Annotated in this window: 37 protein-coding genes and 1 pseudogene (1 of these 38 running past the window's edge); 16 read left to right on the top strand and 22 right to left on the bottom strand. The window is 73.7% G+C overall.

What is annotated here, in order from left to right; all coding sequences use genetic code 11:
- Window positions 1–11: the 3' end of a pyridoxal phosphate-dependent aminotransferase gene (locus tag ABEB00_RS10695; RefSeq protein ID WP_345619046.1), read on the top strand. Its footprint begins 1,510 nt before the window's first position; 11 of the gene's 1,521 nt are visible here — the last part of the coding sequence; the start codon falls outside the window, past its left edge; it ends in the stop codon at window positions 9–11.
- An 80-nt stretch (window positions 12–91) separates the two neighbouring features.
- On the opposite strand, the gene ABEB00_RS10690 is transcribed toward ABEB00_RS10695, so the two are convergent.
- Window positions 92–1,525 carry a family 43 glycosylhydrolase gene (locus ABEB00_RS10690; protein WP_345619045.1) on the bottom strand — a complete coding sequence of 478 codons (1,434 nt, stop codon included), beginning with the start codon at window positions 1,523–1,525 and terminating at the stop codon, window positions 92–94.
- Window positions 1,507–2,466: an arabinan endo-1,5-alpha-L-arabinosidase gene (locus ABEB00_RS10685; protein WP_345619146.1), complete on the bottom strand. Its 960-nt coding sequence runs from the start codon at window positions 2,464–2,466 to the stop codon at window positions 1,507–1,509. Before ABEB00_RS10685 ends, ABEB00_RS10690 begins: the two co-directional genes overlap by 19 nt.
- 363 nt (window positions 2,467–2,829) lie before the next feature.
- On the opposite strand from ABEB00_RS10685, the gene ABEB00_RS10680 reads away from it, so the two are divergent.
- The 3 genes from ABEB00_RS10680 (at window position 2,830) to ABEB00_RS10670 (ending at window position 5,279) form a co-directional block, all read left to right on the top strand.
- Window positions 2,830–3,840 (top strand): questin oxidase family protein, encoded by a 1,011-nt coding sequence (locus ABEB00_RS10680; RefSeq protein WP_345619044.1) that lies wholly within the window; start codon window positions 2,830–2,832, stop codon window positions 3,838–3,840.
- Window positions 3,841–3,963: 123 nt separating this feature from the next.
- Window positions 3,964–4,380, top strand: coding sequence for a hypothetical protein (locus tag ABEB00_RS10675; RefSeq protein ID WP_345619043.1), 417 nt, complete (start codon window positions 3,964–3,966; stop codon window positions 4,378–4,380).
- 131 nt (window positions 4,381–4,511) lie between these two features.
- The gene (locus ABEB00_RS10670) at window positions 4,512–5,279 is read left to right on the top strand and encodes an intradiol ring-cleavage dioxygenase (protein WP_345619041.1); all 768 of its coding nucleotides are present in this window, start codon (window positions 4,512–4,514) and stop codon (window positions 5,277–5,279) included.
- Between the two features lie 21 nt (window positions 5,280–5,300).
- On the opposite strand, the gene ABEB00_RS10665 is transcribed toward ABEB00_RS10670, so the two are convergent.
- Window positions 5,301–8,603 carry an NACHT domain-containing protein gene (locus tag ABEB00_RS10665; RefSeq protein ID WP_345619040.1) on the bottom strand — a complete coding sequence of 1,101 codons (3,303 nt, stop codon included), beginning with the start codon at window positions 8,601–8,603 and terminating at the stop codon, window positions 5,301–5,303.
- Window positions 8,600–8,941 carry a trypco2 family protein gene (locus ABEB00_RS10660; protein ID WP_345619038.1) on the bottom strand — a complete coding sequence of 114 codons (342 nt, stop codon included), beginning with the start codon at window positions 8,939–8,941 and terminating at the stop codon, window positions 8,600–8,602. Before ABEB00_RS10660 ends, ABEB00_RS10665 begins: the two co-directional genes overlap by 4 nt.
- Before the next feature lie 166 nt (window positions 8,942–9,107).
- Here ABEB00_RS10660 and ABEB00_RS10655 point away from each other — a divergent pair, with 166 nt between their 5' ends.
- The 4 genes from ABEB00_RS10655 to ABEB00_RS10640 all read left to right on the top strand — a co-directional run bounded on the left by ABEB00_RS10655 (window position 9,108) and on the right by ABEB00_RS10640 (window position 11,357).
- Entirely contained in the window at window positions 9,108–9,761 is a 654-nt protein-coding gene (locus ABEB00_RS10655; RefSeq protein ID WP_345619037.1) for a LysE family translocator, read from the top strand.
- Between the two features lie 33 nt (window positions 9,762–9,794).
- Entirely contained in the window at window positions 9,795–10,100 is a 306-nt protein-coding gene (locus ABEB00_RS10650) for a hypothetical protein (protein ID WP_345619036.1), read from the top strand.
- Between the two features lie 401 nt (window positions 10,101–10,501).
- Window positions 10,502–10,687 (top strand): hypothetical protein, encoded by a 186-nt coding sequence (locus ABEB00_RS10645; protein ID WP_345619035.1) that lies wholly within the window; start codon window positions 10,502–10,504, stop codon window positions 10,685–10,687.
- A gap of 202 nt (window positions 10,688–10,889) precedes the next feature.
- Window positions 10,890–11,357: a hypothetical protein gene (locus ABEB00_RS10640; protein WP_345619034.1), complete on the top strand. Its 468-nt coding sequence runs from the start codon at window positions 10,890–10,892 to the stop codon at window positions 11,355–11,357.
- Here the strand turns inward: ABEB00_RS10640 and ABEB00_RS10635 are convergent.
- Window positions 11,326–11,619, bottom strand: coding sequence for a hypothetical protein (locus ABEB00_RS10635; RefSeq protein WP_345619033.1), 294 nt, complete (start codon window positions 11,617–11,619; stop codon window positions 11,326–11,328). The genes ABEB00_RS10640 and ABEB00_RS10635 overlap by 32 nt on opposite strands.
- 67 nt (window positions 11,620–11,686) lie before the next feature.
- Here ABEB00_RS10635 and ABEB00_RS10630 point away from each other — a divergent pair, with 67 nt between their 5' ends.
- The gene (locus ABEB00_RS10630) at window positions 11,687–12,121 is read left to right on the top strand and encodes a hypothetical protein (RefSeq protein WP_345619032.1); all 435 of its coding nucleotides are present in this window, start codon (window positions 11,687–11,689) and stop codon (window positions 12,119–12,121) included.
- Between the two features lie 735 nt (window positions 12,122–12,856).
- Here the strand turns inward: ABEB00_RS10630 and ABEB00_RS10625 are convergent.
- The gene (locus tag ABEB00_RS10625; protein ID WP_345619030.1) at window positions 12,857–13,036 is read right to left on the bottom strand and encodes a hypothetical protein; all 180 of its coding nucleotides are present in this window, start codon (window positions 13,034–13,036) and stop codon (window positions 12,857–12,859) included.
- 79 nt (window positions 13,037–13,115) lie between these two features.
- On the opposite strand from ABEB00_RS10625, the gene ABEB00_RS10620 reads away from it, so the two are divergent.
- On the top strand, window positions 13,116–14,309 hold the full coding sequence (locus tag ABEB00_RS10620; RefSeq protein WP_345619028.1) for a hypothetical protein: 1,194 nt from the start codon (window positions 13,116–13,118) through the stop codon (window positions 14,307–14,309).
- Between the two features lie 827 nt (window positions 14,310–15,136).
- Here ABEB00_RS10620 and ABEB00_RS10615 read toward each other — a convergent pair.
- Complete coding sequence (locus ABEB00_RS10615) at window positions 15,137–16,120, bottom strand: alpha/beta hydrolase family protein (RefSeq protein WP_345619026.1); 984 nt, start codon at window positions 16,118–16,120, stop codon at window positions 15,137–15,139.
- A 133-nt stretch (window positions 16,121–16,253) separates the two neighbouring features.
- Here ABEB00_RS10615 and ABEB00_RS10610 point away from each other — a divergent pair, with 133 nt between their 5' ends.
- On the top strand, window positions 16,254–16,847 hold the full coding sequence (locus ABEB00_RS10610) for a TetR/AcrR family transcriptional regulator (protein WP_345619024.1): 594 nt from the start codon (window positions 16,254–16,256) through the stop codon (window positions 16,845–16,847).
- A gap of 51 nt (window positions 16,848–16,898) precedes the next feature.
- Here ABEB00_RS10610 and ABEB00_RS10605 read toward each other — a convergent pair whose 3' ends face one another.
- Window positions 16,899–17,795, bottom strand: coding sequence for an SDR family oxidoreductase (locus tag ABEB00_RS10605; RefSeq protein ID WP_345619023.1), 897 nt, complete (start codon window positions 17,793–17,795; stop codon window positions 16,899–16,901).
- A gap of 124 nt (window positions 17,796–17,919) precedes the next feature.
- Here ABEB00_RS10605 and ABEB00_RS10600 point away from each other — a divergent pair, with 124 nt between their 5' ends.
- Window positions 17,920–18,501 carry a TetR/AcrR family transcriptional regulator gene (locus ABEB00_RS10600; protein WP_345619022.1) on the top strand — a complete coding sequence of 194 codons (582 nt, stop codon included), beginning with the start codon at window positions 17,920–17,922 and terminating at the stop codon, window positions 18,499–18,501.
- A 21-nt stretch (window positions 18,502–18,522) separates the two neighbouring features.
- Here ABEB00_RS10600 and ABEB00_RS10595 read toward each other — a convergent pair whose 3' ends face one another.
- A complete protein-coding gene (locus tag ABEB00_RS10595) occupies window positions 18,523–19,461 on the bottom strand; it encodes a sulfite exporter TauE/SafE family protein (protein WP_345619021.1) in 939 nt (312 codons plus the stop codon).
- A gap of 246 nt (window positions 19,462–19,707) precedes the next feature.
- Here ABEB00_RS10595 and ABEB00_RS10590 point away from each other — a divergent pair, with 246 nt between their 5' ends.
- A complete protein-coding gene (locus ABEB00_RS10590; RefSeq protein WP_345619020.1) occupies window positions 19,708–22,428 on the top strand; it encodes a beta-galactosidase in 2,721 nt (906 codons plus the stop codon).
- 43 nt (window positions 22,429–22,471) lie between these two features.
- Here the strand turns inward: ABEB00_RS10590 and arfA are convergent, their stop codons facing one another.
- From arfA to ABEB00_RS10570, 4 genes are read right to left on the bottom strand one after another with little or no spacing between them, the layout of a single operon-like run.
- Entirely contained in the window at window positions 22,472–23,977 is a 1,506-nt protein-coding gene (gene arfA, locus ABEB00_RS10585; RefSeq protein ID WP_345619019.1) for an arabinosylfuranosidase ArfA, read from the bottom strand.
- A 43-nt stretch (window positions 23,978–24,020) separates the two neighbouring features.
- A complete protein-coding gene (locus ABEB00_RS10580; protein ID WP_345619018.1) occupies window positions 24,021–24,881 on the bottom strand; it encodes a carbohydrate ABC transporter permease in 861 nt (286 codons plus the stop codon).
- Entirely contained in the window at window positions 24,878–25,819 is a 942-nt protein-coding gene (locus ABEB00_RS10575; RefSeq protein WP_345619016.1) for a carbohydrate ABC transporter permease, read from the bottom strand. The genes ABEB00_RS10580 and ABEB00_RS10575 overlap by 4 nt, the downstream gene beginning before the upstream one ends.
- Window positions 25,816–27,174 carry an extracellular solute-binding protein gene (locus ABEB00_RS10570; protein ID WP_345619014.1) on the bottom strand — a complete coding sequence of 453 codons (1,359 nt, stop codon included), beginning with the start codon at window positions 27,172–27,174 and terminating at the stop codon, window positions 25,816–25,818. Before ABEB00_RS10570 ends, ABEB00_RS10575 begins: the two co-directional genes overlap by 4 nt.
- 279 nt (window positions 27,175–27,453) lie before the next feature.
- Between ABEB00_RS10570 and ABEB00_RS10565 the strand changes: the two genes are divergently transcribed.
- Genes ABEB00_RS10565 through ABEB00_RS10555 form a run of 3 tightly spaced genes read left to right on the top strand, consistent with a single transcriptional unit; the run spans window position 27,454 to window position 30,691 of the window.
- Window positions 27,454–28,056 (top strand): toxin-antitoxin system, toxin component family protein, encoded by a 603-nt coding sequence (locus ABEB00_RS10565; RefSeq protein WP_345619013.1) that lies wholly within the window; start codon window positions 27,454–27,456, stop codon window positions 28,054–28,056.
- Window positions 28,053–29,291 (top strand): MAB_1171c family putative transporter, encoded by a 1,239-nt coding sequence (locus ABEB00_RS10560; protein WP_345619012.1) that lies wholly within the window; start codon window positions 28,053–28,055, stop codon window positions 29,289–29,291. Before ABEB00_RS10565 ends, ABEB00_RS10560 begins: the two co-directional genes overlap by 4 nt.
- Window positions 29,288–30,691, top strand: a complete 1,404-nt coding sequence (locus ABEB00_RS10555) for an NAD(P)/FAD-dependent oxidoreductase (protein WP_345619010.1) — start codon at window positions 29,288–29,290, stop codon at window positions 30,689–30,691. The genes ABEB00_RS10560 and ABEB00_RS10555 overlap by 4 nt, the downstream gene beginning before the upstream one ends.
- Window positions 30,692–30,770: 79 nt before the next feature.
- Here ABEB00_RS10555 and ABEB00_RS10550 read toward each other — a convergent pair whose 3' ends face one another.
- From ABEB00_RS10550 to ABEB00_RS10510, 9 genes and pseudogenes are all read right to left on the bottom strand, one after another.
- The gene (locus tag ABEB00_RS10550) at window positions 30,771–48,878 is read right to left on the bottom strand and encodes a WXG100-like domain-containing protein (protein ID WP_345619009.1); all 18,108 of its coding nucleotides are present in this window, start codon (window positions 48,876–48,878) and stop codon (window positions 30,771–30,773) included.
- Window positions 48,879–48,888: 10 nt separating this feature from the next.
- Complete coding sequence (locus tag ABEB00_RS10545) at window positions 48,889–49,260, bottom strand: WXG100 family type VII secretion target (RefSeq protein WP_345619007.1); 372 nt, start codon at window positions 49,258–49,260, stop codon at window positions 48,889–48,891.
- Window positions 49,253–49,684, bottom strand: coding sequence for a YbaB/EbfC family nucleoid-associated protein (locus ABEB00_RS10540; protein ID WP_345619006.1), 432 nt, complete (start codon window positions 49,682–49,684; stop codon window positions 49,253–49,255). Before ABEB00_RS10540 ends, ABEB00_RS10545 begins: the two co-directional genes overlap by 8 nt.
- A gap of 14 nt (window positions 49,685–49,698) precedes the next feature.
- Complete coding sequence (locus ABEB00_RS10535; protein WP_345619005.1) at window positions 49,699–52,044, bottom strand: WXG100 family type VII secretion target; 2,346 nt, start codon at window positions 52,042–52,044, stop codon at window positions 49,699–49,701.
- Between the two features lie 22 nt (window positions 52,045–52,066).
- On the bottom strand, window positions 52,067–52,723 hold the full coding sequence (locus ABEB00_RS10530; RefSeq protein ID WP_345619004.1) for a hypothetical protein: 657 nt from the start codon (window positions 52,721–52,723) through the stop codon (window positions 52,067–52,069).
- 1 nt (window position 52,724) lies between these two features.
- Window positions 52,725–53,015, bottom strand: a complete 291-nt coding sequence (locus tag ABEB00_RS10525) for a WXG100 family type VII secretion target (RefSeq protein ID WP_345619003.1) — start codon at window positions 53,013–53,015, stop codon at window positions 52,725–52,727.
- A 57-nt stretch (window positions 53,016–53,072) separates the two neighbouring features.
- Window positions 53,073–53,408 carry a WXG100 family type VII secretion target gene (locus tag ABEB00_RS10520; RefSeq protein WP_345619002.1) on the bottom strand — a complete coding sequence of 112 codons (336 nt, stop codon included), beginning with the start codon at window positions 53,406–53,408 and terminating at the stop codon, window positions 53,073–53,075.
- 128 nt (window positions 53,409–53,536) lie between these two features.
- Window positions 53,537–56,641 carry a right-handed parallel beta-helix repeat-containing protein gene (locus ABEB00_RS10515; RefSeq protein WP_345619001.1) on the bottom strand — a complete coding sequence of 1,035 codons (3,105 nt, stop codon included), beginning with the start codon at window positions 56,639–56,641 and terminating at the stop codon, window positions 53,537–53,539.
- Window positions 56,638–57,671, bottom strand: a pseudogene (locus ABEB00_RS10510) (hypothetical protein); the annotation flags it as partial. The gene ABEB00_RS10515 and the pseudogene ABEB00_RS10510, both read right to left, overlap by 4 nt.

Here is a 57,671-nt window from a genome sequence, read left to right as displayed (position 1 = left end):
GGACGGGCTGACGGGCTGACCGGACGGGCTGACAGGCTGACGGGCTGACGGGCTGACGGGCTGACGGGGGACCCGGCCCGGTCGGAGCGGATCAGACCGGGTTCAGCCGCCACTGCTGGCAGGCGTTGTTCAGCCACGTCCACTGCCGTACGTCGGCGGAGTCCGCGGTCGAGCAGTCGGCGACGTCGGCGACCTTGCCGGTGGCCTGGTTGACGATCCGGACGTGCCCGGCGTCGGTGGCGAGGAACCGGAACCGCTGGCAGGTGTTGTCCAGCCACGACCACTGGCGCAGGTCGGCGCCGTCCGCGCTGGAGCAGTCGGCGGTGTCCAGCGCCTTGCCGGTGGCCACGTTCAGCAGCCGGTGGGTGTCGTCGCCCAGATCCTGCAACCGCCACCGCTGATGGGCGCCCCCGTCGCAGGTGTACTGCGCCACGTTCGCCCCGTCGGCCGTCGAGGCCCCGGTCACCTCCAGGCACTTGCCGCTGTTGCGGTTGGTGAGGGTGTAGGTGGCCGCGACGGCGGACGGCTCGCCCGACGGACCCGCCGCGCTCGCCCCGAGCCGGACCGGCGTCCCGAGGTTCGGCGTGCCGTCGGAGTTCCAGGTGAACTTCTGCGCCCGGGTGGTCCGCCCGTTGTCACAGCCCTCCGAGGCCGCGTCGTTGGCGTGGTAGACGATCCAGCTCTCGGTCCCGTCCGGCGAGCTGAAGAAGCCGTTGTGGCCGGGCCCGTAGACCCCGTTGCCGTCACTGCGCTGGAAGACGGGCGTGGACTTCTTCGTCCAGGAGGCGGCCGCGGCCGGGTCGGTGCCGGTCAGCTCCAGTTGCCCCAGCTTGTAGTCGGGCGTCCAGCAGCCGCTGGCGGAGTAGACCAGGAAGGTCCGCCCGCCGCGCTGCAGTATCTCCGGCCCCTCGTTCACCGTGCCGCCCACGCGTTCCCAGCCGTACGTCGGCGTCGAGACGGTGGTGAAGGAGGAACTGACCGTGTACGGGTTGGACATGCGGGCGGCGACGATGTTCTGCGTCCCGCCGTTCACGCTGCCGAAGGCGTAGAGCCGGCCGCCGATGGTGGCGACCGTCGGGTCCAGCATCCAGGACGAGTTGAGCTGCCCCCGGTAGGTGTACGGCCCCATCGGGTCCGACCCGGCGCTCTGCAGGACGTGGCTGCGCTGGGTCGGGTTGTAGTCGGAGACGTTCTGCCCGGCGACGTAGTACAGGTACCAGCGGCCGTCGAGGTAGTGCAGTTCGGGCGCCCAGATGTTGCAGCAGCGGGAGGCGGCGTCGCCCTTCCACACCTGCACGCCGGGCGCGGTGGCGAGACCGGCCAGGGTCGGCGCCTTGCGGACGGTGATGACGTCGGTCCAGCTCGTCGTCACCAGGTAGTAGTTGCCGTCGTGGTACGAGATCCAGGGGTCGGCGCCCTTGACGGACTTGACGGGGTTGGCGAAGGAGGCGGCGCTCGCGGCGGACTGGCCGAGCGAGAGGGCCAGGAGCAGCGCCGCCAGCAGGGTCAGTAGGCGACGGGCCATCCGCTGCTCCAGTCCAGGAGGTTGATGCCGAGTTTCGGGGTGCCGTTGTCGTTGCCGTCGTAGTAGTGGTAGACGATCAGGTCGCCGTCGGCGTCCTTCATGACCGACTGTCCGCCGGGGCCGATGACGGCGCCGTGCGATTCGAGGACGGGGGTGCCGCCGTTGTTCGTCATCGCCACGCCGTTACGGTCGCGGTAGGGCCCGGTGACGGCGGTGGCCCGGCCGACCTTCACCTTGTACGTGGAGCCGGTGCCGGCGCAGCAGGTGTCGTACGAGGCGAAGAGGTAGTAGTACCCGTTCCGCTTGACGAGGTACGGGGCCTCGACGGCCTTGGTCCCGGTGGGGCGGGAGGCGAGCGAGTACCGCGTGGTGTTGCCGGTGAGCTGCTTGCCGGTGGCCGGGTCGAGCTGGATCATCTTGATCCCGGTCCACCAGCTCCCGAAGGAGAGCCACCACTTGCCGTCGTCGTCGACGAAGAGGTTCGGGTCGATGGCGTTGTAGTCGGACCCGGAGCCGGAGGTGTAGACGGTCCCGTAGTCGCTCCAGCTTCCCGGCAGGCCGGTGGCCGAGCCCGCCAGTCCGATGGCGGAGGTGTTGGAGCCGAACGACGAGACCGAGTAGTACATCAGGTACTTGCCGCCCCGGTACGAGATGTCGGGCGCCCACGCCTCCGGGACCGAGGAGTACCGCGACCACCAGCTCGGGCGGGCGGAGAAGGCGTCGGCGCCCGCGCTGAACGCGGTGCGGTCGGCGGACGTCTTGTGGGAGATGCCGCCGCCGGTGGCGTAGAGCAGGTACTGCCCCGACGCGGTGCGGATCATCGACGGGTCGTGGGTGACGACCGAGCCGGTGACGCGGCCGGGGTTCGGGTACGCGGACGCGGTGCCGGGCAGCAGGGCGAGGACGGCGGCGGCGGGGACGGCGAGCAGCGCGGTCCGCATCCGGCTGCGGGGGCGGGGGCGGGTCCGCGTGCGGAGGCGGGGTGGGGTGTGGTCGCGGGTGCGGCGGGGGTGGCTGCGGGTGCGGGTGCGGCTCATGGGGGGTTCGCTCCTGTTCCGTATCTCGAACGACGATCGCCAGACCGGACGGGCACGGAACCGGAACGTAGAATCGAACCCCTTGCGCGTCAACACCTCACGTCGATTTCGGCGCGGACGGTCCTTCCGCACGGGGCTGAGTGCGTGCCGGACCCCGCGTCTGCGGCGTGATCCCAACGACAGGCCCTACGCCGCAAGCCCGAAGCCGCAAGCCCGAAGCCGCAAGCCCGTTACGCCGCTCCCCACGCCGCGCCTACCGTCCTCGGCATGGATACGACCGGCATTCTCGACGAGGCGCTCCAGCGGCTGCACGGTTCAGGGCCGGAGAGGCTCGGGCGGCTCAGCAATCACGCGCCGATGGCCGTCGAGGCTCTGGCCGCGCACGGGCGGGCGGGCTCGGTGCACCGGTGGCTCGACCGGTACGCAGCCAAGCTGGAGGAGTTCCCGGCCGGCGTGGAGCCGGTCACGGACGGCAACTGGCGCTCGGCCCTCGGCGACGCCCGCCGCGCCGCCGACTGGATCGACCACTTCGGCCGCGAGATCGCCGGGCGTCCCTGGCGGGAGGTGCTGGCCGAGTGGTGGCCCCGGCTGCTGCCGGGCATGTACGGCGGCTCGACGCACCCGGTGATCCGGGTGGGCCACTCCGTCCGCACGCTCTTGGCCGGCGAGGAGACCGGACCGCGTCTGGTCGAGCTGGCGCACGGTCTCGGCTACTGGGCCGCCCGCCATCACGTCGTGGCGGGCATCGCCCCGCTGCCCGGCGCCGGCCGCGCCGCCGCGGCCCTCGACGCGGTGCCGCCCCTCGCGGAACGGGACGGCGGCTTCACCGCCCGGCTCGGCCGGGTCACGGGCCTGCCGGTGTGGTCGCCCGCGCCCGCCGGCCCGGACGAGGCACGCGTCCGGCTGCGCGAACTGGTGCGGGCGGCCACCCACCGGTACGCCACCCACGGCCACGGCGAGGCGACGATGCTGGTCCACGCGGCCACCGCCCCCAACGCCGTGCTGCGGACCCTGCCCGCGCTCCCGCCCGCCCTGTGGGTACCGAGCCTGGAGGCCGCCTGGACGGCAGCCGCGGCGGTGACCGCGATGTACGCGCCCGACACCCCGGTCGCGTACACCGCACCGGGCGCCTTCACCCCGGAAGAGGTCTTCGAGCGGGCCCTGGCCCACGGCGACGAACACGTCATCAAACTGACCGACACGGCCCTCGACATCGGCGACGAACGGGCCCTGGCGGCCGCGCTCCGCTCCATCGAACTGAGCGAACCGCCGGCCTGACCGCCGCCGCCCGGATCACGAAGTGGTCGCGGCCCCGGCGCCGTCGGGCGGACGGGATCTACAGTGAGGGGCAGTCAGTGACATCTCCATGTCCTGAACCATCGTCCGACGGGGGGGCGCACGGTGGATCCGATCGCGCTGGCGGCGGGAACCGCGCTCGTGGGCGCCATGGCCACGGACGTCTGGCAGCAGGTACGGAGCGCGACGATGGAGCTGTGGCGCCGCGCCCGGCCGGGGCACGCCGACGCCGTGGGAGCCGATCTCGACGACCTGCGCGCCCAGGTGGTCGCGGCGAGGACCAGCGGTGACACGGACACCGAGGAGGCGCTGACGGGCGCCTGGCGGCTGCGGCTGCACGCCCTTGTGGCCGAGGACCCGGCGCTGGCCGGCGAAGTGCGCCGGCTGCTCGACGAACACCTCGCGCCGGCCCTGCCGGAGCACGAGGAGCGCCGCGTCCGGTCGGTCGTCATGCGCGTCGAGGCACGGGACAACTCCCGGGTCTACATGGCGGGCGGGGATCAGCACATCACGGGTCAGTGAACGCGCCCGCACGGCACCCGCCGCCGCGCACCGCCTCGGTCCGGGGCTCTGACCGGTCCGGAGCTTGACAGTCCGGTACTTTGCCCAACTCACAGCGGACTGCCAGCAAAGGCCCCTACGGTGCCGTGTTCATGACAGACAATGGAACCCCCCACACCCCCCACATCCGGCGCCGTACCGTCCTGCTCGGTACCGGCGCCACGGCCGCCGCGCTCACCGTGGGCGCCGCCGCCGCGTCCGAGGTGGTCGCCGGCAAGGAGGCGCCCCGGATCTCCCCCGTCGCCGCCGCGGCGGTCTGCACCCTCACCAAGGAGCTGACGGAAGGCCCGTACTACCTCGACGGGGCGCTGGTCCGCCCCGACCTCACCGAGGACAAGCCGGGCATCCCGCTGGCGCTGGTCCTCACCGTCGTGGACGACGCCACCTGCGCCCCGCTGGACGGGGCGCTCGTGGAGCTGTGGCACTGCGACGCGCTCGGCGAGTACTCCGGCTTCGTCGGCAACAACGGTCACGAGGAGCCCGACAACGGCACCTTCCTGCGCGGCGGCGTGCTGACCGGCGCCGACGGTATCGCCCGGATCACGACGATCTACCCGGGCTGGTACCGGGGCCGGTGCGTGCACCTCCACGTCAAGGTGCACACCGACGTCACCCTGACCCCGGACGGCTCCTTCACCGGCGGCGAGGAACTCCACACCGGGCAGCTCTTCTTCGCCGAGTCCCTCACCACCGCGGTCGCCCGGGTCGCGCCGTACTCGGCCAACACGGTGCCGCGCACCACCCTCCAGCGGGACGGCATCTACGGCAACGGAGGCGCCGCCGCGGGCCTCATGACGGCGACCGGCTCGACCACGGCCGGCTACACCGGCAGCCTCACCCTGGGGATCGACCAGGGCTGAGGACGCCCGGGTCGGCAGCGGTCAGGACAGCAGCCCGTCGGAGAGCCTGGCCCCCAGTTCCTGGGCGCCCAGGACGGTCAGGCGCTCCCGGGTGAATCCCCGCAGCTCCACCTCCAGGTCCGGCAGGTCCAGGAGGGGTCTCAGGTCCACGGTCTCCGGTGACCTGCCGCCCGGGTGCGACTCCAGGAAGAACTCGCGCAACGCCGGGAAGGTCCGGCGCAGGCCGGCCGTCCCGGCCGGGTCCTCCACCCCGACCAGCCGCAGGCTCCGGACATGCCGAAGAGGCACGGGAACGCGCAGGTCGGAGAGCGAGGGCACCTGGAGGGACAGCTCCGTGACCGACGGCATGGCGCCGACGGCCTTCAGGGTGTCCGCGACGTAACGGCCACCGCCGTACACCGACAGCGACTCAAGATCCGTCCAGCCCGACAGCGCGGCCAGCCAGCCGGGACCGCGCGTGGTCATCGTCAGCTCGCGCACCCCGGGAAGCGCCGTGAGCCTCGCCCAGCCGCCTTCCGGTTCGCCCGACAGGGCCAGCGTGCGCAGGCTCACCAGCTCGGGGAGGACCGCCAGCCGCGTCCCCGGCGCCTCTCCGAGGTGCAGGGTGAGGGAGGAGAGCGCGAGAGCGGACAGTACCGAGAGGTCCAGCGCGGCCGCCTCGGGTCCCAGCACCAGTCGTCGCAGGTCCGCCTGGAGCCGCAGGAAGCCGAGGTTCTCCAGCTCGCGGCCGGCGGTCAGTGCCAGCAACCTCGTGCCCGCCGTGGGCAGGCAGGCGTTCAGCTCCGCCGCCGAGGCCGGTGCCGACAGGTGGATGTCCCGCACCGAGCCGAGGAGCGGCAGACACCGCAGCTTGGCCACCGAGTCCACTTGGAGCGACGCCACGTCCACGCCGGCCAGCACCTCACGGGCGAACGCCTCGACCGGGTGGAAGTCCCAGGCGTAGACGACGCCTTGCCGGGCCGCCGCGTCCGGATGGGACGCGAACGCCTTGAGCGCCGCGCGGGCCAGGGGGCTGCGGATGAGCCCGAGCGCGTTCACGGTCAGGCGCGCGGCCAGTTCGTCCGACGGGTCCGGCGTGGGCAGCAGGTCCACCACCCAGTCGCCCAGTCCGGACACGTCCGTCGCCTCTTTGGAATTCATCGGGGGCAGCAGCTCCCGCAGGCACTCGCGGACCCGGTCCGACAGCGTGGCGTCCACGGAGAGCAAGCTGGTCACACAGCGGGCGGCCAGGGTGAGGAGGTGCCGGCGCCGCCCCCTGCCCTCGGCCGCCTCTCCCCGTTCGACCAGGCCCTCGATGAGCTGGTGGGCGTCCCTGCGCGTCGCGTGGCCGACGGCCAGGACGATCACGTCCTGCCACTCCTCCTTCTCCGCCCGGTCCAGCAGTTCGAGGACGTAGCCGCTCTCGTGGAACTCCTTGGCGGCCAGGAACTCCTGGAAGGTCCGGTGGATGAACTGGATCGCATCGTCCGTACGTTCCTGGAGCAGACCGCTGCGCTCCAGCAGGAAGCGCAGTACGCGTTCGGGAGTGGCCTGCGAACGGATGCGGGGCATGTCCCGCATGGCCAGCGCCAACTGCTGGGCGGCCACGACGTGGGTCATCTGCTGCTGTCCGGTACGCACCAGCCAGATGGCCATCCGCTGGAGCAGCGCGTGCTGCTCCTCGGAGTCGAGCGTCAGGTCGTCGGTGTCGCGGACCCCGCGTCCGGCGTCCCGGCCGCCGAGGAGCATGGCGAGGGCGGCCCGGTAGAGCGACCACCGGGTGGTGGGCAGCAGGCCCCGGCGACGCCGGTGCAGGGCGCAGATGACGGCGCAGAGCAGCGGAGTGCGGGCCAGCGCGCGCAGCGCGTCGTTCTCGTGCAACTGGTGCAGCAGCCCCTCCTCCAGGGTGTGCAGCAGCTCCTGTTCGCCGGCCAGCCGCCCACCGGCGAAGACGTGCTCGCACTCCAGGCGCGCGGCACCGTGCCAGGCCCTGACGAAGGCGCCGATGTCGTCGTCGCTCATCGGCAGCAGCGTCAGTTCGGTGAAGCCGTCCTGCGTCAGCCAGTCCTTCTCCACCGCGTCGGGCCGGACGGTGGCGAGGCAGCGGGTGAGGGGATAGCGGTCCAGCAGGGCCGCCAGCCAGCGGCGGGCCTCCTCGCGTTCGCCTTCCGGTACTTCGTCCAGGCCGTCCACGAGCAGCAGGCCGCGGCCCGCCTCCAGGACCCGCCCGACCCAGCCGGACGGTGCGCTGTCGGTGAGCACCCGCCCGGCGGTCAGCAGGTCGGACAGGGCGGGGAAACGTCCCCCGCGCGCGTGCACCTCCCGCAGCGGGACGACGAAGGGGATCAGCCCGTTCAGCGTGGCGAGGTGCTCGTTCAGGGTCGCGTTGGCCGCGTGGGCCGCGAGCCACCACACGAGGGTCGTCTTCCCCGCCCCCGCCGCGCCGCGCAGCAGTACCCGGGGCCGCTCGGTGAGCAGGGTGTCGACGCGCTGCGCCCGGACCCCGGGTTCCAGCCGCTCGTCGCGGTGGTCGTCGCTGCGGTACGCGGGTTCCGCCTCCAGGCTGAGGTAGGCGGTGTCGAGGTCCCAGCGGGTGTCGCCCCTGCCCAGCTCGTCGATGCCGAAGATCTCCGTCTTGCGGTACCGCGAGCTGAGGTCGGCGGCGTAGCGGTCCTCGAACCGCTCGTCCCGGGGGTGGGTGTCGACGACGTTCTCGATCTTCGCGTAGACGCGCGTGCTCGCGTCCGCCGTCGCCTTCACCAGTGCCTCGAAGGGCGTCGCCTCCACCCTGAGGTGCAGCCGGTCGCGCGGAATCCCGGTCACGATCCCCAGCAGGACCGCCCCGGCGAAGACGGGCGCCCCGGAGAGGCCCTGGAGGGGTGAGCCGGGCCGGCCGGCCTCGTCGGCGGCGGGCCGGTCGAGTTCGCAGACGAGGACCTTCCGCATCCGGCCGGCCATCGGCAGCACGCTCACGCGGTACTGGTCGTACTCCAGGTCCTCGCCCTCCTCGCCGTAGCGCTGGATGCCGGGGAAGCCGACGATCTGACAGTGCGGCAGGGGTTCCGCCGTGGCGACCCTGCCCACCCTGAGTTCTCCCATGGGGGCGGCGCGGGCGGCGCCGACGAGGGGCCGGTCGGCGCGCAGCAACGCCATGTCGACGTCTTCGCTCTCCCAGTGGACGGTGCAGGCGACCGGGGTCCGCTCCGAGGGGTGGATCGCCCGGACCGGTCCCCGCTCGACCACATGCCGTGCCGTCAGGACGTGCCGCCGGTCCAGCAGCACCCCGCTGCCCTGCCCCGCGCCGAGCACCACGACCACGCGGTCGAGTGCCTTGCCGCCGATCACGGGGCGTCGCTGTCCTGGCCGAAGCGGCCCACGCTCCCCCGGTCGGCGTTCCGTACCCGCCAGGGCCCGCCGGTACGGGCGTCGACCGCCTTCAGCGTGACGGCGACCCGGTGGGTGCTGACCGTCCCGCCGCCGCCGTCCACGCCGGCCTCCACCACCCACGCCTTGACCTTGAGGCCGCCCTTGAGCTCCTTGCGGAGTTCGACGCCGAACTCCAGTTGGATGTCCCCGACCTCGAAGGCCACGTCCTGGCCGGAGGCGCGGGCCGCCGCGGTGATCAGTTCGTTGCGTACCGCTTCCACGGCGTCGGCCAGTTCGATGCGGTCATCCTCGGACACGTCTCCCCCTGCGGTCGGTCGCTCGGAGGGCCCACGCTAGGGCCTGTCATGGTCGCCGGTCACCGGGTCGGCGGGTCCGGGGCGCGGCCGGGGGCATGAGGCGGGGCGGGGGTGGAACCCGCGGGTTGCGTGTCCGACCGCCGGGCGCGCGGAACGGAGCGGGCCGATGCCGGTCGATCTCGTGGGGTTCCTCGGTGTGGTGCTGCTGGCCTACGCCGTTCCCGGGCCGGACCTCCTCGTCATCGTCCGGGCGGCCGCGCGGCGGCCCGCGCTGGGCCGGGCGGCCGCGCTGGGTGCCCAGAGCGGGTTGTGCGTGCACATGGCCGCCGCGGCGCTGGGCCTGTCACTGATCGCCGCCGGGTCGGCGTACGCCTTCACCGCGATCAGGCTGGCGGGCGCCGCCTACCTGATGTACCTGGGCGTACGCGTCCTGCTGGACGCCCGGCGCGGCACCGGCGGCCGGGAGGCGCGGGGCGACGGGCGGCCCCGCGCGGACCAGGACGTCCCGGCGGCCGGCGCGCACAGCCGCCGCGGCAGTTTCCTCCAGGGCTTCCTGACCAACGTGCTCAACCCCAAGGCCGCGCTGTTCTTCCTCAGTGTCCTGCCGCAGTTCATCCGCCACGACGGCTCGCCCACCGAGCAGATCTTCCTCCTCGGCGCCCTCGACATCGCGATCGGTGTCCTCTACTGGCTGGTGCTGGTGCGGGTCGCCGCGCCGCTGCTGGCCCGGCTGAACCGTCCGGCGTTCCGCCGCCGGTGGGAACGGGCGACGGGGTGGCTGTTCATCGGCATCGGCGCCGGTGTCGCCGCGGCCGAGTGACACGTACCGGCTGACGGGCGGTCACCCCTTGGCGTGCCGTCGACGAGCGGCGAACGCTGGCCCGACGAAATCCGCGACCCGTCCTCCCTGCTCCCCGTCCCGGTGGAGGTGTCGGAGCAGGAGATCGACGGCGCCCTCGCCCTCATGGACACCATGACCGCCGACAATCTGACCGGCTTCCGCGACGAGTACACGGCCGCCCTCTCCGACATTATCGTCGCCAAGCGCGAGACCCGTGAGCCGACCGCCGTGCCGGAGCCGGCTGAGCCGCAGGGGCAGATCGTCGACCTCATGGCCGCGCTGAACGAGTCCGTGGCAAAGGCCCGAACGGACCGCTAAGAGCACGCCGACGTCCACGAGATGCCGAAGCGGACCGCGAAGAAGGAGCCAACGAAGAAGACCGGGGCGAAGAGGGCGGCCGCCCGGAAGCCGCGGTGCGCGTCCTAGCCGTCGACGAAGCCCGGCTGCACGTCGGGCGTGCACGCCGTACACGCCCGCACCCCGTCCGCGAGCGCCCGCCTGCTTCGTCCCTGCTGATGCCGTGGCGCCGCTTGCCCTTGTTCCAGCAGCCGCCGGGGGCCTGGACGGGCGGTGAGTCGCGGTTGAACCCGGCCTCCAGCAGCCAGTCCGGCGGCGCCGGCCGCGCGGCCTCACCTCGCTGCTGCTCGGCCTCCTGCCGCTCCTTCGCCGCGATCGCATCCCGCACCTCGCCCAGGAGTAGAGCGAGGAACGTCTCCAGAGTGGTGCGGCTGATCGCCCGCAAGTACGGTGTGCCGCGCCGTCGGAAACTGCCGTCGGAGCACAAGTTGGTCGAGGCCGGCGACGGAAAGCCGAAGTCGGTCGTCGTGCCTTACGACTGGTACGTGCAGCAGCCGGGCGCGGGTGAGCGGATCGTCAAAGAAGCGGCGTCAGGGCGAGAGGCGTAGGCGAACGGATGTCCATGGCCCCCCACAGACGTCGCCGGAAGAGGCTGCGGCGGAGCTTAGTGCGGCAACGGGCTACGAGCCCTTGGTCCCCTACCCGGGTCGCGTCCTCGACTCTTGGCCGGTCAAGTGCGCCACATGCGGCTTCGAGCGATCGGTGACCTTGAACCGCATCCGCGTCGGGCATCACTGCTCCCACAGGCAGATGACCGCGGCGAGCGCTCGGGACAAGGTGAAGAAGGCCGGGTTCGCGCCGCTGGAGCCCTACCCGGACAGCGCCGTCCTCTCCTGGCGTATGAAGTGTCGGCATTGCGGGCGGGATGACAAGAAGCGGCTGTCCGACCTGCGTAAGGGAGTCATCTGCAATTGCAGGCGGCGCGCAGCGGAGGCTGAGGCGGAGCTGCATGCTGCGGGGTACGAGCCGACGGTGCCCTTTCCGGGAAGCGGCTCGGGCACCATGGCCGTCGGTCTGTGGCCCTTCTGGCTTTCGGGGGTGGAGCAGGTACAGCGCCTTGGAGATGAGGCCAGCCAGGATCAGCACGCCGAAGAGGACGAAGATCCGCCACTCGCTGGGCTGCGGCATTCGGCCGCCGCTCTCGGTCAGGATCGCTTCGTTGAACGGGTGCATTCCGTCATGCCGCTTATCGCGGTGAACCTGGCCCCCAAGCCTTGATGCTGTTGCGGTTGTTCGTCCGCCAGCCAGGCATCTCAGAGACGCCGAGGCCCTCGGCCTTGAGAGCGGTAACAAACTGGTCGGCAGTCATATTGATCTCGGTGAGATCCGCTTCTAGGCGGTCATCGCAGGCCTTTTGAGATTCGGCTTCTTCCTTCCAAACCCGAGCGGTATTCGTCCGGAAAGCGGTGAGAATGACCACGGCAGCGGCTACGACGGTTACCAGTAGGACCGAGTAGGAGAAGAAATCAAAAAGGGGCATTGGGCTCCTTGAGGGCATAAGGAGGGTGTCGCCCAGATCGTGCGTGGGCCCGTTGCATGGCATGCGCATGACCGGTACAATCGACGCTTCCGGTGCGCCGAAATGGGAGGGTAGGCGGGTGGCGGATAGCAATGAGGAAGACGCGAATGGTAGCGAGAAGGAAGATGAAAGTGCGTCGTCTGAATTTTTCGATCTCGCGTGGGGAGCACTCGGGCTAGTTTGCGGCGGTGTTCTTTTCATAAAAACATTGCGAGTCATGGGAGTCGACCCGTCCGATGAAACTCCACACCTTTCGACCGCTCAGAAGACCCTTCTTTCGCTGACACTCCTTGGCCCGACGGCCCTTTTCTTTATAGCCTCGAAGTATGCCCGCAAGGAGGTGTACCGGAAAAGTACATGGGCGGCCTACTGGGGTGTGATGGTCACTCTTGCCGTTGCCGCATTCACCTTTCTGGGCACGCCGAACATTGACGCAATATTCAAGGTGTTGAAGGGGCAGTGACACTACGTGCTTATCCGCGCGCTCACGACTTAGACGTAGGCCAGAGATATAATCGGGATGTCATGGTCGGCTAGCGCACTCGCGTTCGTCTGACTGACGGTTTCCGGAAGGGTCGTCTGGGATCCCAGGTACCAGGCTCGCGTGAAGGGAATACCGGGCATGCAGAAATTCGCTGTCGCGATGGGTGACTCCTTCTATATATGGAAGAACGAGAAATCAGCCGTACCACAAGTAGTGAGGTTCCATGCCGCCCAGTAGCGGCCAGGCTTGAGCGTCGTGGACGGGACAGTCAGCGGAACAGCTCCGATATGGCCAGACGCTGTTCCACGAACTGGCGGAGCTTTTCCTGAACCTCCTGCCAGCGGGCTTCCAGGGCCTCCTTGTCGTCTCCCCGCGCCCCTTCCTGGTAGCAGGAAAAAGCCTGGTCAGTCAGCTTCTGGGTAGCGGACGGCGGCCTTTGTCAACAGTTCCAATTCGGCGCCGCGCCCACTTCTAACGTCCCCGTTAACACTAAACTAAGGGGGGCATTAATAGGTGCGTCAGGTTGTCACGACCCACCCGAAGGGGACCGAATGCCCGCCACCATTCAGCCGCTCCGAGATGCAGGTCGGGGGAATCATCCGCGAGGACGACCAGCGCCGTGAAGCTCTCGCCGCGACGGTGCGAAAGGCTCGGGAAAGCCTGTAGCCGATCTGGTCAGGCATTTCCGGTGACTGCCGCAAGAAGGCGCAAGGGTCACGCCGCCGCTGTCACGTCCCGTTGTTCGACCTGCCGCAGCTCGTCCAGCAGCCGCCGGTACTCGGCCCGCTGCACATCCGACAGCCGCGCATCCCTGTGTGAGAACAGGGCACGGATCGCGGCGTCCAACTCCTCGGCAGACCGCAGCGGACTCGAGGCCGGGGGAGAAGTGGGCATGATCCGAGTCCAGGCGGGCGGTCTGACAGGCGGCTACGGATTCCCGGCAGTCTGAACGCGGGCAGGGCAGATTTCGGCTGTGCATGGGGACCAGAACGAGCGCGGATACGCGCGGTACACGCTGACCGGGACGGAGGACGACCAGGTCTGGGGCGTCTGCACCGAGGCGGAGGGACTGTTCGGAGAATCCCAGCGCGGCACGTACGAGCTGTTCGGCTGGGTTCCGGAGGAATCCGGCGTACCTGCTTGGGTCGGCAGCCGGGTGTGGCTGGTGCCGGATGACGAGGCGCTCGACGCCTGGCTGCTGGAGGACGTGGAGAGTTCGGGGCAGGTCCCCGGGACGGACAGTCTCTTGCTCACCGGCCTGGACGACTGTGAAGGTCCGCCCGAGGGGCACAGGGGCCGTGTTCGCGTGCACGACGGGCACCGCTGGCTGGGATCCTGCCGTGAATTCGCCCGAATCCTGTCACCCGAGCGGGCGCAGCCCTCGCTTGTCCTCCGGGGGCTCGCGCAGAGTGATCAGCTGAGGGTGGCGCTGAGGAAGGGCACCCGGCGGGCGCTGGATCTGGAGGAAGCCGCTCTGGAGATGCGCGACAGCCGAGGTGAACTGCTTACTGATCGGCTGTTGTGGGCCACGGTCAGCGGCTGGCGCCCGTCCTCCCGCGGGGCGGGCCTGATCGACCTGGAACTCGACGGGGGCGGCTTCACACCCGTTCCCGAATACGCCCGGCCCATCTGGGAGCGGTGGCTCGCTGGGCCGCCAAACACCGTGAACGGTTGGGTCGGCCTTGATGCCCGCCGCCGCGGGGCCTGGCATGACCTCGTCCGAGAGCGGGCCTGCCGACGATCCCACCGTGACCGGCCATCCGGTCACCGCTACGAACTCGACGGCCGGCACGTCACCGACGAACCGGGCCTCTACCTGGCGCTCGGCGAGGCGGTGAACGGTCCGGGCGGCCAGCTCCTCACCTGCGGGGATGCGCTTGGGGGCAGTGGCACGATCCGCCGACTATCACCCTCAAGATCCGCCAACCGGGCTCCGCCGCTGAGCCAGTCCGCCAGGACCGCCCTGAACGGTCAGGGCAGCGGAGCAGCAGCGAGCTCCCTCAAGCCGTATGTCCCGTCGCGGCGGGGACAGTGGTACGGACAGGCAGGAGCGCCCATACCTGCCTCCCCTCGGCGGTCATCTCGGTGCCGCAGCTGTCCGCTCCGAGGTCACGCAGGCCGCTCAGCACATCTGCTGCTTTGTTGGTCCGGGCCTGCTGATGGCTAAGGCACAAGACGAGGGCCATGCTGTTCTGCTCAGAGAGGTGGATGCTGATGCGGCGGCCGCCGTCGGCCGCGACAGTGGTCGTCAGGAGCCGCACCATCTCATCGAGTGATGGAGGGGCGGTCATACCCCATGTGGCCAACTGGTCCGTCACATGGACAGATGCCCTGCCCGGCGCCCATGGTGAGGCTTCAAGCGTCCATGATGCGCCCCGACGGTTGCGCATGACGGGATGCCCGGCGCGGCCGGCGCGCTGTGGTACGGGGAGCCCTGCTAGGAGTTCACTGCGCGGCGGGTCGGGCGGCGGCGGAGACGGCGGTTTCTTCGGCGGTGGAGAAGTCTTCGGCGGATAGTCAGGCCTGTGCCGGATCGCGTCAGGTCCATTGTGTGGCCTGTCCATTGCCGCCTCCCCGGTCCGAGTTCCCATCGTAGGCCTGAAGCACGCTCCGAAGTCAGGCATTCTCGGAACAAACGCCAGGCTGGCATCGACCGCAGCCCTTCGGCGCGCAGTAGGCGCGGCGCCGCCAGCGATCGCGTACAGCTCCTGGAGGCCGCGTCCGGAGGGCAGCCTCTCGCTTGGCCGACGCTGTCCGGACAGGATCTGCTGCCTGAGGTCCGCGGCCGTCCGCTGGCAGGGAGGTGGCCGGGCAAGGGAGGCACTCGCCCGAGTTCGCTCAGCGCCGGCCGAGCAGGCGCGCGATGGCGTCGGCCGACGTCGCGGTACGCGGCCGCGGTCTACCGGGGCACCTTGACGGCCGAGTCGGACGGCGGCCGGCCGCTGTGGCTGGAGAACGCGTACACTGGCGGGTTTCCTTTCACCGGGTTCGCCGTTAGTTGACGGCACCCCCCTTGGCGTCGATCCGGCCGATCGCGTCCGGACCGGTCGTCAGCCCGTCCTGGGCCGTCCGCCAGGCGTCGTCGCCGGCGTGGAAGCGGGTGCGGAGGTAGGCCGCGCCGAGCCGGGCGATCGCGGCGACCCGGGCGGGGCTCTCGTCGGTGGTCTCGTAGGCGTCGTAGCCGTGGATGCCGCCGAGGAGGTGCTCCCCGCCGAACACGGTGAGCAGGGTCTTGGGGGCGGGCGCGAGGTGGTAGGGGTCGGCGTGCCAGTCCGGGCCGAGGTCGGTGAAGTGCGTGGAGTCGTCCTTGTCACCGGCGACGATCAGCGCGGGCGTGGTCATCGTGGAGTAGTCGATGTCCCTCAGGTACGGCATCGCCTCGGCCATCGGCTTGTGCAGGGCGTCGCCGCCCCGGCCGGGCGCGGCCAGCAGCACGCCCGCCTTGATCCGCGGGTCGGACTGGTCGACCTCCTCGCCCGTGTCGGGGTCGACGGTGCGGGCGCCCAGCAGGAGGCTCGCGGTGAAGCCGCCGAAGGAGTGTCCGGCGACGGCGACGCTGTCGTGGTCGATCCGCCCGGCGAGCTGCGGCACCGCCTGCTCGATCAGGTCGAGACGGTCCAGGACGTGGCTCATGTCCTCGGCGCGCGAGCGCCAGAAGAAGGGGCCGCCGGGAAGGCCGGCGAGTGCCTGGCTCAGCGACTTGGAGCTGAGGTGGGTGGGCTGGACGACGACGAACCCGGCGGCGGCCCACGGCTGGGCGAGCGGCGCGTAACCGTCGAGCGAGGAGAGGTGGTTGGCGTTGCCCTGCCCGTGGGACAGGAGGATGACGGGCAGGTCGCCGCCGGTCGCGGGCGCGGTGACCCGTATGTGGAGGGGCACGTGGCGGCCGGGCACGGGCAGCACCAGCGGGCTGAAGGACAGGGTCGGGGCGGGAGAGCCGACGGCTGCGGCTGCGGTGGCGGTGGTCGGGTCGGACATGAGTGGTGCTCCCCTGGGAAACGGGACCGGTAAGCGGAACCTTGCTCCGCTTACGATACGGAACAGCGTTCCGGTTAGCAAGCGGAGTATGGTTCCGGTTCTTGCACCAGTCGTTCGTCGGAGGGAGAGCACGGTGGTCGCAGCGGAGCGGTCCGGGCAGGCGCCGGGCCCCGGCAGGCGCGCCGACGCGGTACGCAACCAGCAGAAGCTGCTGGCCGCCGCCGCCAAGGTGTTCGTCGCCTCCGGCGTCGACGCGCCGATCCGCGAGATCGCGGCCGAGGCGGGCGTCGGGATAGGGACGATCTACCGGCACTTCCCGACCCGGGCGGACCTGGTCACCGCCGTCTACCACCATCAGGTCGAGGCGCTCGCCGAGGCCGGACCGGCCCTGCTGGCCGACGCGGACACCCCGTTCGCGGCACTGCGCCGGTGGATCGACCAGTTCGTCGACTTCCTGGTCACCAAGCACGGGCTGGCCGACGCCATGCGGTCCGACGACACCCGCTTCGCCGCGCTGCACACGTACTTCGTCGACCGTCTGCAGCCCGTGGCCACGCACCTGCTCGACGCCGCCGCCGCAGCCGGCGAGATCGGGCCCGGCATCCGGCCCTACGAGCTGATGCGCGGCATCGGCAACCTCTGCGTCGGCGGGACCGACGACCCCCGCTACGACCCCCGCCGGCTGATCGACCTGCTCCTCCAGGGAGTACGACAGCCCCGGCCGTAGCGCCGGTCCGGGCCCGGAGCCGCTTGGGCCCGCGCCCGCCCGCGACGGGTGTCAGCGCCGCCCGTACGCCCCCGCGTCGATGTCCTCCAGCAGGGTCGGCCCGGTGGGCGTCCAGCCGAGCAGTTCGCGGGTCCTGGCGCTGCTCACGGCGGCGTCCATGGTGAAGAAGCCGCCGATCCAGCCGAAGTGGTCCTGAACCTCCCCGGCGGGGAGGGACGCGACGGGCAGGCCGTGGGCACGGCCGATGGCCCGCGCGATCGCACGCGTGGGGACGCCCTCCTCCGCGACGGCGTGCAGCCGGGAGCCGGCCGGCGCCTTCTCCAGGGCGAGGCGGACCAGGCGGGCGGCGTCGCTCACGTGCACCGCGGCCCACCGGTTGGCGCCGTCGCCGGGGTAGGCGGAGACACCCTTGTCCCTGGCCACCCCGGTGAGGATCGAGACGAACCCGTGGTCGTCCATCCCGTGCACGGTGGGCGCGAAGCGCAGGCTCACGCTGTGCACGCCGCGTTCGACGAACTCCAGGGCGAGGTTCTCCGTGCCGCCGCGCGGCGAGTGGGGGCCGTGGGCCGGGGACGGGTCGTCCTCGGTCGCGAGCCGCCCCCGCGCGAGGCCCGCGACCCCGGACGCGAGCAGGAACGGCCGGCCGCTCCCGGCGAGCGCGTCGCAGACGGCCCGCACGGCGGCCCGCTCGGCGGCGTTGCTCGCGGCCTGGTCCGCGAAGTCGTGCTTGTTGGCCAGGTGGACGACGGCCTCGGCGGCCCCGGCCCCGGCCCGGATGCCGTCCGGGTCGTCGAGGTCACCGCGCCGGACCCGGACACCCTTGGCCGCCAGCGCCGCGGCCGAGGCGTCGGACCTGGCCAGTCCGGTGACCTCGTGACCCGCGGCGAGCAGTTCGTCGACGACGGCGGAGCCGATCCAGCCGGAGGCCCCGGTGACGAAAACGCGCATGACGTGCTCCTCGTGATCTCTCATGCAGCTCAGGCACCCGGAAGTGATGTCTGTGACTGACGTCAGTTACAGACATCACTGTACGCCGCGACGTCAGTCGCTGTCATCACTACACTCCTGTGCCATGGCGAGATGGCAACCCGGAACCGCGGCACGACTGCAGGCGGCCGCACTGGAACTGTTCGCGACCCGCGGCTACGAGCGCACGACCGCCACGGAGATCGCCCAGTCCGTCGGCCTGACCGAGCGGACGTTCTTCCGGCACTTCACCGACAAGCGCGAGGTTCTTTTCCACGGGCAGCACCTGCTGGCCGAGGCGCTGCTGGAGGGCGCGCGCGGCGCGCCGTCCGAGGCGTCCCCGCTCGACGCCGTCGCCCGTGCCCTGCGGTCCGCGGCGGCCTTCTTCCCGGCGGAACGCCGCCCGCACTCCCGTATCCGTAAGACGGTGATCGACGAGAACCCCGCCCTCCAGGAACGCGAACTGCGCAAACTGGCCGACCTCGGCACGACGCTCACCGACACCCTCCGCGCGCGGGGCGTCGACGACCTCGCGGCCACCGTGGCGGCACAGACCGGGGTCGCGGTCTTCGGCGTCGCGTTCACCCGCTGGGTCCGCGACGGCGAGGAGCGGGCGTTCGAGGAGATCGCGGCGGAGGTCTACGGCGAACTGCTCGCCCAGGCCGGGTCGGCGGCACCGGTGAGGTGACACCGGCACCGGCGGCGTCGTTCAGCCGCCGACCCGCTGCCCCCGCGCCTCGTCCTGCGCGGCCGCCGCCGGCGCCGTCCGCGCCGCCCGCGCCGCCCGTTCCCGGCGGTGTGCCCGTACCGAGTACGTCACCGCCGCCGCCCACAGCGCGTACAGCGCGACGTACACGCACACCGCGAGCGGGCCCGACAGGCCCGCCCGGTCGCTGTCGAGGAGGGTGCGGACGTTGGTGACGACGATGACGCCGCCGACCGCCGAACCGAGGACCCGGGGCGGGACCAGGCGGACCAGCCAGGCGGCGACGGGGGCGGCGATCAGGCCGCCGAGGAGGAAGGCCAGTACCCAGGTCCACTCGATGCCCTGGGAACCGAGGGAGAAGAGGAAGCCGGCGCTCGCGGCGACGGCCACCAGGAACTCGCTGGTGTCGATGGAGCCGATCACCTTGCGGGGTTCCATCCGGCCGCCGGCCAGCAGGGCCGGTGTGCCGACCGGGCCCCAGCCGCCTCCGCCGGTGGCGTCGAGGAAGCCCGCGACCACGCCCAGCGGGGCCAGGAACCGTTTCCGCGGCGGCTTGCCGAGGCGGTCCTCGGGCAGGCCGCGCAGGGTGAAGCGGGACATGACGTACAGGCCGAGGCCGAGCAGGATCAGGGACATCACCGGCTCGGCGACCCCGGTGGAGAGGCGGGACAGGACGGTCGCGCCGAGGAAGGAGCCGACCGCACCCGGGACGCCGATCCTCAGGACGACCTTGCGGTCCACGTTGCCGAACCGCCAGTGCGCGGCGCCCGACATCAGCGTGGTGCCGATCTCCGCGAGGTGGACGGTGGCGGAGGCGGCGGCCGGGTTGGTGCCCATCGCCAGCAGCAGCGTGGTGGAGGTGACGCCGTAGGCCATGCCGAGGCTGCCGTCGACCAGTTGGGCCCCGAGGCCCGCGAGGGCGAGCAGTGTCAGCGTGCGCATGGTGGTCCCGCCGTCGTCGTCGATGTCGCGTTGCGCGCTTCCGCCGCTTCCCCATCGGACTGGCAGGGAAAGCGGCTGCGATGCTAGGACACCAATCTGAGCGGGACCTGAGAGCCGGGAGCCGTCACACACCCCCTCTCAACTGCTCATATGACCATTCGGGGGTCCGCTGTACAGAATGGGCCCGCACATGAACAACGCATGAACCCGCGCCGGCAGGAGGCGCTCGATGGGAGGCGCTCCGCCTTGGAGCTGACCAGACGTACCTTCAGCGCCCTCGCCGGCAGCACCGGCCTCGCCCTGGTGCTCGGCGGCGGGAGCAGTGGCGCGGCGCCCGACCCGGCCGGGGACCGGACGGTGCCCACGGGTCGGGCGCCCGCGCCGCCCGCCGCCGACGGGTCCCGGCACGAGATCGGCCGGGACCGGTACTCGCTGCTGGTCGACGGCCGGCGCCTGGTGCTCTGCTCCGGTGAACTGCACCCCTTCCGGCTGCCGAGCCCCTCCCTGTGGCGGGACGCGCTGGAGAAGATGCGGGCGCACGGCTACAACGCGGTCGAGGTGCCCGTCCCGTGGAACGTGCACTCCCCCGCGCCGGACACGTACGACTTCACCGGCGTGCGCGACCTGGACCTGTTCCTGCGCACGGCCGCCGGGGCGGGTCTGTACGTGGTGCTGCGGCCCGGCCCCCACCTCGGCGCGGACCTCGACGGCGGCGGCCTGCCGGGCTGGCTGACGGCGACCGGCGCCGTGCCCCGGACGACCGACCCCGCCTACCTGCGGCACGCCGACGCGTGGCTGGCCCGCGTGAACGCGACCGCCCGCGCGCACCTGTACACCCGGGGCGCGGGCACGGTCCTGCTCTACCGGCTGGAGGGGGCCGGGGAGTCGGCCGACGCCCGCGCCCTCGCGGCGCACGTCCGCGACCGGGTGCGGGCGGACGGCATCGACGTACCGCTGACGACCGGGGACACCGGGGTGCGGCGGACCGGCGGCGCCACCGGGGAGCGGCGGCTGCGGCTGGCCGGGCTGGCCGGCGCGACGGTGACGCCCGCGGGCTCGCTCGCCTTCGGCGGGGTGTCGATGGGGTGGCTGGGCGCGCCCGCCCTGCCCACGGCGTACGACGCGGGGGCCGTCTTCGACGGGAGCCGCGGGCCCACCGAACGGCTCGCGCCGGTGCACCAGTTCGGGCACCTGGTGCGTCAGGTGCCCGACCTCGCCCGGCTGGCGAGGGCGGCGCGGGTGCGGGCGGCGGACCGCCGGGTGACCGTGCGGCACCTGGCCAACCCCGACACCGGCACCCAGGTGTACGTGCTGCGCAACGACTCCGGCGCGGACGTCTCCACCACCCTGCCGGGCACGGCGGTCGGGGCGCCGGTGACGGTCGCCGCGCACGACACCAAGCTGCTCGTCACCGGACTGGCGATGGGCGGGCGGCGGAGACTGGCGTACTCCACCGCGCAGCCCATGATGTTCCTCGGCGCGGGGCGGCAGGACATCGCGGTCTTCACCGGCCGGCACGGCGAACTGGCCCAGGTGGTCCTTGACTGCCCGAGCGAGCCGGAGACCATGCGGCTGGACGCGGAGGCGGCGTGGGCGTACGACCACGGCCGGCTCAACATCTCGGTGCCGCTGGGCGTCGGCGGTCTGTCCCGGGTGTCGGTGCGGGGCGGCGGGTCCGACCGGACACTGATCCTGCTCTTCGCCGACGACGCGACCTCGCTGCGGCTGTGGCCGTACGAGACCCCGTCCGGCAAGCTCCTCGTCTACGGTCCGACGCTGCTGCGCGGCGCCGCGCTGGACGGCGCCACCGCCCGGCTCACCGGCGACACCACCACCGCGACCGGCCTTGAGGTGTGGGGGCCGCGCGGGCTGACCGGCGTCACCTGGAACGGCGGCGCGCCGCGTACGTCGGTCAGCCGGGCGGGCAGCCTGCTGGCCGAGGGCATGCTGCCGGGGGCGCCCGCCGTGTCCCTGCCCGCGCTGGCGGGCTGGCGGCGGCGGAACGGGAATCCGGAGTCGGACCCGGACTTCGACGACACCGGCTGGACGGCCGCCGACCGCACCGACGCGGCCGGCCCGACCTCCGTGCCCGAGGGGCAGCCGGTCCTGTTCGCCGACGCGTACGGCTGCCATTACGGAGACGTCTGGTACCGGGCGCGGCTCACCGGCGCCGCCGGTCCGCGGGCCCTGTCCCTCGCCCACCGCACGGGCCCGGACGGCCTGGTGCTGGCCTGGCTGGACGGCGAGCCGCTGGGCGGCGGGCGGGGGACGGACGGCGAGGCGGAGACGGTCCTGCGCGTTCCGGAGCGGGTGCGCGGGCGGTTCGCGGACCGGGGCGAGGGCGTGCTCGCCGTGCTCGTCCGGCCCGGTCCGCACGACGACCGCGGCACGGCGCGCGGCCTGACGGCGGTCACCTTCGAGGGGGCCGCGCCCAAGGCGGAGTGGCGGATACGGGGGGCCGCCGCGCCCGATCCGGTGCGCGGGGCCCTCAACAACGGCGGCCTGCACGGGGAGCGGGCGGGCTGGCACCTGCCGGGCCCGGACGACGACGCCGGGGACGACGACGGCGGGGACGACGGCGGCGGCTGGGAGGCGGTGCGGCTGCCGCGCGGTGACCGGCGGCAGGGCGAGACCTGGTACCGGACCGGCTTCCGGCTCGGCCTCGACGCGCGGGTCGACGCGACCGTGGGGCTCGTCCTGGCGGACGGGGACGCCCGCCGCGCCTACCGCGCGCAGATCTTCCTGAACGGCTGGAACGTGGGCCAGTACGTCAACGACCGGGACGGCGCCCAGCACACCTTCGTGCTGCCCAACGGCATCCTGCGGCCCCGGGGCGGCAACACCCTCGCGCTGGCGGTGCTGTCGGACGGGACGACGCAGGCCGGGCCGGACGCGGTGCGGCTGACCTCGCTGGGCGCGGCGGCCGGAGGGGTACCGGTGGCACCGGTTGCCTCCCCCGGCCGCTGACCGCCCCCGGCCACCGGCCTCCCCCGGCCGCCCCCGGGTGTGGTCACGCCAGCCGGATCACGTTCCAGGAGAGCGGTTCCAGTGCGGCGGTGAGGGTGCCGTCCCGCAGGGCGGTGCCCGCCACCTCGTGCGGGACGACCCGCTCGGGCTCGGCGAGGGTGTTGCGGGCGTCGGGGTCGGCGTCCGCGAGGGCGCTGTGCTCCACCACTCCGGTCAGGCCGAGGCCGCCGAGGGTGACCTCCAGCGGCAGCGCCCCGGTGCGGGAGCGGTTGACGGCGAAGACGGTGACCGTGCCGTCCTCGGCGCGCACCGCGGTGGCGTGCAGCAGGTCGGCCTCGCCGTACTTCTCCGTCCGGTACGTCGGTGAGTCCACCCGGACGTCGAGGACCTCGCCGCGGCCGTGCTTCGACGCCTGCGCGAAGGGGAAGAAGGTGGTCTGCCGCCAGGCGGGGCCGCCGGGCTCGGTCATGATCGGGGCGATGACGTTGACGAGCTGCGCGAGGCAGGCGACGGTGACGCGGTCGGCGTGGCGCAGCAGGGCGATGAGGAGCGAGCCGAAGACGACGGCGTCGGTGACGCTGTAGTTGTCCTCCAGCAGGCGCGGCGCCTCGGGCCAGTCCAGGGCGGCGACCTGGGCGTCGGCTCTGGACAGGTACCAGACGTTCCACTCGTCGAAGGAGAGGTTGATCCGCTTCCTGGACTTGCGGCGGGCGCCTATGTGGTCGCAGGTGGCGACGACGTTCTCGATGAACGACTCCATGTCCACGGCGGAGGCGAGGAAGGAGTCGACGTCACCGTCGAGCGGCTCGTAGTAGGCGTGCAGGGAGATGAGGTCGACGAGGTCGTACGTCTCTTCCAGGACCGTCGCCTCCCACTGGGCGAAGGTCTCCATGGACTGGCCGGAGGAGCCGCAGGCGACGAGTTCGACGCCCGGGTCGATCTGGCGCATGGCGCGGGCGGTCTCGGCGGCTGCGCGGCCGTACTCCTCGGCGGTCTTGTGGCCGGTCTGCCAGGGGCCGTCCATCTCGTTGCCCAGGCACCACAGGCGGATGCCGAAGGGGTCCTTGTCGCCGTGGTGGACGCGCAGGTCGGAGAGGGCGGTGCCGGCCGGGTGGTTGGCGTACTCCTGGAGTTCCAGGGCCTCGGCGACGCCGCGGGTGCCGAGGTTGACGGCCATCATGGGCTCGGCCTGCGGGCCGATCTTCCGCAGGAAGGCGATGTACTCGGAGAGGCCGAAGCGGTTGGTCTCGGTGGAGCGCCAGGCGAGGTCGAGGCGGCGGGGGCGGTCCTCGGCGGGGCCGACCGAGTCCTCCCACTTGTAGCCGGAGACGAAGTTGCCGCCGGGGTAGCGGATCGCGGTGACGCCGAGTTCCCGGACCAGTTCCAGGACGTCCTGGCGCAGGCCCGCCTCGTCGGCGGTGGGGTGGCCGGGTTCGTGGATGCCGGTGTAGACGCAGCGGCCGAGGTGTTCCACGAAGGAGCCGAAGAGGCGGGGGTTGACTTCGCCGACGGTGAAGGCGGGGTCGAGGGTGAAGCGGGCGGTGCGCATCTGTTCCTTTCGAGGGGGGTCGCCGTCCGGGGTGCGCGGCCGGTCACTGGCCGGCGAGGCCCGTGTGGGCGACGCCCGCCACTATCTGGCGCTGGAAGAAGACGAAGACGACGATCAGCGGCAGGCCCGCCATGAGGCCGCCGGCCATGAGCTGGGCCCACTGGATGCCGTAGGAGTTCATGACGGTCGCGATGCCGTTCGGCATGGTCATCAGGTCGGGGTTGTTGGTCACCATGTAGGGCCACAGGAAGTTGTTCCACGAGCTGATGAAGGTGAAGATGCCGACCGCCGCGAGCGAGGGGCGGGAGAGCGGCAGGATGATCGTGAAGAAGACCCGCCAGCGGCCCGCGCCGTCGATGAAGGCGGCCTCCTCCAGCTCGCGCGGGACGCCCTGGAAGAACTTGTAGAGGATGTAGACCATCGCGGCGGGCGCGCACTGCGGCAGGATCATGCCCCAGTAGGTGTCGACCATCCCCATCTGCTGCACGGTGGTGAACAGCGGGACACCGAGCACGGCCGGGGAGACCATGAGGCCGGCCATCACCAGGCCCATCAGGGGGCCCCGGCCGCGGAACTCGGTGCGGGCGAAGCCGTATCCGGCGAGCGAGGCCACCAGCACCACCACGGTCGTCACGCAGACGGAGACGACGAGGGAGTTCACGAACCAGTTGGTGAGGTTGCCGGACTCCAGCATGGCCGACCAGGCCTGGCCGGTCCACTCCTTCGGCAGCCAGTGCGGCGGCACCTCGACCGCCTCGGTCTCCGACTTCAGGGAGGTGAACAACGCCCAGGCCAGCGGGGAGAGGAAGACCAGGGAGACGGCCGTGCCGAGCAGGGTGAGGACGATCTGGCTCGGCGTCCAGGGCCTGCGCGGCTCCTTGCGCGGCGCTGCGGCGGTGGTCATCGGCCGCCCTCCTCACGGTTGCGCAGCAGCCACATCCGCGCGAGGGCGACGGCCGCGATGATGACGAAGAAGATGATGGAGATGGCGGAGGCGTAGCCCACGCGGTAGCTGGTGAAGCCCTGTTCGAGGGTGTACTGCACGAAGGTGCGGGTCGACCCTTCCGGTCCGGGGCCGAAGTCCTGCATCACGACGGCCTGGTCGAAGACCTGGAGCGAGGCGAGGATCTGGAGGGCGACCACGAGGCCGGTGATGTTCCGCAGCATCGGCAGGGTGAGGTGCGCCGTGCGGTGCCAGGCGTTCGCGCCGTCCAGTCTGGCCGCCTCGTAGAGGTGGGCGGGGATGCCCTGCAGGGCGGCGAGGTAGAGCAGGAAACTGAAGCCGGCCGTCCACCACAGGGTGCAGACGACGACGGCGAGCATGGCGTACGACTTGTCGGTGAGCCACGCGGTGTCGATGCCGAAAAGGTGGTCGACCAGGCCGGTGCCGGGGTTGAAGAGCCACTGCCAGAGGTTGGCGGCGACGGTGGACGGCAGCAGGAACGGCAGGAAGAAGCAGAGCCGCCAGAGCCACTTCCCGCGTTCGATGTGGTGGGCCAGCAGCGCGAGGAGGAAGGCGAGCACGGTGATGCAGGGCACCACGAGCAGTGTGAACCAGGCGCTGTGGCCGAGGGCGTCCCACACCAGCGGGTCGTCCAGGGCCTCGCGGTAGTTGTCCAGGCCGACGAAGTGCGCGGCGTCGCCGGAGATGTTGGCGTCCGTGAAGCTGAGCCAGAGGCCGCGCAGCAGCGGCCAGATCACGAAGAGGGCGAACAGGACGAGGAAGGGGGCGACGAACCAGCCGCCGTGCTGGAAGCCCTGTCCGCGGCGGGCGGTCGTGCTCACGGCGGCGGTCGTCGCGCGCGCGGGGCGCAGGACGGTCTCGGCGCTGGTCGTCGTCATGCGGCGGCACCTCCCTCGGCGGCGGTCTTCCCGTCCATCGGGTTCTTCGCGGCGAGGAGCTGGGTGAGGGTGCTCCTCATCCGGCGGGCGGCGGCGTCGGGCTTCGCGGAGCCCAGCGTGGCGGAGACGACGATCGGGCCGACGCGCTGGGCGAGGATGCCGGTGGACCCGGCGAACCACACCTTGGGCTCGGTGGCCTGGTGGTCCATGGCCGAGACGTACTCGCTCTGCGGTTCCAGCTCCCGGTACGCGGCCGTGGACAGGGTCGGGGTGTGGGCGGGGAGGTGGCCGCCGGCCGCCCACTGCCGGGCGTGGGTGACGACGTAGGCGGCGAGGCGGTGGGCGCCCTCGTTGGCGGGGCCGCCGCGGTCGGCCTGGTGGGGCAGGACGAAGGAGTGCGACTCGGCGTGGGTGGCCCGCTTGCCGAAGACGGGTGGCAGCGGGGTGGCGCCGTAGTCGACTTTCGCGCTGTCGAAGACCGGCACGGACCAGTTGCCCTCCCAGACGAAGGGGCCGCCGTTGACGAACTGCTCGGCGCCCGCGCCGCCCGCGAAGCCGGGGTTCGCGTACCCCTCGGTGAGGTGCCGGCGCAGGAACTCCAGTACCTGGGTGGCCTTGTCGGTGTCGAAGGTGACCTCGGTGTGGCCGGCGTCGAACCAGGTGCCGCCGAGCTGGGTGTAGAAGGCGACGAAGAACCACCACTGGAAGTTCTGGTCGTTGACCCACAGGCCGATGGTCTGGAGCCCCTTCCTGGTGGCCTTCTTGGCCTCCTTCAGCACGTCGAACCACTCGTCGGCGGAGGTCACCGGGACCATCCGGCCGTCGGGGCCGAGCAGGCCCGCCTTCTTCAGCACGTCCCTGCGGTAGAAGCAGAGCTGGACGTGGATGTCGAGCGGCAGCGCGTAGAGCCTGCCGTCGATGACGGCCCGCTTCCACAGCTCGGGGCTGAAGTCCCGCTCGTGGACGCCGTACTTCGCGAGCAGGTCCACGTCCCAGGGGTCCAGGAGGCGGCCGGGTGAGAAGCCGGTGACCCGGCCCAGGTGCATCACGCCGAGGTCCGGCGCGCGGTTGCCCGCCGCGGCCATGGCGAGCTTGGTGTAGAAGGGGCTGCCCCACTGGAGGGTGGAGTCCTTCACGTCGATGCCGGGGTGGTCCTTCCGGAAGGAGTCCAGCATCGCGATCATGTTGTAGCCGTCGCCGCCGCTGAAGAGGTTCCAGTAGCGCACCCGGGTGTCCGCTCCGGAGGCGAGCGCGTCGGCCCCGGTTCCGAGCGCCGCGAAGCCGAAACTTCCGGCGACCGTCAGTCCGCCGAGTCCGGCGAGGAGTTGCCTGCGATCCAGGCCAGGTCGTCCCATGCCCTGCCCCATCTGTCCGTCCGTACCCGGCAACCCCGGGCACACGTCGTTCGAAATTTCGAATACCGCCCGTAACTGCGAACGGGACGGTAGGGTCGTCCGCCGGACGCGTCAATGGGTTGCGCACGGGTTGCGCGAGAAAAGCGCGGGGGTTGCGGGAGGAAAGCGGGCAACGGTGATTGTTGCGAAGTGAACGGACGGACCCGCGATCACGTGACGCGGAGCGCCGGTGACGCGTAACCTCGGAGCACTTCGGACGGGTGGCCAGAAGGGGGAGCGATGGACATCGGCGGCGCACGCGGGCGGCTGGTCCGGGCCGCCGCGCTGCTGGGGCGCTCGCGGAGCCGGTCCGCCCGCCGGCTGGCCACCGATCTCGCCGAGAGCATCCGCGCGCGGCCCCGCCCCCCGTACGGGGTCCAGGAGTTGTGCCGGGCGCTGTGCGAGGAGATGTCCGCGCGGCGCGGCGGGCGCCCGGTGGAGCTGCGCTTCGAGGCGTTCCCCGACGAGCTGGAAGTCACCGGGCTGTGGGTGGAGTTCCACGACCGCGACCTGGTCATCGTGGAGCAGCGGGCCGAGGCGGTGCAGCAACTGGTCATCCTCGGGCACGAACTGTGGCATCTGCACGCCGGGCACGCGCACCGCCACGGGCCGGGAAAGGCCGCCGCGCACGTCCTGACCGGCGGATCCACCTGGCGGGAGTCCGCCGTGGGGGTGGCGGCCCGGGACGGCTCCCGGCAGGCCGACGAGGCCGACGCCGACGGCTTCGGGCACCGGCTGGCCGCGGCGCTGCGGCCCTACCTCACCGGCCCTCGGGCCGTACCGCCGCCGGGGCCGGTGCAGCGGTCCCTGGGCTACCGCGGCGGGGGGAGCGGACGGCGGTGACCCCCGTGCGCGCGGCCCTCGACGCCACCGACAGCGTCGGCGGCATCTCGGCCCTCTTCTGGCTGCCCATCGTGGCCCTGGCCGTCGCCCTCGTCATCAAGGTGCCCAGCCTGGTCAAGCTGTGGCGGGACCCGATGCTGCGGGCCGTGGGCGGACTGCTCCTCTTCGCCTGCGCCGTCTTCGTCTTCGCCTCCCCCGCGGTCATCGGCTGGACCAACCGGATCACCGGCGTCCCCAACCTCGCCGCCCCTTTGGTGTACTCGCTGCTCACCGCGTTGTGCGCGTCCTGGCTGCTGCTCATCGTGGCCTGGCGCAACGGACTGACCGACCGCTCGGCCGCCACCCGCCGCACGGCCCGGTGGGTCGTCTTCGCCTACGCCGGGGTGGTCGCCGCCCTGTGGGTGCTCTTCGTCCTCGCCGACGTCCCCGTGGAACGCCGCCGCGACCTGGACACGTACTACGCCACCACGCCGTTCATGCGGGAGAGCATCCTGCTCTACCTGACCGCGCACACCGTGGCGTCCTCGATCACCGCCCGGCTGATCTGGAACTGGGTGCGCACCGACGGCCTGGACGCCTGGCTGCGCTGGGGCCTGCGGCTGTTGGGCTTCGGCTACGCCTCGAACCTGCTCTTCGGCGCGGCCAAGCTCACCGCCGTCACCGCCCGGCTGACCGGGCACGACCTGGACCGGCTCTCCACCGACCTGGCGCCGACGGCCGCGTGCGTGTCGGCCACCCTGGTCGCGATCGGCTTCATCCTGCCGCACTCCGGCCAGTACCTGCGCGAACGCCGGCGGGTCCGGCTCGCCCACCGGCGGCTGCGGCCGCTGTACCTGCTGGCCCGTCAGGTCAACGCCGGGCGGGCGCCCCGCACGCCGCGCGCCACCGCCGAGATGCGGCTGATCCGCCGCGAGACCTTCATCCGCGACGCGCTGCTCCAGCTCGCCCGGCACCTGGACGAGAAGCTGCGCGAGCGGTCGTACGCCGCCGCCCTCGGCCTCGGTCACCCGGCCGGGCGGGCCAAGGCGCTGGCCGCGGGCGTCACGGTGCTGGCCGCCGTCGAGGCCCGGGAGCGGGCACCGCGGATCGACTGCGCCGCCACCCCCTCCGGACCCGAGACCGCCTACCTGCTCCAGGAGATCCAGGCCGTCTCCCAGGCCCTGCGCCACCGCTCGGACATCGAGGCGGTACGTGCCCGGGCGTCGTCCACCGGCAGAGAGAACCTCCCCGCATGACAGAACGCACCCTCCCCGCCAGAACCGCTGTCGTCCTGGGGGGATCGCACACCGGCATGCTCGCGGCCGCCGCCCTCGCCGACACCGCCGACCGGGTCGTCGTCGTGGAGCGGGACGCCCTGCCCGCGGGCGCCGAGCCCCGCAGCGGGCTGCCCCAGGCACGCCACGCCCACATGCTCTGGTCGGGCGGGGCCCGGGCGGTCGAGGAGCTGCTGCCGGGCGTCCGCGAGCGGCTGCGCGAGGCGGGTGCCCACCGGCTGCCGGTCACCTCCGACATGGTCATCATGGGGCCGCGCGGCTGGTTCCGGCGCTGGGCCGAGTCCCACCACGTCCTGCTGGCCGGACGCGACCTGCTGGACGCCACGATCCGCGCCCGGGTCCTGGAGGAGAAGCGGATCGAGGTCGTGGAGCGGACCGAGGCGGTCGGGCTCGTGGGGACCGCCGCCGCCGTCACCGGCGTACGCGTCCGGCCGCACCACGGTCCCGCGCACACCCTGGACGCCGACCTGGTGGTGGACGCCACCGGCCGGGGCTCCCGGGCCTCGCGGTGGCTCTCCGGGCTCGGGCTGCCCGAGGCGGAGCGGCGCGAGGTCGACTCCGGGCTCGCCTACGCCAGCCGTCTCTTCCTCGCCCCCGAGGGCGCGCGGGAGCACTTCCCGGTCGTCAACGTGCAGCCCGACCCGCGCGCGGGCGGCCCCGGCCGGGCGGGTTTCCTGCTGCCGGTCGAGGACGGCCGGTGGATCGTCACCCTCTCCGGCACCCGCGGCGGGCATCCCGCGAAGGACGCCGCCGACTTCGCCCGCTTCGCCCGGGAGGAGCTGCGCCACCCGATCATCGGCGAACTCATCGAACGGGCCGAGCCGTTGACGGACGTCGCGCACACCCGGGCCACCGTCAACCGGCGCCGGCTGTACGAGCGGGCACCGGCCTGGCCGGAGGGGTTCGCCGTCCTCGGCGACGCGCTCGCCGCGTTCAACCCGCTCTACGGGCACGGCCTGGCGGTCGGCGCCCAGAGCGCGGTGCTGCTCGGGCGGACCGTGCGCCGGCACGGCTGGGACGCGCCGGGGCTGGCGCGCCGCGTCCAGCGGGCGGTGGCCCGGCCGACGGCGGCCGCGTGGAGCCTGGCCGTCGGGCAGGACGTGTTCTATCCGGGCGCGACCGAGGCGGGCCCGACCCGCGCGGACCGGCTGCTGGCCGCGTACGTCGGCCGCCTCATGCACACCGCCACCGGCAGCGGACGGGTGGCCCGCCGGGTGACCGACGTGACGTCGCTGGAGCGCGGCGCGGGCGTCCTGCTGACCCCGCCGGTGCTGCTGGCGGCGGTGGCGGGCCCGCTGCGGCCGCCCCTGGCCGGCCCGCCGCTGACCGCGTGGGAGCGGAAGGCGGCGGGACTGTCCTGACCGGCGGGTCCCCGGCCGGGCACGGGCCGCCGGCCGAGGACGAGGACGAGGAGGATCGGACGGACGGACGCCACGGAACTCAGGGCAGTTCGACACGGAGCCCTCCGCGGAGGAGGTCGGCGAGTTCGGTGGCCAGGTGGCGGCGGTCGTAGCCCCGTTCCTGGAGCTCCCACGCGGCGGAGTCGACGTCCCACTCGGCCCTGGTCACCGCCCGGTCGGCGGCTTCGAGGACGGCCGCGGGCCGGGCGTCGGCGGTCTGTTCCAGCGCCCTGAGCGCGATCAGCGCCCGGTTCAGGCTGATCCGTGCCTGCTGCCAGCGGACCCAGGCAGCCACGGTCGCCTCCGCGTCGGCGCGCGCGGTGCCGGGTTCCGGCGGGTCCTCGGCGCCGGAGCCGAGCCCGGTGGCGGCCCGCAGCCGGGCGCCGAGGGCGTCGGCCATCGACATGCGCGCCGAGGCCCGGCCGGGGGCGGGCACCGCCGGGGCGGCGGCCGTCCCGGGGTCGGCGGGAGTCCCGGGGGGCTCTTCGCCGCGCGGGGCGGTCTCCGCTACGAGGTCGTCGGGGTCGGTGCCCAGGGCGCGCAGTTCCGTCGCCGCGGCGTCCACCGCGTCCAGGGCGTCGGACCAGGTCTGTGCCGCCGCGGCCCATCCCTGCCGGTGCGCGGCGTCGGCGGGAGCGTCGGCCAGCGCGTCCATCACCGCGCGGGCCGCCGCCAAGTCGGCCTGCGCGGCCTGCCAGCGCCGCACGGCGGCGTCGCTCGCCTGCTCCCGCCGCGCCTCACCGACCGCGGCCTCGAACACCGCGCGGTCGCCCAGCGGGCCGGACGGGCGCCATTCGGCGGCACCGTGCCGGGCCGCGGACCGGACGAGATCGTCGTGCTCCTCGCCCAGCCGGTAGGGGTCGAACCCCAGGGCCCGCAGGTCGCGATCGGCCTGGTCGACCCGGTCGGTGGCCTCTCCCAGTGCCGTCGCGGCCCGGGACCAGTCCGGTGGGGGCGCGCCGGCCGACCCGGACGACATGCGGTGGAAGGCGTCCAGCGCCGAGCGGGCCGCCGCCAGCGACCGCTGGGCCGAGTCGTACGCCTCCCAGGCGGCCCAGATCCGGCGCCGGCCGTCGGCGTCGCGGGGGTCCACGTGGTCGGTCAGCGCCAGCCGCCAGGCGTCGGCGAGGTCCAACTGGGCGGTGAAGTCCCGCAGGTGCTCGTACTGCAGTTCCACGGTGTCCACCGGATTGGCGGTGACCTCGTGGCCGCCGCGGTGCCCGGGGCCGAACAGGCTGGTCAGCAGGTTCACCAGGCGGGGGAACCGCTCCGCGACCCACCGGTTGCCGTTGCTCAGGCGCAGGCCGGTGTACGCGTCCACGCCGATGTTCGTCCCCATCCACGCGCTGACGAGCGTGGCGAAGAACTCGAACTCGTTCTTGGCGGAGTAGTTGTGGTCGCCGGCCGTGCGGCCGGGGCCGGTGACGGCGAAGCGCGGGCCGTTGGGCCAGTGGGACGGCAGTTCCCACGCGCGCCAGAGCGGGTTGATCCGGCGCCGGTCCGCCTTGAGGGCCGAGTCGAACGCGGCCGTGATCTGGGCCCGCTGGTGGGGCGCGAGCACGAAGTGCACGAGGTGTGCCATCTCGTGCACGGTGGTCCCGTGGCCGTCGGGGAACAGCACCTGCCCGTCCCGGTTGCGGCCGCCGACGACCAGCTCCTCGTTGAGCATCACCACCGGAGGGTGCCGGGGGACCGCGAACGCCTGCTCCAGCGCGCCCTCGCCCCACAAGGCCGGCGAGTGGTCGCGCGCGACGTCGCGGTCGATCCGCGGGATCACCACCAGGCGGGTGCCGCGCCGCAGCAGCTCGGCCGCGACGGACGGGTTGGGCAGCATCCGGGCGACGACTTGTTCCATCTCGTACCGCGCCGCCAGCGGTCCCTCGGCGGCGGCCGGGACGTCCACCATCAGGGCCGCGGCGACCTCCGCGAACTCGGGCGCGGCCAGTGCCGCCTGGAGCGCCTCGATCGTCGCCGGGTCGGCGGCGACCCAGCGGCGCTGTTCCGGGGCCAGCCCCGCGAGGTAGGTGAGCCGGTCGGTCCGGGCGAGGCCGGGCAACTGCCGCCGTACCGCGTCCGGGTCGTCCGGCATCCGCACCGGATACGTCCTCCGGCGTGCCTCCATGCCCTGCGGGTCGGCCAGCGCGGCCTGCCTGGCGGGGAACTCGTCGAGGTGCACCACCGCGTCGGACACCCCGGTGCCGCTGGCGTCCGTCCGACGCGGGAACCGCGCCTCGACGTCCACCCGCATCGGGCCGGCCTGCATCTGCCGGAGGGCGCCCGAGACGGTCGCGCTCAGGTACTGCGTGACGGTGCGCGCGCGGGCCGCGGCCGGCACCGGGTCCCCGGTGATCCGCACCACGACGGCGGGCAGCACGTCGGCGCCCTGGGCACGCCAGTTGGCCAGTGCGTACGCCAGCGACCACGCGGCGTCGTGCAGGGTGTCCCGGGCGGCGTCGTCGAGCCCGGTCCCGGCGCCGCGGAAGGTGATGCCGACGGGGTCGAATCCCGACCGGTAGGTGCCCGGTGGCATCGGCGCACCGGCCACGGAGGTGCCCGCGGTGGACGGTTGCGGCTGCCCCGGGGCCGGGGCCGGGGTCACAGTCGGGGCCGGGTTCGACGTCGACGTCGGGGTCGGGGTCGGGTTCGACGTCGGGTTCGGGGTCGGGGTCGGCAGGGGGCGGGTGCCTGCTCTGATGCCGTTGCGGTGCGGCTCCAGGTTGCGGGTGATCCGGGCCAGTTCGGCGGCGAGGTGCCGGGGGTCGTGACCGCGGGCCGCGAGGTCCGCGGCGGCCGTGTCGCGGGCGTCCTCCGCGACCAGGACGGCGTGCCGGGCGGCTCGGCGGGCGGCCTCGGCCGGCTCCGCCCGGGAGGCCGCGGCGCCGGTGTCCTCCAGTGCCTTGAGCGTGTCCAGCGCCTCGCGCAGGTCCCGGGTGGCGTTCTGCCACCGCTCCCACTCGGCCGCCTCGGCCGCCGCCCTCGCCCGGTCGGGGGCGTTCCCGGCGGCGCCGTCCAGGAGGCGCCGCACCAGGGACGGGCCGGTGCCGGCGGGCGGGGAAGCGGAGGCGGTGTCCCGGTGGTGCGCCTGCTCGGCGGGGCCGGTGACCGCGGCGGCCTCGGCGCCGGTCCGGTCGTCGGCCGCCGGGGCGGAGTCGGTCAGTTCGCGCAGCGCTTCGCGCACCTCGGCCGGCATCCGGCCGGAGTCGACGGCCCGGTCGGCCGTGTCACGGAGGGCCCGGCCGCTCCAGTCCCAAAAGGCGTTGCGGACCCCGGCCGGGCTGACGTCGCCCGCGGCGCGGTACATCTCCAGGACGCGCCGGACGTCCGGCCCCGGCACCGGGTCGGCGAGGAGGAGGCGGGCCAGCAGGTAGGCGTAGTGGTGGTCCAGCGCGGTCGTGACCACGCCGGGTGCGGCGTTCCGGAAGCGGTCGGACTGCTCGGCGAGGAGCCGCGGGTCCAGTCCGAGGGCCCGCAACCGCTGGTCGGTGAGGTTCAGTTGACGGTCGGCGGCGTCCCGGCGACGTACGGCGGCCCATGCCTCGGCGGACAGCCGTACGCCGGGCTCGGCCCCCGCGAGCGCGGTGAGCCGGGCGTTGACGCCGCGCACCTCGGCCCGGCTCGCCTCCCGTTCGGCGCGGGCGGCCTGCCAGCGGGTCCACCGGTCGAGCGCCGTATCCCGCTGCTCCGGGCCGTTGCGCGCCTCGTCGAGCTTCGTGCGGAACGCTTCGTAGGCCCGGCGCAGTCCGTGCGGGTTGTACGACAGGGCCGCGACGCGGCCCTGTGCGGCGTGCAGGTCGTCGTTGGCCCGGTCCCAGGCCCGGACCGCGTCGAGCCACGCCTCGGACGGCCGCGGGCGGGACGGGCTCTCGCCCTCGGCGCGCAGCCCCTCCAGCGCGCGGAACGCGGCCTCCACCCGCTCGTGAGCCGCCCGCCACGCCGTCCACGCCCCGGCGTGCAGGTCGGTGCCGGTGTCGGCGACATCGCCCGGCACCCGCTCGGCGGGGTGGTGGGGCACGCCGTCCACCTGGGCCGTGAAGGCGCCGAGGTAGCCGTACACGCGGTCGTCCTCGACCGGCATGACGCCGAACTCCTGACCGGTGGCGTGGCCGGGTCCGAAGAACGCGGTGAGGGTGGGCACCAGCTTCTCGAAGTGGGCGGCCACCCAGGCGTTGCCGTTGTTAAGCGGGAGTCCGGTGAGGTGGTCGACGCCGCTGTTGGTGCCCAGCCACGCGGTGACCAGGGTGGCGAAGAACTCGAACTCGTTCGTCGCCGCGTAGTTGCCGTCGGTGACCTGGTGGTTCGCGACGTCGCGGACGGCGTGACGGGGGCCGTTCGGCCAGCGCGACGCGGGTTGGACGGGCTCGGCGCTCGCCGCGATCTCGGCGGCGTCCGCGGCGAGCAGGGCCTCGTAGGCGTCCCTGACGTCCTTGCGGGCCTCGGGGCCGAACAGGCGGTGCACGAGGTGGGCGATCTCGTGCACGGCGTTGGAGAGGCCGTCGCCCCAATTGGCCCAGCCGTGCGCGCCGAGGACACCGGTGAGGTTCTCCTCCGCGATCATCGCCACCGGCGGGTGCCCCTCGCCCGTGGCGAACGGGTACTTCGGCTTCGCCTCGCCCGACCAGCGCTGGTAGGCGTGGTCGAGCGGCAGGAGGTGGTGGGCCCGGGGCAGGACCACCAGGCGGGTACCGCAGGTCAGCAGCCGGGAGGCGACGTCCGGATCGGGGAGCATCCGGGCGGTGATCCGCTCCAGTTCGCGGCGCGCGGTGACCGGCGCCTCGACGCCGTCGGGCACGTCGACCAGGAGACGGGCCGCCACCGCGGGGAAGTCGGCCTCCGGCAGCGCCCACCGCAGCGCGTCGACGGTGCCGGTGTCGGCGGCGAGCCAGCGGCGTCGGGCGTGGGGGAGGTCGGCGAGCAGGGCGAGCCGCCGGTCCTGGTCCGCGGCCAGGAGTTCGGCGCGCAGGGCGGGCACGTCGGCGGGGATCCGCATCGGGTAGGTGAGCCTGCGGCTCTCCATGCCCGCCCGGTCGCCGAGCGCGGCGCGAACGGCCGCGTCCTCGTCGAGCCGGATCACCACCTGCTCCCCCGCGTCGGCCGGGCCGGGCGGTCCGGAGACCGACAGGCTGCCGGTCAGGGACAGGCCGAGCTGTCGCAGGTGGAAGTCGACGGAACGGGCCAGGTGCTGGGCCACGGCCTGCCGCCGGGCGTCCGCCAGCGCCGGATCACCGGTGACCTCCAGGACGATCCGGGGGAGCACGTTCGCGCCCTGGCCGCGCCAGTTCGCCAGCGCGAGGGCGAGCGGCCGGGCGGCCTCGTCCAGGAACTCTCGCAGGCTGCCGTCCAACTGGACCTGGCCCGGTGCGTACTCGACGGCCCACTCGCCCAGCGCGGCTCGGTAGGTCTCCCGCTGCGCGGGGCGCAGTCCGCCGCCGCCGGACGCGGGCGACTCGACGGCGCCCGCCCCGGGGAGGGGTGCGCCGTCCCCGGCGGCGCCCGTCGTGCCGGTCTCCGTGCCGGTCACCGTGCCGGTCTCTGTGCCGGTCTCCGTGCCGGTGACCGTGCCGGCCGCCGTGTCCGGCGCCGTGTCACCCCGCGTGGCCGTGTCGCCGGCGGTGCCGCGGCCGTCCGTCCCGGCGCCCTCGACCAGCGCCGTGAAGTCGGTCAGGTGGGCGAGGGCCAGTTCGCTGTCGACGGGGTTGGCGGTGAAGGCGTGGCTGCGGCGGTGGCCGCGGCCGAGGTACGTGGTCAGCAGGGGTACCAGCGACGGCACGTACTCCTCCACCCACAGCCGGCCGTTGTTCAGTTCCAGGCCGGTCAGGAAGTCGGTGCCGAGGTTGGTGCCCATCCAGGCGCTCGCCAGGTGGGCGAAGAACTCGTACTCGTTCTTCGCCGCGTAGTTCACCACGCTGACCCGGCGGTTCGCCGCGTCGTGGACCGCGAACAGCGGGCCGTTCGGCCAGCGTGAGGTGAGCTGGACGACCCGGCCCGCGGCGGCGGACTCGGCGTGGTCCGCCCGCTGCAGGCCCTGATAGGCCTCCCTGACGCTGTCCTGCTCGTCGGGGGTGAGCATGTAGTGCAGGAGATGGGCGATCTCGTGCACGGCGCTCGACACCCCGTCGGGGAACGAAACCCGGCCGGCCCCGTCGAGGACGCCGGTGATGTTCTCCTCCGCGATCATCGCCACCGGCGGATGAGCGGAGTGCGCGAAGTCGCGCGGCTGCATCCGCTGTCCCGCCCACCGCTGTGCGGAGAAGCCGAGCCGGTCCGAGCTGCCGTGCCGCGGGATCACCACCATGCGGGTGCCGCGCAGCAGCATCTCGGTGGCGATGCCGGGGTGGACGAGCATCCGCCCGGCGATCTGCTCCAGTTCGTAGCGGGCGGCCGCCGGCGACTCGGTGCCCGCGGGCACGTCCACCATGAGTTTGGCCGCGACCGCCGTGAAGTCCTCCGGGGTCAGCGCCGCGCCGAGCGCCCGGACCGTCACGGGGTCGGCCGCCAGCCAGCGTCGCTGCTCCGGGGGCAGTGCGTCGATGCGGGCCAGCCGCTCTCGCTGTCCGGCGTTCGCCAGCACGGCGCGCAGCGCGGGCGCGTCGGCAGGCGTCCGCATGGGGTACGTGCGTCGCCCGGCCTCCATGCCGGCCGGGTCGGGGAAGGCCAGCACGACGGCTTCGTTGAGGGCCACCGTGACCTGCCCGTCGCCGTCCGCGGCTTCGTCCCGCGAACCGGTCGAGGCCAGGACGGAGAACAGCACCCCGGGGGCCTTTATCCGCCGCAGGTGACGGGTGAGGGCGAGCGTGAGGTGTTCCCGGACGGTGACGCCGCGCCGCGCGCCCAGGGCGGGGTCGCCGGTGGCCGTCACGGTGACCGGGGGCAGCACGCTCGCGCCCTGGGCCCGCCAGGTCGCCAGCGTGTACGCGAGTGTCCGGGCGGTCTGTTCGAGATGCGCCCTGGCCCGGTCGTCGAGGCCGGTCTCGCCGGGGGCGAACTCCACCCGCGAGGGGGGCAGCGCGGACCGGTACGTGCCGGGAAGCGGCTCGGCGGGCCGCGCGGCGGACGCGGTGGCCGGCGCGGTCACGTCGTCGGCCGGTGGGGGAAGCATGCCGTGCGGTTCCTGGACCGGCCGCGCCTCGTCCCGCGCCGCGGCGTCCTGTCCGGCGCGGTGCGGGTGGTCGTCGCCGGGTGCGGTGGTGGTCGGACCGACCGGGCCGGTGCCGGTGGTCGTCGGACCGGTGCCGGTGGTCGTCGGACCGTCGTGCGCGGGGGCGGAGCCCTGGCCCGGGGAGGTCAGGGAGGTCAGGGGGGTCAGGGGGGTCAGGGGGGTCGGGCGGGTTTGGGCGGGTACGGGCAGTCCCCAGGCCCGCATCTCGTCCTCGGCCTGTCTGAGGGCGACGCCGGCGTCGTACGCGTCCCGGAGCGCGATCACCGAGCCTTCCGGGACGGCGCCGTGCTCCGCCCGGCGTCCGGCCGCCGCCAGGGCGCGCCGTCGCTCGTCGGCGCTGTCGTGGGCCAGGCGGGCCGCCTGCCAGCGGGCGCGGGCGGTCTCGGCGTCGGCCTCGACGGCCCCGTGCCGGTGCGCCTCGGCCCGGGAGCGCGCTCCCTCGACGCCGGTCCCGGTGCCCGGCGACCGCTGGGGTGCGGTGTCCTGCGGCGGGGCGGCGGTCTCGGGGTCGCGGGGCGGGGCGGTCGACGGCTCGGCGGGCTCCGGTGAGGCGCCGTCCGTGGTGTGTCGCTGCCGCCAGGTCCGTTCGAATGCGGCGTACCGCTGGTGCTGCCGGGGCCCGGGGACCAGGCTCCAGGCCACCATCTCGCGTGTCGCCCGGTCGAGGGCCCCGGGACCCGCGGTCCGATCATCCGCTCGGGTGGCGGACTCCCACAGCTCCCATGCCTGAAGTGCACTGTCCGTCTCCGCGCCCAGTTGCGCGGCCCGCTCCCTCGGGTTGCTGCGGCCGGCCAGTTCGCGGCCCCACGCCTCGCGCAGCGCGGCCCGCTCCGGGCCGTGTCCGGGCGGGCCGCCGGGCGGGGGCGTGTCGTCGCCGGGCGCGAAGGCGCCCTCGGTGTGCGGGAGGAGCGGCCCGGACGGCTGCTGCGGCCCGCCGGACGTCAGGTCCCGCAGCCGGCGGGCCAGGTCCGCGTCGCTCCGGTGCGGGACCGAGGCGAGCAGACCGCCGAACACGGTGACGTGCAGGGCGCGGCGCGGGTGGTGCACGGGCTCCATCTGGAGCACGGTGTCGAAGAGGAAGGCGGTGTAGGGGACGTTGTCCACGAGCCGGTTGGACTCGTCGGTGTCACCGATCTCGTAGGCGTTCTTCAGCTCCTCGGTCAGCTCGCGCTTCGCGGGCAGGTTGAGGATCTCGTGCAGGCCGTGCCGGGGGACGGCGACGACGTCGGCCCCGGCGCCGATCCCCCACCCGAACCGCCGGGAGTTCTCGTTCTCGGGTGCCGTCGTGGTCGGGTTGTACGTGCGGACCTTCATGTTCCTGGCCGACGGGGTGTGCTCCTGGTGACCGGTCAGGGCGAGCCGGACCCGGACCGGGACGCCACCGACGTCGACGACGTAGCTGCCGCGCAGCAGTTCCGCCAGGCGGGGGCGCAGGGAGTTGTAGCCGACGGCGTTCTCGTAGGCGACCTCCGCGACGGAGCCGGGCCGGAGGCTGCCGGCCCGCAGCAGGTTCTCGATGTCGTCCCTGGTCCTGAGCGGCGGCTCGGTGGCCGACCGGAGCGCCGCGGCCTTCGCCCAGGTCCGCACCGCGTACAGCACCGGGCCGCCCCAGGAGTACATGTCCTGGGTGGCGTCCACCGCGGTGTGGGCCGGGGGTGCCGCCCGGGGCGGGGCCCATCGGAGGTCGGCGGGCTCCTGGACGCCCCGGGTCCAGCCCGGCAGCGCGGTGGGAGAGTCCCCCGGGGTGGTGAAGGACTGCGGCACGAGGACCTGCACGAGCTGCCGCCGCACGGGGAAGCGGCTGTGGAACAGCGCGCCGCCCGGGGTGTGGTCGGCCCACAGGGACGTCATCCGCTCCAGCGGCAGCCAGGGGTCGGTGTACCGGCGGACCGCCTGGACCGCGCTGCCGAGGAGGTTGTTCTCCGGCAGCCAGGACGCGACGCGGTCCCGGATCGCCGCCGCCAGGTCCCGTGGCGCCTGGGCGAACGCGGGCAGGGTCGCGTACGCGTCGACGCGGACCTCGAAGTCGATGTGGTGGGCGAACTCCTGGACGGGCTCTTTGAGATCGGCGCGGAAGATGCGGATGTCCTTGTTGAGCGTGGCGCGGGAGGTGGACTCCTCACGGTCCACGGACCCGTCGGCGCTCAGCCCGCCGTGGATGCCGCTGGTGCCACCGTTGACCCGGCCGCTGAGGGACGCGTGCCGGCGCAGCGCCCGCACCACGGCGTCCTGCCACTGCCGGGACGACTCGCTGCGGTACATGATCTTGACTTCGGGCCGCAGCCGGTTCCACAGGGCGTCACCGAGCCGGGCCGCCGACACACGCACCCGCAGGTACCGGGCGCCGAGGGCGCCTCCGCCGCGCGGCAGGGCGTACCAGCCGGTGACGCCGGTGCCCAGGAGCGCGTGGAACTGGTCGCGCAGCGCCTCGCCGGAGAAGTTCGCGCGCACCGCGCGGTAGAGGTCGTCGGGGAGGGCTTCGCCGTCCTGGTCCCGCTGGAGGAACCCGGCCCGTCCCAGACGGTCGACGAGGTGGGCGAAGACGTCGGGGGCGCTGAGGTGTTCGGCGTGCATCGCGGTCGTGGGGACCATGGTGTGGTACGCGCGGTCCAGCCGGGCCTTGTCCGAGCGGACCGGGGGGAGGTCGAGGGCGCGCGGCGGGAAGCCGGCGGAGTCGCCCGGGAGCCGGGCGGCGTCGTCGACGGCATCCGCGGCCGCGTTCCGGAGCCGGCGGGCCGCGTCGTGCAGCGGGCCCAGGGCGGCGCTGAGCGCTTCCCCGGCCCGCAGCAGCGCGGCGGCCCGCCGGGCGGCGTCCTGGGCGGGGGCCTGGGCGGGGCTCTGGGCGGGGGTCTGGGCGGTGTCGTCCGCGGTCGCGTCCCGTGCGGGGTCCGGCCCGCCGTGCGGGGCGCGGGGTCGTCCGCCGGGCGCGGCGTCCTCGCCCAGCAGGCGGGCCACCTCGGTGGTGTGCTGCCGTACCAGCCGGGCGGCGGTCAGCAGTCGGCGCGACACGGTGGTCAGCCGGTCCGCGGTGTCCGCGAACTCCCCGGCGCGGGTGGCGGCGTCGGCCACGTCGGCGTGCAGCGCCTCGGCGTGGGACTCCGCGCCTCGGGCGCGCAGGCCCGGCAGCAGGCGCAGTACCGCCGCGGCGCTCCGCGCCGACTCGGCGAGTTCGGCGGCCCGCCCGGAGAACTCGGCGTGTGCGGTGACGGCCGACTCGGCGGCGCGCGCCGAGTCGTCGGCGAGGCCGAGGAGGTTCTCGGCCGTCGCGCGCGGCGGCGCCGGCGCCGCGGCCGTGCGGTCCGGCCGCCGGAGCAGGTCGAGCAGTGAACGGCCCGCGTCCAGGTGGGACTCGGCGGTCGCGTGCAGCGCCCGCGCCGAGGCGGCGAGTCCGGACGCGGTGACCGCCAGGTGACCGGCCTGCTCGGCGAACCCGGTGCGGGTGAGCACGTCGGCGGCGAGGTGCTGCGCCAGGTCGTCGTCCATCCGCTCCCGGATGCGGTCGGGGACCAGGAGCGTGCCCGCGTCGGCGTACGTGACGGACAGGCTGCGGCTCTCCACCGTGGTGTCGTGGTGCGCGCCGCCCGGCACCGGACCGGACCGGCCGTTGCCGTCCCGCCAGCGCTGGAGGGAGACCATGATGCCGACGTCCCCGGACATCACCGTGGGGAACACGTCGGCCGTCTCCCCGTCGGCGCCCTTGACCGAGTCGGTGAAGGTGACGCGGGTGATGTGGATGTCGCCGACGGCGTCGACGTTCTTCGTGCCCCGGCTCGACGAGAGACCGCCGCCGACGGTCGCGCCGGCGCGGAGCACCTCGTTCTCCCGCGTGGACGCGTGCTCCTCCTGGCTGCCGGGGTTGACCACCGAGGGTCCGCGCCGGGCGAGCGCGGGGGCGCCGGGGTCCCGGTCGGCCGGAAAGGCCCCGGGGACGACAGGGTCGTCGTCGGAGGTGTCGTGCGCCCACGACCGGGCGAGGTGTTCCGCGCCGGTCGCGGCGGCCGGGGTGCTCCCGGTGCCGGGGTGCGCGCCGGTCCCCGCCGCGCCCCCGGCCGGGGACTGCGGCGTGGCGGCGCCCTCGGACGCCGTCCCGCCCTCGACGAACTCCCGGCGGTACTGGCCCGCGAGGCTGGCTCCGCCGGACACCTTGCCGCCCGCGACGACGGTCCTGGTGTGCGTCGAGCGGCTCGACTGGTACTGCTCGAACTCGGTGGGGTCGGCGGCGACCCGGCGGTCGGCGACCCGTTCCAGGAAGACGAGCGCGACGTGCATCACCTGGTGGTACCCGCCGCGTCCGGGCAGGCCCACGAACCGCCCGTGGCCGGAGGCGATCTCCTGGAAGTGGGTCGCGAGGGCCCGCGGGGACAACTCCCGGACCAGCGCCTCGGGCACCTCCGCGGGCGGCATGTCGTGCGGTGCCACGCCGTGCAGCCGCGCGTACAGCTCGGAGACCGCCCGGGTCAGGTGCGGGAACTGGGTGAACTGGGCGTACATGCCGTCGGCCCCGCCGGCTCCCAGCCGCAGCGGGCGGACGAGGCCGCGTTCGCGGGCGAGTCCGACGGCCTTCGACTCCGGCGGCGGGGGTGCCTGCGTCGCGGGTCCGTCGATGACCTGGACGCTCATGCCCCGGCCGGACAGCCACACTTCCTCCGGCGGGTGCTGGGCGCCGAGTTCGTCGACCGACAGGTGCCAGGCCGCGGCGAACGCGCCCTCCCGCACGGTCCGGGTGACTTCGGCCCGGCGGTAGGAGGAGGCGGCCGTCTGGAACGTGTCGCTGGTGCCCCGGTCGCGCCCGTACTCGGGGGCCAGCGCGAACTGGATCCGGCCGCCGTCGCCCCGGAACTCCGTGTGGCCCTCGGTGCTGTTGAGGTCGACGCGGAAACCGGCGCCGAGGCCCACGTCGAAACCGTTCGAGTCCTTGACCCCGCTGGACGACTGGGTCATCGTCATCTGCCGCTGGTTCACCGTCGACTCGTACGCGACGACGTCGAACGGGGTGTCCCCCGCGTGGAGTGTCGCCGTCAGGCGGAACGCGCGGTCGGCGAGCCGGATCGTGTGCACGACGCCGTGCCGGGCCTCGGCGATGTCGGCTTCCAGGGCGTGCCGGCCGAAGAAGGACGCCAGTTCGTTCTCCACCGCGGTCCGGCTCACCGGGACCCGGAACCTCTCGGAGAACGTCAGGCCGGGCAGCTTCCGTTCCAGGATCGCGCGGAACGTCCGCAGCACGAGGTGCGCGCCGGGCATCGCCGTGGCGACGGTGAAGCGCGTGTCGGCGCCCCCGTCGGCGTACCACTCCATGTCGAAGCCGTGCGCCGGGCGGGTCGCGGGCGCCGGGTGGCGGGCCCGCTGGGCGGTGACCCACGCGGGCGGCCGCGCCGCGGCCACCGGCGCGGGTACGGCGGCCCACTCGTGCTCCAGGAACCGCGCGCCCCGCCCGTCCCGGTGCGGGGCGCCGACCTCGGCCCGCACGACGGTACCGACCGCCGGCACCGGGGGTCCCACGTCGGTGACCACCTCGACGGTCAGCCGCATCCGGGCGGTGGCCCGTACCTGGTCGTCGGCCGCGTTCAGGACGGTGTGGTTCATCGTCTGCGTGCCCAGGCCCGACGCCCCGCCGCGTTTCGCCTCGACGCCGCCGGACAGCATGGGCAGCGTCCCCGTGACGATGTTCACCGGGTGCGCCGGGGCGGTGCCGGCCGCCTCGTGTCCCGGCCCGCCCGCCCGCAGGCCGCTCGCGTTGTACGAGGCGGAGAGCGCGACCGTCGACTCGAACCTCTTGTTGTGGGTGAGGGTCAGGCCGGACCCGATGTCGGTACGCGTCGACAGGCCCGGTGTGACGCCCTTGACTGCGACGCTGCCGGGGACCGGGGCCACCTGGAAGCGCAGGTGGCCGCTGAACGTCCGCGCGCCGGTGGTCGCGTCGCGCACCACGATCGGTCCGGACACGTCCCCGCCGCCGAACATGAGCCGGCTGCGGTTGCGCAGACCGCGCTCGGTGATCTGCTCCTTGATTGCCTTCAGCACCTCCACCGCGGTCTGCGCCCCGATTCCGGCGCGGCGCAGGGCGCCGTGCAGGTCCGCGACGGCGTCGACGACGTTGACGGCGTTCAGCAGCACCGGGATGTGGCTGCGCGGCGGCTCCGGGCCGTCGCCGTCCGCGTCCGCACGGCCGGCCTCCCGCGCGTCCCGCGCGTCCCGCGCCTCCCGCGCCTCCCGCGCGGGGAACGGCTGGAGCGCGTCGTCGCCCAGGAACCGCTGCGGGTACCCCACGGTGAGGCGGCGCGGCACCACGGTGCCCGGCTGGTCGGCCCCCTCCATGGCCGCGAGTTCCCGCGGGGTCAGCGGCGGCGGGACCGCCGCACTGGTCCGCGGTGCCCGCGGGCCGGGGTCCGCCAGGTAGTTCGCCTCCCGGCCGTCCACGAAGATCCTGAACGCCAGGTCGGCACGCCGGACTCCGCGCTCCCGCACGAAGGGCTTGCTGCCGGCGATGTTCAGCTTCGTCCAGCCGTGCTCGGTGGCGGTCTCGCCCGTCGCACTGACCAGCGGGGCGGAGATCACACTCGCCGCCAGGTGGCTGAGCCGGTGGCTGATGACGTTGATGACCTGTGCGGCGCCCTCCCACTTGCGCCCCGACGCGGACACCCCCTTGCCCGTGGTCGACCCGAACGCCACCCGGTATCCCTCGGCGCCGCCGTTGTCGTCCTCGACCGCCTCGTCGACGACGCTGTGCCGGTCGGCACCGCCCTCCGAGAGGTGCCGCACCTCCCGCAGCACCGGCTGCAGCCACACCAGCCGTCCGCGGGACACGAACACGCGGCCGGACTGCAGCTTCTCCTCCCAGTCGAGGACCTCCTCCGCCCGCTGCCGCTCCCGTTCCTCCCGGCCGGTGGCCGGCGCGTCGGCCGGGCGCGGCGGCGAGGCGAGGAAGTCGACGAGCTGCCGCTCGACGTCGTGGCGTATCGCCCGGTCGGCCGCGTCCGCCGCGCCGTCGTCCGGACGCCCCGGCCGCCGGTCCGTCGGCAGCTCCGTGGTCTGCATGATCCGGTGCGCCCACGCGGCCGCGCCCTCGCCGGAGAACCTCGGCACGACGGTGACGACGAGATCACCGAGCGCCTCCGGCACCAGGAACGGCGAGTCGTTCGGCGCCGGACCGGAACGGACCACGTCCATCTCGATCACCGTGTGCGCGGTGTCGCCGGCGTACTCCCCGGAGTACGGGTCGCGCGCGCCGGTACCCGCGCCGGTGCCCGGCAGGGCGGACGTCGAGGCGCCCGGGGAGTCCACCGCGTCCTCCGCCGCGCGCACGCCGTCCGGCCCGGTACGGCCGGCGCCCAGGGGACCGGCCCACGGCTGGACGCCCCGCAGCCGCCCCAGCTCCCGTGCCACCGAACGGGCGGCGTCGAACCCCCGGTCGGCCAGCGCCTTCGCGACCGCGGACACGTCCGCCCGCAGCCGGGCGTTGAGCGGCGAGTCCGGGTCGAGGTTCGGCGCGTAGTGGTCCCACACCTGCACCAGGTCCAGCACCTGCCGTCGGTGCGCCGGGTGCACGCCCGCCACGACGGCCGAGGGGTCGCCGTCCGCGTCGGCGGCCCGCCCCTTGCCCTTGGCCGACCACGGGTTCAGTGGTGCGAACGTCTCCGCCGGCGAGCGGGGGACGACCTGCCCCGGCTCGTCGCCGTGCGCCGCGCGGAGGCCGGACCCGCCGTCTCCCAGGGAGAAGGTGGTTCTGATGTCCGGGTTCGGCCAGTGCCCGTCCGGGGAGCCGGGATCGCCGGTGGTGAGCAGCCGCACGGGGGCGGGGGTGAGCGCGAGGTCGAGGGGGGACGCCTGTCCGGCGGGCTCGGTCACGGTGCGCTGCGCCGTGGCCGCTTCCCGCTCCAGGCGTTCACGCCACTCGCCGCGGGAGAACTCGGTGATCGCGTGCAGCACCCTGCCGCGGAGCCGGGCCACGCCCGTCTCGTCGTTCCGGCGGCGAACCGCCGGGCTCTCCTCCCGCTCCAGTTGCGCCTGCTTGGCCAGCAACTGCTGAACGAGCGTCCCCGTGTCCTGATGCGCGGCCCGCAGGGAGCGGGCCACGGACAGCAACTGGTCCGGGCCGCTGATGCCGTCCAGGTCGCGCACCTCGGCCTCGGCCTGCATCCGCACCAGGTCATAGGCGCCTATGAGGTTGAGATTGCCCTTGTCCTTCTTCATCTGGCCGGCGTCGGCCCGCGCCTTGTCGATGTCGGCGAGACGCTCGTGCCCTATCGCCCGGTAGATGATCGCGGTGTCGTTCCATCCGCGTCCGGCGAAGACCTGCTTCGACCTGAAATCGTGCCAGGTCACCTCGCGCGTCGTGAAGGACGCGTGGTTCTCCTGGCTGAGGATCTCCCATCCGTTGGGGCCACGCCACAACAGGTTCGTGACTTCCGGCGCCCTGTCCGCGCGCCTGGTCATGTACTGCTCGTGCCCGAACCATTCGAACGGCTGCCGTTCCCCCCGGAACCCCACGGCCGCCCCCGCGTTGACCGTGCCGCTCGGCGACTGGTAGTGCCAGACGGTGAAGGCGCCGTCCCGGTCGCTCTCCGTCAGCACCAGCGCGCAGCCGCTCATCGTGGCCGTGAAGACGAAGTCGGCGTCGAACTCCGGGTCCTTGCGCACCGGTACGTCGGTGTGCCCGACATTCGTCTGCGCATGGGTCGTCGAACCCTGGAAGTAGGGCACGTAGTGGGCCGGCACGTACTCGTCCGGCCCGCGGACCGCGGGGATGTCGTGCCCCCGCACGATCTCCCGCAGGACCGCGTCGTCCCGGCCGAACGCCTCGACGTACTTCTCCACCGCGGGAGTCAGCAGATAGACCGGGCGCCCGGCCCCCGGGGACCGGTCCGCGTCCACGGTCAGCGTGAACCAGTGTTTGTCCTTCCCGTCCATCCAGTTCAGGAACCGGGTCCGGCTGATGCCGGAATCCGGCATCCGGACCCGCATTCCCTCGTCCATCCGCAGGAGCAGCACGTTGTCCCGGAGGAAACGCTCGGGAGCACGGGAGAACGCGCCGATCGCCCGCCGGCCGCCGAGCGCGGCCAGGTCCCCGGCGGCGGACGTCCCGATCGCCGGGGCGGTCTGCCGCGAGGAACCGCGGGCCTGGTCCCGCGCGTCGGGTTCGGTCTGGGCACGCGGGTGCGCCGGCCACATGCCGCCGCGCACCCGCGCGGGCTCCACCCGTCCGTCCGACGCGATGTCGTCCGCGATCCGGCCGGCCAGTTGCACGCTCGACATGCCGGGGAGCACGGACTGTTCGCGCAGCAGACGCCGATGCACCTCCTCGACCGTCCGCGGGTCCGCCGTCAGATCCGCGCGGATGCGCTTGAGCTGGTTCCGCACCGTGTGGAGCAGGTCCGCGGCCGGGTCCAGCGGTCGCGGCGCGGAGCCGGCTGTCGCGGACCGGACGCCCTGCGCACCGCCGGCGCCGGGCGGCGCCGCCGTCGCGTCCACGCCTGTGCTCACCGTCGCCGGGCGGCCGGTCCCGGGCGTACCGGTGCCGGAACCGCCGGTACTCAGGGGGCGGCTGACGTTCTCGCCGGTGCTGCCGCCGACCGTGGTGACGCGGGGGGCCGCGGTGGCCGTCGTGGCAGGCGCCGACGAGGTGGTGGTGCTGGTCACGGTGGTGCCGGTCACGGTGGTGCTGAAGCCGGGCAGCCCCCGCCCGTGCCGAGCCGTGCCGGTCCCGGACGTGTCGCGGGCCGCCTCGCGGGCGGCGACGGTGTCCCCGGTACGGGAGACGCCGCCGCCCCCCGCCACACCGGTACCGGCGCGGGCCCCGGCCCCGGTACTGGCACTGGCACCGGCACTGGCACCGGGAGGGGATACGGGTACGACTGCGGAGCCAGAGACCGACGCGGACGCGGGGCCGGGGATGGACGCGGGGCCGGGGGTGGACACGGGGCCGGGGGCGGACACGGGGCCGGGGGTGGACACGGGGGCGGACGCGGATGCGCTCCCCCGCACCGCCCCCTCCCCGTTCCCGTTCCCGCTCGCGCTCCCGCTCCGGTGCCCGTTCCTGTTCGTGCCGACCGCCGTCGCGTCGCCGGTCGTCCACTTCAGCGTGCTCGGGCCGGACAGCCCGGTCCTCACCGCCGTGAGCAGCCCCGGCAGGTCGAACTTGAGTGCGCCGGGCAGGTTCACCTGGACGGGGTCCACCTTGAACGTGCCGTCTTTGCCGCCGAACCGCCGCCTGCCACCGCCGCCCAGCGCGCCCAGGGCGCCCGCGCTGATGGACGTGCCGAACTCGTCCTGGCCGCTGTGGTACATGCCGTACATGATCCCGGCGGTGCCCACGCCGGTGGCCGCGCCGAGCACGCCCTTGCCGAGCAGCGAGTTCGCGAACCTCGGCGCGAGGACGCCGCCCACACCGAAGAAGAGGCCGCCCACCGCACCGCCGATGGCGCCGGACACCACGGCGGAGACGGAGTTGTCCGCGGACCACTCGGTGCGGTCGCCCCTGAGGAACTGGATGGTCTGGACGGCGACGTCGAGACCGGCGTTGAAGCCGACCCCGATCGCGATCGAGAGGATCAGACGGCGCAGGATCATCCTCACCGCGACGCGGGCCGCGGTGATCGCGACCGGGATCAGCTCGGGCGCGAAGAAGATCCACTCGGCGATCTGCGCGGCCAGCAGGACGAGCTGGCCGAGGATCATGAACTTGGAGTACTCGACCTGGACGGCGGTGTACCTGCCTAGCTTGCCCAACTGGTTCGCGGAGTCCGTCATCGCCGGCAGGTTGGCCTCCAGTTGGGTGACGAAGGAGCTGAACTCGTCGGCGACCTGCCCGCCCACGCTCTCCAGGACCCCGTTGCCGGACGCGCCGAGCTGTCCGCTGATGCCCCGCAGTTCCTGCGCGGCCTCGTGCCACGCCTGGCCGAGGGCGTGCAGGTCGTCCTCGTTCCCCTTGGGCCAGGCCTGTCCGACCGCGAGCCGGGCGACCCAGGCCAGCTCGGGGGGCATCTCGACGCTCATACCGGTGCGTTCACCGCCGCGTGCCGTGCGCCGAGGGGCCGCCGCCCGACGCGGAGCCGGGGGCCGGGGTGAGGGCGCTCAGGGTCTCCACGTTCTGTTCCTCGGTCCTGGCGAACCCCCTGGCCATGGTGCGGATGCCGTCGACGGTGCTGTCGAGCACGTTGCCCGCGCCGGTGATGCCCTCGCCGAGCTGCCGCCGGGGTTCCGCGTACTGCTCCAGGAACTGCCGTCCGCTCTCGTCGTCGCCCCAGCACGCGCCGAGCGACTCCAGGCGGCCGTCCAGCTTCGTGGCGACGGACCTGAGCCGGGCGGCCAGCTCCAGCATCTGCGGGGCGGCCTGCTCCAGCCGGGCGGTGTCGACGGAGAAGGTGCCGTCACTCATCGGTCTCTCCCCGGAAGCCGTGGTCCACGTAGTCGCGTACGGAGTCGGGCATGGCCGGGTCCTCGGGCAGCACGGCGGCCGGGTCGACCCGGCCCTGGAGCAGGTCGGGCACGGTCACGCCGGGCGGCAGCCGACCGGCGAGCAGGCCGGTGACGCCCTCCAGCGCCTCGGCCCTGGCCTGCCGGAGGGCGGTGAGCAGGACGTCCGCCAGTTCCTTGGGGGCCATCCGGCGGTAGGCGCCGGTGGGGAACTCGATGGCGGTGACCTCGCCCTGGGCGCCGACGGTGATCCGTACCGCCTGCCGCGGGGCGGTCACGGTCGCCGTCGTCTCGTTGATCCGGCGCCTGGTCTCGGCGGCTTCGGCGCGCTGGCGGCGGTACTGGCCCAGCAGATCCTCGATCTGCTGGTCGTACGGGCTGGGCACGGGGGCTTCCTCCTTCAGAGAGTGGCGGGAGAGTTTCCAGGGACGGTGCCCCAGGTGCTCTGGGGCTGGACCAGCAGATCCGCGCTGCTGCGGGAGGACTGCTCCTCGTCCGGTGTCTCGTCGGGTTCCTCCGGCTCGGGCTCCTCCGGCTCCGGTTCCGGGCCGCCGTCGCCGCAGAGCGCCGGCCCCCGGACCCCGGCGCGGGCACCGGACGACGGCTCCGTGCCGGTGCGGTCCGGCTGCCAGGTTCCGCGCGGCTCGGCCGAGGAGCCCGGCTCCGGCCGCTCGTCCGTCTGCCGTCCGTCCGCTCCGCGCACCGCCCACAGCAGGGGGACGAACGCCCCCGCGCCGGTACCGGCCTCCCACGCGGAGAAGTCCTCCTCGTCGTCGTTCCCGGGCAGCGGCAGCCCGTCGGACCCGACCGCGACCGATGCCGTCCCGGTGTCGGGGGGCGCCACGGCTTCCCCGGCCGCCGGGGCCTCCTCGGCCGGGTCCGCCGCCACCGGGGCCGCCGCCACCGGGTCCGCCGCCACCAGGGCCGCCGCGCCGGCGCGCCGGCCGTCGGGGACGCCGGGGACGCCCGCCGCCGCACGGGCCGTCGGTGCGCCGGCGTCGAAGCCGGGCAGGCAGGGCACCCCGGGCGGAGTTGCTTCGAGGGAGCCGGCCTCGTCGTCGCCGGTCTCCTCCTCGCCCGCCCAGGGCTCGGTGCTCGGGTCGAGCAGCCCGGAGGCGTCGGTCCGTTCGCCGGTGCCGTCCCGACCCGCGGCGGAGGCGCCAGCGCCGCCGCCCATGCCCGGCAGGTACGGCATCCCGCCCATGCCCAGGCCCAGGCCCTCGCCCCCGGCCGCCGCCCCCGCATCGGAGCCGACCTCGTCGCCGCCCGGGACTTCCGCCCCCTCCCAGGGGTCCGCGCTGGAGTCGAGCAGCCCCGAGGCGTCCGTCGGCTCGGCCGTCGGGGCGGCACCGCCGGCCCCCGTACCGCCCATCCCGGGCATGTACGGCATCCCGGACGACGTCGCGAGCTGCGAGGGTGCCGGCGAACCGGCCGACAGAGCGTCGGTGAGGCCGCTGTCCAGCCCGCCGGTGAGGCTGTCGCCGAGGCCGTCGTCGAGCCCTGTGCCCAGTCCGGTGTCGCCGAAGGCGGTGGGGTCGGCCGTGGACAGCGCGCCGAGGGAACTCTTCCCGTCGGCGCCGAGGCCGCTGCCGCTCAGCCCGGCCAGGCCGCCCAGACCGCCCAGGCCCGGGAAGGAGACGGGGTTGAGCGCGCTGTCGAGGGCCGACGGGTCGAGGCCGGCCAGACCGAGGTCGCCGAGGCCCGCGCTGTCGAGGCCGGAGGTGCCGAGGCCGGTGTCGTCCAGGGAGAGGTCGCCGGGATAGGCGGAGGGGGCGGCGGAGGTGTCCAGGGCGCCGATGTCCCCGACGTCCCCGACATCCCCGAGGCCGCCGATGCCGTCGCCCGTACCGGTGTCCAGACCGGTGCCGAGACCGGTGTCCAGACCGGTGTCGGGACCGGTGTCCAGACCGGTGTCGGGATAGCCGGACAGGGCCGACAGACTGCCGGTGTCGCCCAGACCTCCGGTGCCGCCCAGGTCGCCGATGCCCTCACCGAGCCCGTCGCCGAGCCCGTCGGAGCCGCCGAGGCCCAGCTCGGTGTCCGCGTCCGGGAGGCCGTCGGGGTTGCCGGCGGGTGAGGTCACCGGGGTCGGGTTCACGACCGCGTCGGTCGTGACCTGGTAGGAGTGCGCGAGGCTCTTGAGCACGGCGCGCATGTCCTCGGTCAGCATCGCGACCAGCTCGGGCTTCCGGCTGATCGGGATCAGCCCGTCCGCCATCGGGGTGACGCCCATGGCGACGGCCTGGTCGGCGTACCAGCTATCGATCTCCGCCAGCTTGTTCTGCGCGCTCTGGAACGCGATCGCGTTGTTGGCGAGCTGGTGCGGGACGGAGTGGTCGCCGGTCGACCCCCCGGACAGGACGTCGGCGTTGGCCTTCACCTGCCGGGAGAAGTTCGTCATCATGTCGAGGAAGGCGTCCGCCGCGGCGCCGCTCCACGGGCCGTTGTCACCGGCGAGCGCCTTGGCCTGGTCGATGAGGCTCTTCGTGACGCCCTCCAGGGTCCGCTGGACGTGGAAGAAGGCGTTGGCCGCGTCCAGCAGCGACTGCGGGTCGGCGATGGAGCGGGCGTGCGTCACGTTGGCGTCGGTCGCGACCCCGGAGGACATGCCGTAGACGGCGGCCTTGATCTGCTTCCAGTCCCAGTTGTCGTAGTCCGTGACGCTTCCGTTGGACGAGCCGTCGGGGTTGCCGAAGATCGTCCCGTCCTCGCCCTGATGGAAGCCGCCGCTGTTGTAGTCCGGCACTCTCGCCCTCCCGGCCCGCGCCTCAGGCGGTCGTCGTGTTCGTGTCGCCGGTACCGGTGCTCGTGCTGCCGGTCCCGGCGCCGGACGTCATGGCGCTGCCGCCGTTGGACGTCATCATCGTGTTGAAGTCGGCGGTGGCGGACGTCATGGCGTCCGCCAGGTCCGCGGCCGTCAGAGAGTTGTCCTCCTCGGCCGTGGCGTACTTGCGGCTCAGCGTCCGGGCGCCGTCCCGCAGGTCCGTGAGACCGCGGACCAGGGCCGACAGGGCGCTGCCGTAACTCTTCTTGAGTCCGCCGTCGGCGTTCGGGCCGTTCACCGTCGAGCGCATGACATTGGCGTGGTAGAAGGCGCCCGGCGCGACCGCGACCTCGTCCAGGCCGGTGGCGACGTCGCGCACCGGCTGGATCAGCAGGTCGATGTGGGAGGCGAACAGGTCGAGCGACGGCGTGCTGACCGAGGTCCCGCCCTGCCCGTCGCCGCCTGGCACCGGTGGCGGCACGAAGGGGTGCAGGTCGGAGAGGATGCCCGGGTGGTCCAGGACGTCCGTGCCGCCGTCGTAGTGGTGGTCGTCCCCACCGGAACCACTGCCGCCGCTGCCGCCACTGCCGGTGCCGGCGCCGCTGGTGCCGCTGGTGCTGTCGCCCTCGTCGTCCGCGTCGTCGGCGGTCTGGATCGCCATCTCACTGCTCCCAGAGGTTCACGCCGTTCCGCTCACCCGAGTGATAGGAATCGTTGATGTGGCCGAGCGAGAGGGTGGCGTTCTGCGCGAGGGTCACCATCTCCGCGGCGGCGGCGTCCCACTTGGCCTTGGCGACGTTGTAGGTGGCGCGGGCGTCGCTGGTCCACTCGCTCAGGTGCATCTTGGCGCTGTCGTCCAGCTCGGTCAGCGCCGACTGGATCTTCTTGCTGATCGCGTCCATCTCACCGATGACGTACTCGACCTGGCTCATGTTGACGGTGTACGTGGGCATGGGGATCGCTCCTCGGATGGGTGGTCGTGCGGTGGGGCCCCAGGGCGTGCCGCGGCCCTAGAAACCGGGCAGCGGGTCGGACATGGTCTTCGCGAGCACGGTGGCCGTGTCCGAGGTGCCCTGGTGCGTGGTGTCGTAGGTGCCGGTGTTGGCCTGGAGCTTCTGGAGCATCAGGCTCAACTGCGTCCGGACGGTGTTGAAGTCCGCGAGCCAGTTGTCCATGGCGATCTGGTAGGTGTTGGCGGCGTCGCCGCTCCAACTGCTCCGCAGCGCGTCGATCTGGCTCTGCATCGAGGTGTAGCTGCTGTCGGCGTCGCCCACGGCGGTCTCGAAGCTGCTCTGGGCGGCCAGCATGCCCGAGATGTCCACCGAGGTGTTCGTGTTGGCGGCCATGGCCGTTCCTCTCGTCAGTACGGTCGTCGCGTGCGTCGTTCGTGATGGTGGTCCCGGTCGGGGCCCGCCGCGGGCCGGATGCGGGGGTCACTGCCCCACCGGCCGTGAATCTCTGTCCCTGCGGTCCCTCAGCCGGCCATCGGTGCCGCAACCGGCGGGAGTTCGCCGACGAGGTCGTCGAGGACCAGCGCGGGGGCTGCCGCCCGGGTGGCGATCCGGTCCGCCAGCAGGTGCGCGCCGCGGGCACCGCCCGCCGGGTCCTGCGCGGTGAGCGCGGCGAGGACGTCGTCGGGCACGTCGAAGCCCAGGTCCGTGAGGCGCCGCCGGGTCAGCTCGGCGAGGTCCGCGCCGGTCCAGGCGGGCAGACGCAGGTACTCGGCGAAGGTTCCGGCCAGGTCGACGCGGGTGAGCAGGAGTTCCATCAGGTGGGGTGCGCCGCCCGAGAGGACCAGTACGGCACCGTACGCGTCGCGGGCCGCCGCCGCCGCGGTCAGCGCGTCGGCCACCAGGTCCTGTTCGGTGTCCGGGCGGGACGCGAAGGCGGGGTCGGCCTCCAGCAGCAGCAGGCCGCCGGCCGCGCGGCGGAACAGGTGGGCGAGGAACGCGCGCGGCTGCGCGGCCCAGCGGGCGGGGACGGCGGAGAGCGGCGCGTGGGTGAGCGCGCCGGAGGCGACGACGCCGAGTTCGCCCAGGGCCCTGCCGTACGCGGCGGCCACGGCCCGGCGGCCGCTGCCGGGCGGCCCCTCCAGGACGACGTCCGCGAGGCCCGCGGTGCCCCGGCCCAGCTCGGCCAGGGTGTCCAGCCGGGCCGCCAGCGCGTCGCGCACCGGGCCGAGGCCGACGAGGGCGGTCAGGTGGCGGGCGGCGGGCGGCCGGGGTACGGCGGCGGCGGGAGCTGGCGCGGGGGGCGCCACCGGTGCGGGCGGGGCGGCACGAGACGCGGGGTCAGGGGCCGGGGCAGGCGGCGTGGGCCGGGGTGCCGGAGTGACGTCGGCGGCGGTGAGGAGGCTCAGTTCGCTGTCGTGGCCGGGCGGCCGGGTGGCCAGCCGGGACGCCTGGGCGCCGATCATCGTCTCGAAGACCTGGCGGGCGACGCGGCCGTTGCCGAAGGTCGGGCCCTTGGGGACGTGCTCGAAGTAGTGGGACAGCGCCGCCAGGGCGTCGTCGGACAGTTCGTAGAAGTGCTTGGCGCACAGCCCCCGGACGATGGTGACCAGTTCCGCGGGATCGTAGTTGGGGAACTCGACCGTGCGGGCGAACCGGGACGCCATACCGGGGTTGGAGGCGAGGAACCGGTCCATGTGCTCGGAGTAGCCGGCGGCGATGACCACGATCTCGTCGCGGTGGTCCTCCATCAGCTTCATCAGCGTCTCGACGGCCTCCTGGCCGAAGTCCGGTCCGGTGCCCCGGGACTGGTTGGTCAGGGTGTACGCCTCGTCGATGAACAGCACCCCGCCCAGCGCCCGGTGGAAGACCTCCGTGGTCTTGATGGCGGTCCCGCCGATGATCTGGGCGACCAGGTCGGCGCGGGCCACCTCGACGATGTGGCCCTGGCCGAGGATGCCGAGTTCGGCGAGGACCGCCCCGTACAGCCGGGCCACGGTCGTCTTGCCGGTGCCGGGCGGTCCGGCGAAGACCAGGTGGCGGCTCATCGGCGGCATCGGCAGGCCCATCTCGGTGCGCCGCTTGGTCATCTTGTTGAGATTGATCAGCCCGGTGACCTCCAGCTTGACGCTCTCCAGCCCGACCAGCGCCTCCAGTTCGGCCAGCGGCCCGGTCACCGGGCGGGAGACGTCCACGCCGTCCGCCGGTCCCGTGGCTCGCGGCCCGCCGCGGTCACCGGCACCCTCGGCCGGCCGGTCGCGGGCGTTGTCCTGGACCACGCAGTTGCTGAGGTCGGTACGGGCGTCGGGGTGGGCGTTGACGCCGTGGCCGCGCGCGCCGGTCATCCGGCATCCGACGGCGGTGAACGAACCGCCGGCCAGCACCCGCACGGCGTCCTCGGGCGAACCGGTGAACTCGGTGTCGTGCGCGGTCAGTTCGCCTTCCTCACCGACGACGGCAGCGCACTCGCGCAGGACGGAACCGGCCACGAACGCGCTCGCCGACCGGGTCAGCCCCAGTCCATGACCGCCGCCGACCGCGATCTCGGCGTCCCGCAGGGTCAGCCGGGCCCCGTCCTGGCCCCGTACCCCGGCGCCGGCGGTGCCGGTGACGGTGACGGTGAGCCGTTCCAGTTCGGCCGTACCGGAGTCGGCGGCCTGCACGGCGACGGTCGCGGCGTCCCGGACGGTGAGCCCGGTGGCCGTGACGGCGGTTCCCGCGCCGGTGACATGGAGCCCCACCGGAGCGCCGGTGATCTCGCAGTCCTCCAGGCGGGGCCGGGCACCCCCGGTGACCTGGACGCCGCTGCGGGCCGCGCCGCCGACCACGCAGCCGCGCAGGTGCGGGGCGGCGCCGTCGGCGATGTGCACGGACTGCCCGGCCGAGCCGGAGAAGTCGCAGTCGGTGAGCGTGGTCTCGCCCCGGCCGGTCAGGTACGCGTCCAGGGCGGCGCTGCCGGTCACGGTGAGCCGGAGCAGGGCGGCGCCCGCCTCCTGCTCCACGGCGACGGCCGGTTTGCCACTGCCGGTGATCACAGTGGCCTCGACGGTCGCCGTGGCGTTGCCGTTGACACAGACGCCGTTGCCCCGGGGGCGGTCCAGACGGCAGTCCCGTACGTCGAGACGGCCGTGCTCGGCGACCACGACCGCCGAGGAGCCGGCCTCGGTGATCTCGGTGTCGGCCAGCACGTTGCCGCCGCGCGAGGTGACCACCACACCCGCGCCGTGCGGGTTGGCCACCCGGCAACCGCGGGCAGCCAGCGTGCCCTCGTGCCAGACCAGTACCGCCGTCCACGCCTCGCCCTCGATCCGGCAGCCCTCCAGCGCCGTCTGCCCGCGCCGCAGATCCAGGACCGGGGCGTCCCGGTCGGCGCCCGACAGGACGAGCCCGGACATCTGGACCGCCTCGGCGTCGACCACGACCGTGCTGCCGGCGGACGCGTGCACCTGAACGGTCCCGGCGCCGTCCTCGGCGGCCAGGGTCACCGCCCGGACGACGGCCAGCGACTCCTCGTACCGGCCGGGGGCGACCGTGATCAGCGCCCCGTCCGCGGCCTCGGCCAAGGCCTGGGCGATCGTCCGGTGGGCGCCCGGGCGGTCCGGGGAGACCAGCAAGACCTGCCTGCTCACGGTGCGGCTCCTTCTGTGCGGTCCGCACGGTGGGTGACGATCAGTCCGGGCGGGTCGACGCTCTCGGCCGCGGGGTCGGTGCCGGCCCGCTCCAGGGCGTGCAGGATGTTCTCCAGGCCGTTGACGGCGATCTCGTCGAGTTTCGCCGTCACGCTGTCGGGGCCGTCGTGGGCGGCCTCCGACGGAGACAGCTCCCGCAGCAGTACGGCGGGGCCCCCGGCGCGCAGCACCCTGAAGGCGGTCCCCGGCAGGAACAGCACCCGGTCGGGGACGGCCGGGTCCAGCGAACTGGTCCGCCGGGCGGTCATGGACCAGATCAGCAGGTCCGTGGCGTCGCTGCCGCGCGGGCCCGGGTGCAGCGAGGTACGGGCGTGGCAGAAGGCCCACTCGGTCAGCACCCTGCCCTCGCGGTACCAGGCGCGCTCCGCCGCACCGAGCCTGGTGCGCAGCAGGGCCGGGCCCCGGTAGGAGGGCAGCCGGCGCAGTCCGGCCGTCACACAGCGGGCCAGCGGGACGTGCGGGCCGGCCGTGGCCGCGCGCACGGCCGCGTCGGCCCGGCGGGTGTCACCGGACAGGTACAGGCGTACGGCGACCAGTTCGGTCAGCACGTCCGCGGCCTCGCTCCGGGACCGGCCGCGCAGTCCCGGCGACTCCGACATCACCCGCGACACGGAACCGGCCAGGGCGTTGTACTGCTCGCTGAACGTCCGGCGCATCCAGTCCCGTTCCTGGGCGATCCCCCGCTCCGGCGGCAGCGCCCGTGCCGCGGCCCGCGGCACGGGCTGCACCTGTACGGCCCCCGGTGCCGCGGTCACCGCCGGCTCACCGGCCGGCTCACCCACCGGCTCGGGCACGTCGAGGTCGTCGGCGGCGTCGATGTCGTCGATGTCGTCGATGTCGTCGATCCCCGCGATCCCCGACTCGGGCGCCGCGGACTCCAGCCGCAACCGCGGTGCGGCAGGCGGCGCGAGGCGCTGCGCGGCGGCGGGGACGGGGGCGGGGGCGGGGGCGGGGGCGGGGGCGGGGGCGG

The sequence above is a fragment of the Streptomyces ziwulingensis genome, assembly GCF_039542605.1.
GTDB classification, from domain to species: Bacteria; Actinomycetota; Actinomycetes; order Streptomycetales; family Streptomycetaceae; genus Streptomyces; species Streptomyces ziwulingensis.
Note: the sequence above shows the minus strand (reverse complement) of the source record. Positions and strands in the feature narration are given on the sequence as shown.

Excerpts from the sequence above, each read along its gene's own strand:
- ABEB00_RS10690 (WP_345619045.1), bottom strand. The coding sequence starts at position 1,525 with ATGGCCCGTCGCCTACTGACCCTGCTGGCGGCGCTGCTCCTGGCCCTC.
- ABEB00_RS10685 (WP_345619146.1), bottom strand. The coding sequence starts at position 2,466 with ATGCGGACCGCGCTGCTCGCCGTCCCCGCCGCCGCCGTCCTCGCCCTG.
- ABEB00_RS10680 (WP_345619044.1), top strand. The coding sequence starts at position 2,830 with ATGGATACGACCGGCATTCTCGACGAGGCGCTCCAGCGGCTGCACGGT.
- ABEB00_RS10670 (WP_345619041.1), top strand. The coding sequence starts at position 4,512 with ATGACAGACAATGGAACCCCCCACACCCCCCACATCCGGCGCCGTACC.
- ABEB00_RS10655 (WP_345619037.1), top strand. The coding sequence starts at position 9,108 with ATGCCGGTCGATCTCGTGGGGTTCCTCGGTGTGGTGCTGCTGGCCTAC.
- ABEB00_RS10640 (WP_345619034.1), top strand. The coding sequence starts at position 10,890 with ATGACCGCGGCGAGCGCTCGGGACAAGGTGAAGAAGGCCGGGTTCGCG.
- ABEB00_RS10635 (WP_345619033.1), bottom strand. The coding sequence starts at position 11,619 with ATGCCCCTTTTTGATTTCTTCTCCTACTCGGTCCTACTGGTAACCGTC.
- ABEB00_RS10630 (WP_345619032.1), top strand. The coding sequence starts at position 11,687 with ATGACCGGTACAATCGACGCTTCCGGTGCGCCGAAATGGGAGGGTAGG.
- ABEB00_RS10625 (WP_345619030.1), bottom strand. The coding sequence starts at position 13,036 with ATGCCCACTTCTCCCCCGGCCTCGAGTCCGCTGCGGTCTGCCGAGGAG.
- ABEB00_RS10615 (WP_345619026.1), bottom strand. The coding sequence starts at position 16,120 with ATGTCCGACCCGACCACCGCCACCGCAGCCGCAGCCGTCGGCTCTCCC.
- ABEB00_RS10605 (WP_345619023.1), bottom strand. The coding sequence starts at position 17,795 with ATGCGCGTTTTCGTCACCGGGGCCTCCGGCTGGATCGGCTCCGCCGTC.
- ABEB00_RS10600 (WP_345619022.1), top strand. The coding sequence starts at position 17,920 with ATGGCGAGATGGCAACCCGGAACCGCGGCACGACTGCAGGCGGCCGCA.
- ABEB00_RS10595 (WP_345619021.1), bottom strand. The coding sequence starts at position 19,461 with ATGCGCACGCTGACACTGCTCGCCCTCGCGGGCCTCGGGGCCCAACTG.
- arfA (WP_345619019.1), bottom strand. The coding sequence starts at position 23,977 with ATGCGCACCGCCCGCTTCACCCTCGACCCCGCCTTCACCGTCGGCGAA.
- ABEB00_RS10580 (WP_345619018.1), bottom strand. The coding sequence starts at position 24,881 with ATGACCACCGCCGCAGCGCCGCGCAAGGAGCCGCGCAGGCCCTGGACG.
- ABEB00_RS10575 (WP_345619016.1), bottom strand. The coding sequence starts at position 25,819 with ATGACGACGACCAGCGCCGAGACCGTCCTGCGCCCCGCGCGCGCGACG.
- ABEB00_RS10570 (WP_345619014.1), bottom strand. The coding sequence starts at position 27,174 with ATGGGACGACCTGGCCTGGATCGCAGGCAACTCCTCGCCGGACTCGGC.
- ABEB00_RS10565 (WP_345619013.1), top strand. The coding sequence starts at position 27,454 with ATGGACATCGGCGGCGCACGCGGGCGGCTGGTCCGGGCCGCCGCGCTG.
- ABEB00_RS10555 (WP_345619010.1), top strand. The coding sequence starts at position 29,288 with ATGACAGAACGCACCCTCCCCGCCAGAACCGCTGTCGTCCTGGGGGGA.
- ABEB00_RS10550 (WP_345619009.1), bottom strand. The coding sequence starts at position 48,878 with ATGAGCGTCGAGATGCCCCCCGAGCTGGCCTGGGTCGCCCGGCTCGCG.
- ABEB00_RS10545 (WP_345619007.1), bottom strand. The coding sequence starts at position 49,260 with ATGAGTGACGGCACCTTCTCCGTCGACACCGCCCGGCTGGAGCAGGCC.
- ABEB00_RS10530 (WP_345619004.1), bottom strand. The coding sequence starts at position 52,723 with ATGGCGATCCAGACCGCCGACGACGCGGACGACGAGGGCGACAGCACC.
- ABEB00_RS10525 (WP_345619003.1), bottom strand. The coding sequence starts at position 53,015 with ATGCCCACGTACACCGTCAACATGAGCCAGGTCGAGTACGTCATCGGT.
- ABEB00_RS10520 (WP_345619002.1), bottom strand. The coding sequence starts at position 53,408 with ATGGCCGCCAACACGAACACCTCGGTGGACATCTCGGGCATGCTGGCC.